General features: G+C 64.0%; 36 protein-coding genes. 21 read left to right on the forward strand and 15 right to left on the reverse strand.

The genetic code is table 11. The features are described 5' to 3' along the window. From EWV37_RS15520 to EWV37_RS14165, 7 genes are all read left to right on the forward strand, one after another. Nucleotides 1-1,146, forward strand: a 1,146-nt coding sequence (locus EWV37_RS15520; protein ID WP_274543011.1) for an acyltransferase family protein, incomplete at its 5' end; no start/stop codon positions are given. 112 nt (nucleotides 1,147-1,258) lie between these two features. Continuing rightward, entirely contained in the window at nucleotides 1,259-2,755 is a 1,497-nt protein-coding gene (gene guaB, locus EWV37_RS14140) for an IMP dehydrogenase (protein ID WP_129702361.1), read from the forward strand. A gap of 49 nt (nucleotides 2,756-2,804) precedes the next feature. Then, nucleotides 2,805-3,926, forward strand: a complete 1,122-nt coding sequence (locus EWV37_RS14145; RefSeq protein ID WP_129702337.1) for a GuaB3 family IMP dehydrogenase-related protein — start codon at nucleotides 2,805-2,807, stop codon at nucleotides 3,924-3,926. A 141-nt stretch (nucleotides 3,927-4,067) separates the two neighbouring features. Next, the gene (locus tag EWV37_RS14150) at nucleotides 4,068-5,006 is read left to right on the forward strand and encodes an SURF1 family protein (protein ID WP_238663313.1); all 939 of its coding nucleotides are present in this window, start codon (nucleotides 4,068-4,070) and stop codon (nucleotides 5,004-5,006) included. Beyond that, a complete protein-coding gene (locus EWV37_RS14155) occupies nucleotides 4,999-5,592 on the forward strand; it encodes a DUF3817 domain-containing protein (protein ID WP_095798829.1) in 594 nt (197 codons plus the stop codon). Before EWV37_RS14150 ends, EWV37_RS14155 begins: the two co-directional genes overlap by 8 nt. 41 nt (nucleotides 5,593-5,633) lie before the next feature. Then, complete coding sequence (gene guaA, locus EWV37_RS14160; RefSeq protein ID WP_095798830.1) at nucleotides 5,634-7,232, forward strand: glutamine-hydrolyzing GMP synthase; 1,599 nt, start codon at nucleotides 5,634-5,636, stop codon at nucleotides 7,230-7,232. Nucleotides 7,233-7,328: 96 nt separating this feature from the next. Continuing rightward, the gene (locus tag EWV37_RS14165) at nucleotides 7,329-11,183 is read left to right on the forward strand and encodes a DUF4011 domain-containing protein (RefSeq protein WP_238663315.1); all 3,855 of its coding nucleotides are present in this window, start codon (nucleotides 7,329-7,331) and stop codon (nucleotides 11,181-11,183) included. Between the two features lie 385 nt (nucleotides 11,184-11,568). Here EWV37_RS14165 and EWV37_RS14175 read toward each other — a convergent pair whose 3' ends face one another. The 3 genes from EWV37_RS14175 to EWV37_RS14185 all read right to left on the reverse strand — a co-directional run bounded on the left by EWV37_RS14175 (nucleotide 11,569) and on the right by EWV37_RS14185 (nucleotide 13,416). Continuing rightward, nucleotides 11,569-12,243 carry an RcpC/CpaB family pilus assembly protein gene (locus tag EWV37_RS14175; RefSeq protein ID WP_129702339.1) on the reverse strand — a complete coding sequence of 225 codons (675 nt, stop codon included), beginning with the start codon at nucleotides 12,241-12,243 and terminating at the stop codon, nucleotides 11,569-11,571. Between the two features lie 142 nt (nucleotides 12,244-12,385). Then, nucleotides 12,386-12,721, reverse strand: a complete 336-nt coding sequence (locus EWV37_RS14180) for an FmdB family zinc ribbon protein (RefSeq protein ID WP_129702340.1) — start codon at nucleotides 12,719-12,721, stop codon at nucleotides 12,386-12,388. Nucleotides 12,722-12,768: 47 nt separating this feature from the next. Next, nucleotides 12,769-13,416: a 5-formyltetrahydrofolate cyclo-ligase gene (locus EWV37_RS14185; protein ID WP_129702341.1), complete on the reverse strand. Its 648-nt coding sequence runs from the start codon at nucleotides 13,414-13,416 to the stop codon at nucleotides 12,769-12,771. Nucleotides 13,417-13,563: 147 nt separating this feature from the next. Between EWV37_RS14185 and galU the strand changes: the two genes are divergently transcribed. The 4 genes from galU to EWV37_RS14205 all read left to right on the forward strand — a co-directional run bounded on the left by galU (nucleotide 13,564) and on the right by EWV37_RS14205 (nucleotide 17,997). Then, entirely contained in the window at nucleotides 13,564-14,472 is a 909-nt protein-coding gene (gene galU, locus EWV37_RS14190) for a UTP--glucose-1-phosphate uridylyltransferase GalU (RefSeq protein ID WP_095798834.1), read from the forward strand. 13 nt (nucleotides 14,473-14,485) lie between these two features. After that, nucleotides 14,486-15,130: a GNAT family N-acetyltransferase gene (locus EWV37_RS14195; protein WP_095798835.1), complete on the forward strand. Its 645-nt coding sequence runs from the start codon at nucleotides 14,486-14,488 to the stop codon at nucleotides 15,128-15,130. 336 nt (nucleotides 15,131-15,466) lie between these two features. Then, entirely contained in the window at nucleotides 15,467-16,165 is a 699-nt protein-coding gene (locus EWV37_RS14200) for a hypothetical protein (RefSeq protein WP_095798836.1), read from the forward strand. Nucleotides 16,166-16,263: 98 nt separating this feature from the next. Beyond that, nucleotides 16,264-17,997, forward strand: a complete 1,734-nt coding sequence (locus EWV37_RS14205; protein WP_129702342.1) for a CYTH and CHAD domain-containing protein — start codon at nucleotides 16,264-16,266, stop codon at nucleotides 17,995-17,997. Nucleotides 17,998-18,137: 140 nt separating this feature from the next. On the opposite strand, the gene EWV37_RS14210 is transcribed toward EWV37_RS14205, so the two are convergent. From EWV37_RS14210 to EWV37_RS14220, 3 genes are read right to left on the reverse strand one after another with little or no spacing between them, the layout of a single operon-like run. Next, complete coding sequence (locus EWV37_RS14210; RefSeq protein WP_129702343.1) at nucleotides 18,138-18,530, reverse strand: VOC family protein; 393 nt, start codon at nucleotides 18,528-18,530, stop codon at nucleotides 18,138-18,140. 13 nt (nucleotides 18,531-18,543) lie between these two features. Next, nucleotides 18,544-20,235 carry an MDR family MFS transporter gene (locus EWV37_RS14215; protein ID WP_129702344.1) on the reverse strand — a complete coding sequence of 564 codons (1,692 nt, stop codon included), beginning with the start codon at nucleotides 20,233-20,235 and terminating at the stop codon, nucleotides 18,544-18,546. After that, complete coding sequence (locus tag EWV37_RS14220) at nucleotides 20,232-20,852, reverse strand: TetR/AcrR family transcriptional regulator (protein WP_129702345.1); 621 nt, start codon at nucleotides 20,850-20,852, stop codon at nucleotides 20,232-20,234. Before EWV37_RS14220 ends, EWV37_RS14215 begins: the two co-directional genes overlap by 4 nt. A gap of 312 nt (nucleotides 20,853-21,164) precedes the next feature. Here EWV37_RS14220 and EWV37_RS14225 point away from each other — a divergent pair, with 312 nt between their 5' ends. The 6 genes from EWV37_RS14225 to EWV37_RS14250 all read left to right on the forward strand — a co-directional run bounded on the left by EWV37_RS14225 (nucleotide 21,165) and on the right by EWV37_RS14250 (nucleotide 27,119). Further along, nucleotides 21,165-22,217: a flavin reductase family protein gene (locus EWV37_RS14225; RefSeq protein ID WP_129702346.1), complete on the forward strand. Its 1,053-nt coding sequence runs from the start codon at nucleotides 21,165-21,167 to the stop codon at nucleotides 22,215-22,217. A gap of 73 nt (nucleotides 22,218-22,290) precedes the next feature. Next, nucleotides 22,291-23,406: a fatty acid desaturase family protein gene (locus EWV37_RS14230; protein WP_129702347.1), complete on the forward strand. Its 1,116-nt coding sequence runs from the start codon at nucleotides 22,291-22,293 to the stop codon at nucleotides 23,404-23,406. Nucleotides 23,407-23,513: 107 nt separating this feature from the next. Then, a complete protein-coding gene (locus tag EWV37_RS14235) occupies nucleotides 23,514-24,566 on the forward strand; it encodes a glycosyltransferase family protein (protein WP_238663317.1) in 1,053 nt (350 codons plus the stop codon). Continuing rightward, nucleotides 24,563-25,807, forward strand: a complete 1,245-nt coding sequence (locus EWV37_RS14240; RefSeq protein ID WP_238663319.1) for a glycosyltransferase family 2 protein — start codon at nucleotides 24,563-24,565, stop codon at nucleotides 25,805-25,807. The genes EWV37_RS14235 and EWV37_RS14240 overlap by 4 nt, the downstream gene beginning before the upstream one ends. Further along, nucleotides 25,800-26,753, forward strand: a complete 954-nt coding sequence (locus EWV37_RS14245; protein ID WP_129702349.1) for a WcbI family polysaccharide biosynthesis putative acetyltransferase — start codon at nucleotides 25,800-25,802, stop codon at nucleotides 26,751-26,753. Before EWV37_RS14240 ends, EWV37_RS14245 begins: the two co-directional genes overlap by 8 nt. 18 nt (nucleotides 26,754-26,771) lie before the next feature. Then, nucleotides 26,772-27,119, forward strand: a complete 348-nt coding sequence (locus tag EWV37_RS14250) for a DUF3253 domain-containing protein (protein ID WP_129702350.1) — start codon at nucleotides 26,772-26,774, stop codon at nucleotides 27,117-27,119. Between the two features lie 152 nt (nucleotides 27,120-27,271). Here the strand turns inward: EWV37_RS14250 and EWV37_RS14255 are convergent, their stop codons facing one another. Continuing rightward, entirely contained in the window at nucleotides 27,272-28,681 is a 1,410-nt protein-coding gene (locus EWV37_RS14255) for a heparan-alpha-glucosaminide N-acetyltransferase domain-containing protein (protein ID WP_129702351.1), read from the reverse strand. Further along, a complete protein-coding gene (locus tag EWV37_RS14260) occupies nucleotides 28,678-32,628 on the reverse strand; it encodes a Pls/PosA family non-ribosomal peptide synthetase (RefSeq protein ID WP_238663321.1) in 3,951 nt (1,316 codons plus the stop codon). The genes EWV37_RS14255 and EWV37_RS14260 overlap by 4 nt, the downstream gene beginning before the upstream one ends. A 665-nt stretch (nucleotides 32,629-33,293) precedes the next feature. Between EWV37_RS14260 and EWV37_RS14265 the strand changes: the two genes are divergently transcribed. Next, nucleotides 33,294-34,613 carry an AI-2E family transporter gene (locus tag EWV37_RS14265; protein WP_165189457.1) on the forward strand — a complete coding sequence of 440 codons (1,320 nt, stop codon included), beginning with the start codon at nucleotides 33,294-33,296 and terminating at the stop codon, nucleotides 34,611-34,613. Here EWV37_RS14265 and EWV37_RS14270 read toward each other — a convergent pair. Further along, nucleotides 34,597-35,238 carry a pyroglutamyl-peptidase I gene (locus tag EWV37_RS14270; RefSeq protein ID WP_129702354.1) on the reverse strand — a complete coding sequence of 214 codons (642 nt, stop codon included), beginning with the start codon at nucleotides 35,236-35,238 and terminating at the stop codon, nucleotides 34,597-34,599. The two genes, EWV37_RS14265 and EWV37_RS14270, sit on opposite strands and share 17 nt — an antisense overlap. Nucleotides 35,239-35,452: 214 nt before the next feature. Between EWV37_RS14270 and EWV37_RS14275 the strand changes: the two genes are divergently transcribed. The 3 genes from EWV37_RS14275 to EWV37_RS14285 are packed head-to-tail and all read left to right on the forward strand — an operon-like array spanning nucleotide 35,453 to nucleotide 38,470. Beyond that, on the forward strand, nucleotides 35,453-37,168 hold the full coding sequence (locus EWV37_RS14275) for a carbon starvation CstA family protein (RefSeq protein WP_129702355.1): 1,716 nt from the start codon (nucleotides 35,453-35,455) through the stop codon (nucleotides 37,166-37,168). Further along, nucleotides 37,152-37,496, forward strand: a complete 345-nt coding sequence (locus EWV37_RS14280) for a cory-CC-star protein (protein ID WP_311198956.1) — start codon at nucleotides 37,152-37,154, stop codon at nucleotides 37,494-37,496. Before EWV37_RS14275 ends, EWV37_RS14280 begins: the two co-directional genes overlap by 17 nt. After that, nucleotides 37,487-38,470: an ArsA family ATPase gene (locus tag EWV37_RS14285; RefSeq protein ID WP_129702356.1), complete on the forward strand. Its 984-nt coding sequence runs from the start codon at nucleotides 37,487-37,489 to the stop codon at nucleotides 38,468-38,470. The genes EWV37_RS14280 and EWV37_RS14285 overlap by 10 nt, the downstream gene beginning before the upstream one ends. 36 nt (nucleotides 38,471-38,506) lie before the next feature. Here the strand turns inward: EWV37_RS14285 and EWV37_RS14290 are convergent, their stop codons facing one another. The 6 genes from EWV37_RS14290 to EWV37_RS14310 all read right to left on the reverse strand — a co-directional run bounded on the left by EWV37_RS14290 (nucleotide 38,507) and on the right by EWV37_RS14310 (nucleotide 41,735). After that, nucleotides 38,507-38,704 (reverse strand): hypothetical protein, encoded by a 198-nt coding sequence (locus EWV37_RS14290; protein WP_129702357.1) that lies wholly within the window; start codon nucleotides 38,702-38,704, stop codon nucleotides 38,507-38,509. 124 nt (nucleotides 38,705-38,828) lie between these two features. Beyond that, nucleotides 38,829-39,947 (reverse strand): PQQ-dependent sugar dehydrogenase, encoded by a 1,119-nt coding sequence (locus EWV37_RS14295; RefSeq protein WP_129702358.1) that lies wholly within the window; start codon nucleotides 39,945-39,947, stop codon nucleotides 38,829-38,831. A 92-nt stretch (nucleotides 39,948-40,039) separates the two neighbouring features. Beyond that, the gene (locus tag EWV37_RS14300) at nucleotides 40,040-40,618 is read right to left on the reverse strand and encodes a DUF899 domain-containing protein (RefSeq protein WP_202976228.1); all 579 of its coding nucleotides are present in this window, start codon (nucleotides 40,616-40,618) and stop codon (nucleotides 40,040-40,042) included. After that, nucleotides 40,615-40,713, reverse strand: a complete 99-nt coding sequence (locus EWV37_RS15740) for a DUF899 domain-containing protein (protein ID WP_238663323.1) — start codon at nucleotides 40,711-40,713, stop codon at nucleotides 40,615-40,617. The genes EWV37_RS14300 and EWV37_RS15740 overlap by 4 nt, the downstream gene beginning before the upstream one ends. Nucleotides 40,714-40,739: 26 nt before the next feature. Further along, nucleotides 40,740-41,090 carry a DUF2200 domain-containing protein gene (locus EWV37_RS14305; protein WP_129702359.1) on the reverse strand — a complete coding sequence of 117 codons (351 nt, stop codon included), beginning with the start codon at nucleotides 41,088-41,090 and terminating at the stop codon, nucleotides 40,740-40,742. 39 nt (nucleotides 41,091-41,129) lie between these two features. Beyond that, nucleotides 41,130-41,735, reverse strand: a complete 606-nt coding sequence (locus tag EWV37_RS14310) for a DJ-1/PfpI family protein (RefSeq protein WP_129702360.1) — start codon at nucleotides 41,733-41,735, stop codon at nucleotides 41,130-41,132. Nucleotides 41,736-42,002 lie beyond the last annotated feature (267 nt).

Below are 42,002 nucleotides of genomic sequence, written 5' to 3' on the forward strand. Positions count from 1 at the left end.
TGGCCAGTGGTCAAGCTCGGCGACGCCGCCTATGCCCTGTATCTCGTGCACTGGCCGTTGCTGATCACCTATCTGGTGATCCGAGACCGACCGATGGCGGGGTGGCGCTCAGGAATCGTGCTGGTCGTGCTCTCCGTGGTGCTGGCCATCATCATTACCCACAAGGTGGAGAACCCCATCAGGCGGTGGCAGTGGCCCGAACTCAGTCAGCGGCGATCGGGGGCGGTCATCGCCGTGTGTGTAGCGACGGTCGTGGTGCCAACGGTCCTCTGGATGCAGACCGAATCGGTTCGTGCGCAACGACTCGTGGACAATGCCTATCGGAACAACCCCGGGGCCGTGGCGTTGGAACCGGGATTCAACTTCCGGGGCGACCCTGGCGCCCCCGCGTTACCGCTTCCGGAAGACCTGCCGGCCAATGATGCGTGGATCGGTGAAAGTTGCCCGGGTGACATTGCGCTCGATCCGGCCTACGCAAACGCATGTCACGAGTTCGTGCCGAACGACTCCCCGGACAAGACCGTGCTGCTGGTAGGCAACAGCCACACGCAGCACTGGTTACCCGCGTTGGAGCCGATGGCCGAGACGAACAACTGGCGAGTGATCATTTACAGCCAATTGGGTTGTTTCTACACCGTGGCAGAAGAACAACCTGCCGAGTCGTGCAAGGGCTGGCTGAACGGTGCGGACCAAGCGGTGGACGTGATCGACCCCGATCTCATGTTCGTCCAGGGGACCTTTACGAGCGTCAATGGCGAACAGTCGAAGCCCGGGTTCGAACAGCGGATGCGTGAGTTGGACGCACTGGGTATTCCCGTGGTGGGGATCCGTGATGTTCCCCGCTTCCCGGGGCCTTTGGCCAACTGCGCCATCGACAAGGGCACGGATCACCCTGATTGCTACCGGGGCCACGCCATGCTGGGCACTCCGGATCCCCAGAGGGCACTGGCCGCGGAACTGCCCCACTTCGAGTCCATGGACATGACGGACTTGGTCTGTCCGGACCAGCAGTGTCGCCCCACGGTGGGAAACGTCTACGTCTACTTCGATGACGACCACCTCAGCGAGATGTATGCCCACACGCTCGCCCCGGAGTTCACGCGGCGGGCTGAGCAGGCGCTCTCCGCCGCAGGCGTCCAGTTGTGATGATCGGCGCACGGTCGCGGGTGGGGAGAGTGTCTGAGCATGACCGTAGAATGAAACGGAAACTACTTGGTGAAAGGGAGCTTTCGTGACCGATGCCGTGCCCACCGCACTCATGGACGACCCGTTCGGCTTGACCGGACTGACCTACGACGACGTTTTGTTGCTTCCCGGCAACACGGACGTGATTCCATCCGAGGCATCGACCAAGACCCGGCTTTCGCGCCGGATCGACGTTGAGGCCCCCGTTCTCTCCGCGGCCATGGACACCGTGACCGAATCCGCCATGGCCATCTCGATGGCCCGACTGGGCGGCATGGGTGTGATCCACCGCAACCTATCCATCCAGGATCAGGCCGATCACGTGGACCGCGTCAAGCGCAGCGAGTCCGGCATGATCACCAACCCGGTGACCGTGGGACCGGACGCCACCCTGGCCGAGCTGGACCACCTGTGCGGCTATTACAAGGTCTCCGGTCTGCCCGTGGTGGACGAGAACCAGAGGCTGCTGGGCATCATCACCAACCGTGACACCCGTTACCTGCCGGAGTCCGATTTCCAGACCCGTAAGGTGCGCGAGGTCATGACCCCCATGCCGCTGGTGACCGGCAACGTGGGGATGAGCAAGGACGAGGCCCACAAGCTGTTGGCCACGCACAAGATCGAGAAGCTGCCCCTCGTAGATGAGCAGGACCGGCTCACCGGCCTGATTACCGTCAAAGACTTCACCAAGGCGGAGCAGTATCCGCTGGCCACCAAGGACGACGAAGGTCGTTTGCGCGTGGGCGCCGCCGTCGGTTTCTTCGGTGACGGTTTCGAACGCGCCATGACCCTGATCGATGCCGGTGTGGACGCACTGTTCATCGACACCGCTAACGGCCACTCGCAGGGTGTGCTGGACATGATCTCGCGCCTCAAGCACGAGTCAGCCGCGTCCCACGTGGACATCATCGGCGGTCAGGCGGCAACCCGCGCGGGCGCGCAGGCCATCGTGGACGCCGGTGCGGATGCCGTGAAGGTGGGCGTGGGGCCGGGCTCCATCTGCACCACCCGCGTCATCGCCGGCGTGGGCGTTCCCCAGATCACCGCGATCAACGAGGCCGCCAAGGCCACCATCCCGGCCGGGATCCCGATGATCGCGGACGGCGGCCTCCAGTTCTCCGGTGACATCGGCAAGGCCCTGGTGGCCGGTGCCGATTCCGTGATGCTCGGTTCACTGCTCGCCGGTTGTGACGAGTCCCCGGGAGAACTCGTGTTCGTGGCCGGTAAGCAGTACAAGGCCTATCGTGGCATGGGTTCGTTGGGTGCCATGCAGTCCCGCGGTAAGAACACCTCCTACTCCAAGGACCGCTACTTCCAGGCGGACGTCTCCGACGATGAGAAGCTGATCCCCGAGGGCATCGAAGGTCAGGTGCCCTACCGCGGCCCCTTGGCTTCCGTGTTGCACCAGCTGGACGGCGGTCTGCGCCAGACCATGTTCTACGTGGGCGCTCACAACGTGGAAGAGCTCAAGATGAAGGGCCGGTTCGTGCGCATCACCCCCGCGGGGCTCAAGGAATCGCACCCGCACGACATCACCATGACCGTGGAATCGCCCAACTACAAGCGCTGATTCACCCCTCCCGCTACTCGCGCACGGTTGCGCGGGGAAAGGATTACCCGTGAGCTACGACATTGAGCTGGGCCGCTCCAAGCGGGTCCGCCGCACGTTCAACCTGGACGAGATCGCCCTGGTCCCGTCGCGGCGTACCCGCGATCCGCAGGACGTGAGCACGCACTGGCAGATCGACGCCTACAAGTTCGACATCCCCGTGGTGGGCGCGCCCATGGACTCGGTCATGTCTCCGGCAACAGCCATTGCCCTGGGTCAGGCCGGTGGCCTGGGCGTGCTGGACCTGGAGGGTCTGTGGACTCGGTACGAGGATCCGCAGCCGGTGTTGGACGAGATCGCGGACTTGTCCACGGACAACGTGCCCGAGGCCACGCGCCGGATGCAGGAGCTCTACAGCGCTCCCATCCAGCCCGAGCTGATCAAGGCCCGCCTCGCCGAGATCCGCGAGGCCGGCGTGATCGTGTCCGGTTCGTTGTCGCCGCAGCGCGTGGTCGAGCACTACAAGACCGTGCTCGAGGCGGGCGTGGACCTGTTCGTCATCCGCGGCACCACGGTGTCCGCCGAGCACGTCTCGCAGAACCAGGAGCCCCTGGACCTCAAGAAGTTCATCTACGACCTGGACGTCCCGGTCATCGTGGGTGGCGCGGCCGGTTACACACCGGCGCTGCACCTCATGCGCACCGGTGCCGCGGGCGTGCTGGTGGGCTTCGGCGGCGGCGCTTCGCTGCGCACCGAGTCGATCCTGGGCATCCACGCGGCGATGGCCACGGCCATTTCCGACGTAGCCGCGGCACGTCGCGACTACCTGGATGAGTCCGGTGGCCGGTACGTTCACGTGATCGCCGACGGCGGTCTGGGCACCTCGGGTGACATCGTCAAGGCGATCGCCATGGGCGCGGATGCCGTCATGCTCGGTACCGTGCTCGCGCGCGCCGAGGAGGCGCCCGGGCAGGGTTGGCTGTGGGGCGCGGAGTCCCACCACCAGCATTCACCGCGCGGGGAACGCACCAGCGTAGGCACCGTGGGTTCCTTGGAAGAGGTGTTGAACGGTCCCGCACGTCACGTGGACGGATCCTCGAACATCATCGGTGCGCTGCGTCGAGCCATGGCCACGACCGGGTACTCGGACCTCAAGGAGTTCCAGCGGGCCGAGGTCGTGATCCGCGGCTGACCACCGTCGGTCGAGTCAGAGTGGGCCGTCCTGCGTGTCGACCGATCCCCGCGGGGGATTTGGGAAACGCACAGGGCGGCCCACTACTCTTGTGTGGTGCTCAAGATCGCTCTCAGCCCCCGGTCGCTCGCCTTTCTGACGGTGAGCTTGATCATTGCGGCACTCTTCGTGATCTTGAGCATGTGGCAGCTGAGCAGTTCCGATCAGGCCGCCACCGTTGCCGATCCGGACAAGGATCGTGTGAAGCCCCTGTCTGAAGTGATTCAACCCGGCGAGGTGGCCACCGCAACCACTGCCGATCACACCGTGGAGATCACCGGTAGGTACGTTCCCGATTCAACCGTGGTGATCCCCGGCCGCCTCTACGACGGCGCGGAGGGCTACTGGGTGGTCTCGGAACTCGTGATTCGTGACTCCGAAGAGTCGTGGGATGCCGCCAACGGTCCCATGTCCATGGCCGTGGCGCGCGGCTGGGTGGAATCCGCGGATCAGGTGCCCGCGGCGCCGTCGGACGCCGTGACCGTTGCGGGCCGTTTCCTGCCGCCCGAGGCGCCCCTGGGCGACCGCGAGCTTCCCGAGAAGGAACTGGCCTCACTGTCTCCCGCGCAGCTGACCAACGTGTGGAACGCCCCGTTGTACTCCGGGTACGTGGCGGCCGCCGCCGAGGTACCCGCGGGCGAGGAGCTGCCCGTGACCGAGCAGGGTGCCCTGGCAGAAAACGCGAGCGTGATGAGCGCTGAGCTGCGTGATCTGGACATCGATCAGCAGCCCACCGATACGTCCCTGAACATGCTGAATCTGTTCTACGCCCTGGAATGGATCGTGTTCGCGGGCTTCGCGGTGTTCCTGTGGTGGCGCTTCGTCCGCGACGAGTACCTGCGCCGTCAGGATCCTCAGAAGTACTTCTACCTGGAGGGGGACTACTTCTGGGATGAGGACGCCCAGTCCTTCTATTACTGGGACGAGCGCGATCAGTGCTACTACTACTTTGACGACCAACCGGCGGCGACCTCCTCATCCAATGGAGCCTCGACGCGCGAGAACCGCACCCACCCCGAGCACGGAGCCACGCATGAGTGAACCCACCCCTGATCCCCAGCACAACCCCAAGCCGGTTCGTCGCACGGACGGCGTGCGCGTGAACACTCCCGCGGACGCCACTCCGGAGCGCGCCACCGTGCCCGAGAACGTCAAGGCGCGTGCGGCGGCACTGCAGCCGCGACGTCGATTCGGCGGCACCGAGGCTCAGATCCGTGGTGCCCTGACGTTCTACAAGATCTGCGCCTGGGTTTCCGGTACGTTCCTGCTTTTGCTCGTGGCCGAGATGATCACCCGCTACGGCCTGGGCTACGACCTGATCGCAGGCGGCACCGACAAGATCACCGGTGAGACCGTGGCGCTGGGCTGGCAGAACCTGGAACTGGAGAACCTGGCCGGGGGAGTGAACATCTCTACGTGGATCCTGATCATCCACGGCTGGTTCTACGTGGTGTACTTGGCGGCGTGTTTCCGCATCTGGTCGCTCATGCGTTGGCCGTTCCCGCAGCTGATTGTGATGGCTCTGGGCGGTGTAGTGCCGTTCCTGTCCTTCATCGTGGAGCGCAAGATCCACCGTTCCACCGAGGTGGAGCTGGCCTCGAACCCCAAGGCCGCCAAGCGATACTGAGCGTGGGATAAAGCGCGCGCTGGTGTTCTAGACTTGAGCCCGTGACTGAAACCCCTGACAACCTCACCGAACTCGAGGACCGCCCGGTTCTTGTGGTCGATTACGGCGCGCAGTACGCGCAGCTGATCGCCCGCAGGGTCCGCGAAGCGAACGTCTACTCGGAAATCGTTCCGCACACCTGGTCCACCGAAAAAATTCTGCAGCGCAATCCGGCGGCCATCATCCTGTCGGGTGGCCCGTCCTCCGTGTACGCACCCGGCGCACCGCAGCGTGACTCCGAGCTGTTCGAGGCCGGCGTGCCCGTGCTGGGCATTTGCTACGGCTTCCAGGTCATGGCCAGCGCACTGGGTGGCTCGGTGGAACGCACCGGAGCCCGCGAATACGGTGCCACCGTGGCCACCGCGTCCCAGGAGGTCACGGGAACCCTGTTGGAGGGCTCCCCGGACGTGCAGACCGTGTGGATGAGCCACGGTGATTCCGTGACCGCTGCGCCGGAAGGTTTCACCACCCTGGCTTCCAGTGACGGCGCCCCCGTGGCGGCCTTCGAGAATCCCGAACGCAAGCTCTACGGCGTGCAGTGGCACCCGGAGGTCAAGCACTCGGCCTACGGCCAGCAGGTGCTCGAGAACTTCCTGTTCAACGGTGCCCAGATCAGTCCGTCATGGTCCACCGGCAACATCATTGACGAGCAGGTCGCCCTGATCCGCGCCCAGGTGGGCGACGGCAAGGCCCTGTGCGGCCTGTCCGGCGGCGTGGACTCGGCTGTGGCCGCGGCTCTCGTGCAGCGCGCCATCGGCGACCGCCTGACCTGTGTGCTGGTCGATCACGGCCTGATGCGCCAGGACGAGGTGGAACAAGTCGAGAAGGATTACGTGGCCGCCACCGGTGTGAAGCTCCACGTGGCCCGCGAATCGGATCGCTTCCTCTCCGCACTGGCCGGCGTGAGCGATCCCGAGACCAAGCGCAAGACCATCGGCCGCGAGTTCATTCGCGCGTTCGAGGCCGCGGAGGAACAGGTGCTGCGCGCCGAGGCCGCTGACGGTAAGCCCGTCCAGTTCCTGGTCCAGGGCACCCTGTACCCGGACGTCGTGGAATCCGGCGGCGGTGAAGGTGCAGCCAACATCAAGAGCCACCACAACGTGGGCGGGCTGCCGGAAGACCTACAGTTCGAGTTGGTCGAGCCGCTGCGCCAGCTGTTCAAGGACGAGGTCCGCGCGGTGGGTCGCGAACTGGGTCTGCCGGAGAACATCGTGGGCCGCCAGCCCTTCCCCGGCCCCGGCCTGGGTATCCGCATCATCGGTGAGGTCACCGAGGAGCGACTGGACATCCTGCGCCGCGCGGATGCCATTGCCCGCGAGGAGCTGACCCGCGCCGGCCTGGACGACGACGTGTGGCAGATGCCCGTGGTCCTGCTCGCGGACGTCCGCTCGGTGGGCGTGCAGGGAGACGGCCGCACCTACGGTCACCCCATTGTGCTGCGCCCCGTCAGCAGCGAGGATGCCATGACCGCGGACTGGTCACGATTGCCCTCGGAGTTGCTGGCCAAGATTTCCAACCGCATCACCAACGAGGTCGAGGAAATCAACCGCGTGGTCCTGGACGTCACGTCCAAGCCGCCCGGAACCATCGAGTGGGAGTAATCCCACACTCGTTGTGATCGAACATCAGTGCCGGTGCGTCGGCCGCGTCACCCGGGAGCGGGTGACGCGGTCGGCGCACTCGTGAGTAGGAGACTCATGTCTGCAGACGCGCCCCAAGAACGCCCCGAGAACACCACCGAGACCGGGACCGATTCCAGGGTGTCCTTGCGTGCCTGGACCCAGCAAATGGATGCCTATACCGGTCCGGACACACTGCTGGAATTCAACCGCGTGGATAACGTGTGCATCGACCTGGCGGAAGCCAATTCCTCGGGACAGGCGCAGTTGTTGATGGGCCGTCCCACCAGACTGTCCACGATGATTCATCATCAGGACCCCGCCTACGAACGTGCTGCCCGCTCCGCACGTGCGCTGCGTACCAAGATCCATGAACTCTCGGTCATGCACGGACTGGACGCCGCGTATTTAGCGGCCGGAACGGCGTCGTGGTTGACCAACCCGGCCGTGGACGGGCAGCGGCGATTCATCGCACCGGTGCTGCTGGCACCGGTGACCGTGAAGCTACGACCGGACGGTAAGGATTTCGAACTGCAGATTGTGGCTCCGGCGCGGTTGAACCCGGCCCTGGTGCGCCGGTTGCGCGAGGATTACGACGTGGAGCTGGCCACGGGGGAGATGTCTCGCCTGGCGTACGGCACCCGCCGTCTGGATCCCGCGCCCGTGCTCGAGACCCTGCGGCAGCTGGCCGTGGACGTCCCGGGCATGCACGTGGATCACCAGCTGCTCGTGTCGACCTTCGCGGACCTGCACGAACGTCCCGCGGACGAGAACGTCGAGGCGCGCACCGCGTTCGTGCGTGACTTGGCGCGGCTGAAGAACCACGAAGTGGGCAAACTCCCGGTCGTCTCTCCCGTCGAGAACCGCGCCGAGCCTCTCGACCACCGCGATCCCGCGCAGGAACTGTCCCTGACCGATCTGGACCGCAGCCAGCAGGAGGTCGTGGACCTGGCCGAACAAGGCGAGAGCTTTGTGGTCAGCACACCGGTGGGCACTCCTGCCATCGACACCGTGGTGGCCACCGTGGGCTCACTCGTGTACCGCAACAAGAGTGTCCTGGTGCTGGGCGAGTCCCGCACCACGCTCTCCGCCTTCACCCGCGCCTGGAGCCGTTTGGGTCTGGAGTCGCTCGTGCTGCCGCTGGGCTCGCACCTCAACGACGATGACATCGCCGAGCGACTCGTGAACGCCATCGCCCGCAACGAGCGCACTGAAGAACCGGATCTCGAGCAGCTCCACAACACACTGCGAGTTACGCGGGGTCAGCTGCGTGTTCACGAAGAATCGCTGCATGCCGTGCGCCCGCGCTGGCAGGCCTCGCCCTATCAGGCGATGCAGGCCCTAGCGGAGCTGACGGCCCGCGAACCCGGCCCGCAGACGGCCGTGCGGTTCCGCCGATCGGTGCTCGACGCCGTGTCCCACCGTGCCGAGGTCGAGAAGCAACTGGAACGCGCCGCCCGATTGGGGGCCTTCGACGCCGAGACCCTCGCCGGGCCGTGGAACGGTGCTCGCTTGGTCAATGACGACGAGGCCCGCGAAGCCCACCAACTGGCCAAGTCCCTGCTGCTCGAACTGACCACCCTGAAGACCGGGATCCGCAGTGTCCTGGCAGTGTCCGGGCTGCGCCCCGGAAGCACCATCCAGGAGTGGGCGCAACAGCTGTCGCTGGTCATCGAGGTCGGCGACTCCCTCAAGCACTTCACCCCGGACATCTACGACCGACCGGTCACCGACCTGATTGCCGCGACCGCGTCATCGGGCTGGCGCCGGGATCACGGAATCGAGATGACCGGGCTGCAACGCTCACGATTGCGCAAGGCCGCCAAGGAGTACATGCGCCCGGGTGCTCACATCTCGGACCTGCACGCGGCGTTGGTCAAGGTGCAGTCCGAGCGGGACCGCTGGCGCACATGGGCCACGTCCCTCGAGCAACCGGCCGTGTCCGATCGCGCTCGCGAGGTCCGGGACATCCAGCGTCGATTCAGTGAGGACCTCGAGGGACTCGCGATTGCCCTGGAAGGTTCACCCACCGCCGCCACACTGGAATCAGCGGACGTCGAGCAGCTGGAAACCACTCTCGACGATCTGATCAACGACGAGGCCCACCTGGCCACGCTGCCCGAACGCACCATGCTCTTGGACGACCTGCGTTCGCGCGGGTTGGGGGAGTTCCTGCAGGACATGCAGGACCGTCGCGTGCCCGCCCACGAGGTCCGGGGTGAGCTGGAACTGGCCTGGTGGCAATCCGTGCTCGAGGCCATGATCAGCGGCGACGACTTCGTGGCTATGCCCCACGGCAACGAACTGCGACGCACCGAATCCATTTTCCGGCGCGCCGATTCCGCACACGTGGCCTCGGCTCCCGGCCGTTTGATGCACGAACTCGCCATGCGCTGGAGGCACAGCATCCGACGCAGTCCCGTGGCCGCTCGGAACTTGCGGGACATGCTGCGCTCGGGGCGGGTGCGCCCGGACCAGTTGAGTGCGGAGGAAGGGCTCATCAAGCAGTTGGTGCCGGTGTGGACCGCGAGCCCGCTCGTGCTCTCGGCAACGCTGGTCGAGGACCAGCACATCGACACCGTGGTCATCCTGGACGCCGAATCCACGCCTCTCGCCGCGACCCTGCCGGCTCTGGTGCGTGCGGACCAGGTCATCGCCTTCGGCGATGCCCACGCCGGTAATCCCCACCCCTTCACGGTGGCACCGCAACAGAATTCCGGGGACGTCCCACAGCCGGTGGCCGAGCTCGAATCGGCCTTCGACGCGCTCAGCCGCGTGGTCGACCAGCGCGGTCTCACCTCGGTGCGTCGGGCCATGGACCCGCGCCTGTTCAACTACCTCAACTCCGCGTTCTACGACGGCGCTCTCGCTCGCCTCCCGCACGCATCCGAGCTGGTCAGCCCCACCTCGGGGATGTCCGCGGAGTACGTCGAGGACGGCGTGGGTGTCCTGACCGCCGGTACGGAAGGTGTGCAGGCGCCGTCGGCGGAGGTGCAGCGCACGGTGGATCTCGTGTTCGCCCACGCGATGCGTCACCCCGAGCGCTCGCTCGCCGTCGTGACCGCAAGTGCGATGCACGCGACCCGCGTCGCGCAGGCCGTGCAGCGCAGGCTGCGCGAAAACGGTGAGGCCGCAGATTTCTTCGCGCCGGGCCGTGAGTCCTTCCGCGTGGTTGAACTTCACCGCGCCGCCGGGATCGAACGCGACACCGTGATCTTCTCCCTGGGCTTCGGGCGCACCACGTCCGGCAGGTCGACACCCAACCTGGGCGCGCTGTCCGAGAAGGACGGGCGGCAGGCCTTCGTGCGCGGCATGACCCGCGCACGTCGCCACACGCACATCGTCACCTCCATCCACCCCAAGGACACCGAGGAACGTCGCCTGCAGTACGGCGCGCGGGACATGTACCGCATGCTCGAGTTGCTCTTCGGCGAATCTACGACATCCGAGAAGGCCCAGGCGCCGGCTTCGATCGCCGACGACGCCGCGGACGCCCTGGTCGCGGACCTCGCCGACCGCTTGGGTCGCGCGGGCGCCACGGTGCACACGGACTATGCGGACATCATTGACGTGGTGGCGTACGCGGATACCGAGTCCCTGTCTGCGGGTGCCGTGGTGCAGCCGACCGAGAACGGCGAAGCCCCGCGGATTCCCGTAGCCATCGAGTCCGACGGTTCCGATCGCAGCCGCGCCCTCAGTGTGCGTGAGCGCTCCCGCCTGATTCCGCAGCAACTCGAACGGGCGGGCTGGAACTACGTGAGCCTGTGGTCCGTTGAGGTCTTCACGGATCCGCAGACGGTGGCATCGCTGGTGCAGCGGTATCTGGGGCTGAACGCCAAGGCAAAGTCCTCGGCGACCGAGCCCCGTGAGCAGGAAGCTGCTGAGTGGCCGGAGCGATCCGAGGACTCGTCGGCTGACGCGGAGAACGGCTGAGCGGGCCCATGAACGAGGAAAACTCGGCCCCGAAGGCCGGATCCGACGAGCCCGTGGATTTCGTTCATGGTTCTGACTCCGGTCACGAAACCGGGTCACGTCAGGTGGCGGATTCGGATAGCAGCACTGCTTCCGGAAATGCTACCGAGCTTTCCAAACGCCGGCGCCGGGGGCATCGGCGGGTCACCGGTGGTCGTGCGCCGGATCCTAACTTGGCCGTGAACGATCCCGCCCTCTCCGCGCGGCCGAGTGACCCAGATCGTGCCGCGTCCGGGGCCTCGGATGCTATGTCCGACTGGGAACACGAGCTGTGGTTAAAGGAACAGCGTCCCCCGCACTGGGGCTGAAAAACTCTGCCCCCACACGGCACGTCCGAGTTATCCACCTAATCCGCCACCAGGATCAACGATGTTCGTCCGGAGCCGTCCAAGGAGGCCAGACCAGTCGCGGTATCACGCGGCGCGGCCAGTACGACCAGACCCAGGTCGGAATCGGTTCCCGAAGCCGACAACAGCGACGCATCTTGACCAGCATCCTCGGATGCGCTCCACAGCACGGTCACCGATTCCGCCATGGTTTTCCGTTGGTCGTGCCCGGCGCTGTCCGGTTGGTGGACCACATCCACACTGTCACCGGGACGGATGTGTCGCAGGACTGCGGGATCGCTGACACGAATACTGGCCGCAGTGGTGCCGTCTGGCTGGCCTTTGAGGAGTCCCGGACCAAGCACTGAGGATTCCGTCAGGAATTGCCCGGGGACCAGGGCAACCGTGGCAGGCTGTCCCGTTACGAGTGCGGGGTCCGTGAGTGCGTCCTGGGGAACCCAATCGATGGGAACGTCCTGGACGTTCATGTCCGAGCGGGTCAACGCCTGCCCGGCTGGGATCGGATTCACGACGGTGAGTACGGGGGAGGACTGCGCGCTCGGGGGAGCGAAGCGCAGGATCAGTAGGGTGAGCGCCACGGCACACAGGGCAGCGGCGACCAACCGGTGGCGGCGGTTCGCCGCCGTTCGGAAACGCAGACTCAGTGGATATCGGGGGCGGGCTCGTGGGCTCATGCCCGAACGTTATGAGCATTCACGGGTCCGCGGCGGAGTCACCAGCCCGGTTGGGGATGCGCGCGCGACTTCACAGGCCGCGGTCGCACTGTGGAGTGCCTATGCCGCGGTCATCTCACGACGCACCGCAGGGGACTGCCGTTCAGGACGAGGAAGCCCCAGATGTACCAGCGCTCGAGGCGGCCTTGTTGGAAGAGGACTTCTCGGAGGAGCCGGACGAAGACGACGTCGAATTCGACGACGATGAAGATGAGCTGGACGCCGAGGAATCCGAGCCGTTGGAACCGGAGGACTTGGCATCCGAACGAGAATCGTTGCGGTAGAAACCGGAGCCCTTGAACACCACGCCCACGGTGTTGAACTTCTTACGCAGCTGGCCACCGCACTCGGGGCATTCGGTCAGGGCATCGTCCGTGAAGGACTGACGGATGTCGAAGGCATGGCCGCAGTCTTTGCAGCCGTAGGCGTAAACGGGCACGGATTTCCTCGCAAGTAGTTGGCACTGGTGTGGACCGAGTGCCAATCTTACTCCGCCCCGGACGGCTGCGAAGTGTGATTCTTACTGCTCCCCAAGCCGACCACACCGCGTTCGGTCAGTGCCTTGGTCATCACGGCGTCGTGTGGTTCTCGCGGGATACTCCCGGCGACCAGGATCTCGTCGTGGAACACACACGCAAGCATCTCGGGCAGGGGATGCGCGGCCGCGAGTTTTTCCAGGAAGCGGTCGTAGTAGCCGCCCCCGAAACCCAGCCGAACGCCGTCGGCGCCCACGGCAACGGCCGGGATGACCATCAGAGCGATGGTTCGGAAGACCTCGATGTCGTGCCGGGGACCGATCGGTTCGCGCAGACCCGGCAACGAGCCGGGCGCAAGCGCGATTCCCGGCCGCCATTGGCACCACCGCATCGCACGGTCGGTCTCCACCACGGGCACCCAGACCCGGTGACCGGCTTGGTCCGCTGCCTCGAGAGCAGCCAGCAGCGGAGGCTCCGTGTCCAGGGGCAGGAACGCGGCCAGATCCCCGGTCGAGGTCCTGGCCAACTCCCGCATTAGGTGCTCGGTCAACGCGTGCGCTGCTGCCTGGCGCACCTGGGGTGAACGACGACGCCGCTCGGTCAGGATGCGCCGCCTCAGGTCGGCTTTCGTGGTCCCGTTCGAGGAAATGGAGGTCATCACAGTTCCGTCCTTGGTGGATTCGAGCGGCGGTCGTCGAGGAGAAACGTGCGAAAGCGGGGTGTCCCCTCATGAAGGGACGATGACAAACTCTGCATATTTTGCCTCAATCAGCCACACGGAAGGATCGTCCATTAACCTGAGTTTATGAGCCCTAATCAAACCAAGCGCGCGCACAAGGCGGTCATCCCCGCGGCAGGTCTGGGAACTCGTTTCCTGCCGGCCACCAAGGCCATGCCCAAGGAAATGTTGCCGGTCGTTGACCGGCCCGCCATTCAATATGTCGTTCAGGAAGCCGTGGACGCGGGCCTGGACGATGTCCTGATGATCACGGGGCGTTCCAAGCGCGCCCTGGAGGATCACTTCGACCGTGTGCCCGCGCTCGAGGCATCCCTCAAGGAATCCGGCAAGGACAAGCTGCTCACTGAAGTTGAGCACGCCTCCGACCTGGGTGAGATTCACTACCTGCGTCAGCAGGATCCCAAGGGCCTGGGCCACGCAGTGTTGCGTGCCAAGACCCACGTGGGCAATGACCCCTTCGCCGTGCTGCTCGGTGACGACCTCATCGACGAGAGCGAAGACCTGCTCGAACGCATGATCGAGGTTCAGCAAGCCACCGGTGGTTCGGTCGTGGCTCTCATGGAGGTTCCGCAGGAGCAGATCAGCGCCTACGGCTGCGCGGACATCACCGCGGTCGATGGCCAAGAGTACGTCCAGGTCAACGGATTGGTGGAGAAGCCCGCTCCGGAAGATGCGCCGTCCAACCTGGCCATCATCGGCCGGTACGTGCTGCACCCCGAGATCTTCGAGATCCTCGAGAACACCCCTCCGGGCCGCGGTGGCGAAATCCAGCTGACGGACGCCATGCAGACCATTTCCGACAAGGGTGATCAGGCGCACGGTATGTACGGCGTGGTCTTCAAGGGCCGCCGCTTCGACACCGGTGACAAACTGTCCTACCTCAAGGCCAACATCGTGCTCGCGTGCGAACGTGGCGACCTGGGTCCGGACCTGCGCGAGTGGGTCAAGGATTTCGCAAAGGACCTGCAGGACTGATAGTCAGTGTTCCGTGAACACTGAAGTCGTGTGGCCGGTAAGTGTGCAATGGGCGCAGCTGACGCTGCGCCCATTGTCCATGCGTGACCGTGCTGAATGGGACAGCGTCCGGTACCGGAATCGTGAGTGGTTGGAGCCGTGGGAGGCCAGCAACCCGCTGCCCGGGGGAGAGCCGCCCACGTACCGCCAGTTCGTGAAACTGATGCGCGACCAAGCCAAACAGGGCACCTCGTTACCGTGGCTGATCACGGAAGTGAATCCGGAGACCGGCCGAGACGAATTGGTGGGCCAGCTGAGTGTTTCCAGCATCACGGGTGGCTCGTTCAGATCGGCCACTCTGGGGTACTGGGTGGATGCCGCTCAAGCGGGCCGAGGGATTGCGCCCATGGCGGTCGCAATGGCCACCGATTACTGTTTCCAGCATTTGAATCTGCACCGGATGGAAATCAACATTCGCCCGGAGAACGTCAAATCTTTGCGAGTGGTGCAGAAACTTGGATTCCGTGACGAAGGTTTACGGAAAGACTTTCTGCACATTTCCGGGCACTGGCGGGATCACCGGAGCTTTGCCCTCACGTCACCGGAGGTTCCCCGCGGGTTGGTGCATCGCTTCACGGGATCCGATGAACTCGTGACCGTGCACCGGGCACGTTTCTGATGACCCCGGCAAGGGTATTCTGAGGAAAGCACCGTGTAGCACGCAACGAATTACACCGTTGTAAGCAACACGGTCCTGTGTGGCGCAGATTTCGTCCCCCGCTCCTTTAGGGTAGGGGTCGTGGGATTGACGTGGGTAAGCAGCTCGGCCGTTTTGGCCATCGTGTGCGTGTTGTGCGCGGTATGGCTGGCACCCCGAATTCTGCGACGTGAAGACACCCCCGTGCTGGCACAGGTGGATGCGCGCGACCTCCGGTTCGATGCACCCCGCAATGGCCCACAGCACACTACAGTGAGTCTTGCGCCCAAGACATCAACCTACGAACGGGAGAGCACCATGGAGACGCCGGCAACGGAACCGTCCACCGCGGCATCTGCGCGCCGCCCCATGGCCGGCCTGCACATTCGGTGGGACCGCACCCTGATCTTCTTGGCCGGTGCCATGCTGTTGTTCACCGCTCTGATCACGGGTGTCATGGCTCCTTTCACCGCGGTCACCTGGGCTGTGCCGACCGTCCTGACTCTGCTGGGCATCGGTTGTGTTGCCGGATTGCGTTACCTGGCCGTCGAGGAACAAAACGTTCGTCGTGCCCGCGGTTCCGTGAGCGCTCCGGTGGAGCAGCCGGAGCAGAAGCTCTTCGACAACGAGGACGAGAACCGCCAGGAAGAACAGGTCCGCGAACGCCGTGCCATGGCCGCGCTGGATCTGCCCGTGCAGGTGGAACAGCCTGAGCAGCAGGTTGCCGCGAAGACTCATGAACCCGCCTACACCGTGGATGAACTGCGCGCGGAAGCCCTCAAGGTCGCTCGCTCCACTGCCCCCAAGTTCGAGGGCAAGGCCACCTGGAAGCCGGTTCCGGTTCCCAAGCCGCTGTACACCCAGGCTCCGGTCGTTCCCCCGCGTGAACCCGAGCCCCTGCAGGTTCCGCAGCGCCCCGCAGCCAAGTCCACCACGCTGAAGGACGCCGCCGAGGCGGGTGCACGGGAATCCGCGGCCCTCAATCTGGACGACGTCCTCAAGCGCCGCCGGGCATAGCGCGTAGAACCACAACGATTTAGAGAAATATTTTGATTCCGCGCCGCGGCCGTACCCAGCAGGGATGGTCGCGGCGCGTTTCTTATCTAGGGAGTGTCATGGCTGAGCACCAATGGGAGATTGAGCGCAAGTACGATGTCTCGCCCAAACAGGCGGCCAAGATCAAGCTGCACAAGGTCAAAGGATTCACGGTGGGCGAGCCCGCAATCTACGACTTGACGGCCGCGTACTTCGACACCGACGATTACGCGCTGAGCGGTGCCAACGTGGCCGTGCGGCGTCGTGCGGGCGGCGGCGACGACGGTTGGCACGTGAAGTACAAGGCAGGCAAGGTGCGTGGGGAGCTGCATTACGAGCCGCTCAAGACCTCGACGCGCATGCCCGCAGCGTTGCGTAAAACGCTGGTCGGGATCACCCTGGACCAGCCGCTCACGCCCGTAGCGACCATCAATACCAAGCGCGCCGAGTACCCGATCACCGCCGAAGACGGTCAGCAGCACGCCGTGCTGTGCGTGGATTTCGTCTGCGCGCGTGATGAGCGAGCCGGGGTCGATCGTGAGTGGAGCGAGTGCGAAATCGAGCTGAGCTCCAATGAACTGTCCAAGAAGCAGTCCAAGGCGGTCTTCTCGGCAGTCGAGGACATTTTGTTCGAGGCGGGGGCAGTGGCTTCCACGTCGCCGGCCAAGATTGCTCGCGCGCTGGGCCAGGACGAAGGGCCGGCCAAGGAACTGGCCGCGGACGGCAAGGACAAGGATTCTTCCAAGGACTCTGCGAAAAAGGACAAGAAATCCAAGAAGTCCACGAAGGAAGCTGAGAAGAAGCAAGCATCCGAACCCGTCCAGGACGCACCGACCAGCGGCCAGGACGTTCTGGCGGCCATGTGTGAAACTCTCACACGCCAGCTGCAGCACTGGGATTTCGCGGTGCGGATCGACGCGGATGATTCCGTGCATCAGATGCGGGTGCGCAGCCGTGCCTTGCGTAGCGTGCTGCACGCCTCGCGCGATTTCATCCCCGAGCAGATCGGGGCTGATCTCGAGGAACGCCTCAAGACTCTGGCGCGGGCACTCAGCGATGCTCGTGACGAGGAAGTCGCGGCCGAGCAACTGCACGCTCGGTTGGACGACGAGTTCCAGGGCCAGATCACGACCGCGGCCCGGCAGGACTTGTTTGCCGCCTCGGAGGCAGCGTCTGCCGACGCCGCTCGGGCCGTTCGCCGCATGCTGGACAGTCCCGAGCACATCCAGTTGTTGACTGACCTGCGGGCACTGTTCCAGGACTCCACGTTCGGTGAGCAGGCCGCGGGGCTGTCCGCAAAGAAATTCGCCAAGGCCGTCATGACGACCGCTTTGACGGACGTGATCCAGAAGGCCACGGCCAAGCCGACCGTGGATTCTGAGACCGGTGAAACCGAAGTCAGCGAGCTCGGTGCCGAGCTGAGCGAACGGCTGGCGCAGGCTGACGAGGATCCCGTGGCGCTGGCCGTTTACTTCGATCACCTGCACGACGCCCGCAAGGCCATCAAGTCCGTCCGGTACGTCAGCGATGCCCTGGACCGCGCGAATGTCGAGCCGGGCAAGAAACGCTCCAAAGCGGCGTCGTACGCCAAGGAATACCAGGACGAACTCGGTTCCCTCACGGACTGCGCCGTCATGGAACACTGGCTGGCCCGTGTGGCCCGCAGCTTCCAGCGCACCGGCAAGGACCGCTACGCAGTGGGTCTGCTGCACGGCATCGAGATGGCGTCCCTGCGAGCCCGCCTGGATGATGCCCCGGAGCTGATCGGGGACCTGGTGGAGGACATCCAGCGGGAACTTCCGAGCGAGGACTAACCGCCCGGCTGTCTGAAGCCGTCTGACCGACGGTAGAACCCCGCCAGAGTGGATCTCCGTAAAACGATCGACGGTACGACCTGGAACTTTCGTTTTCTGGGTCGTACCGTCGATCGTTTTACCGCTGCGCGGGTCGCGCGCTAGTTCTCGCTGATGAGCTGAATCAGGTTTCCGCAGGTGTCATCCAGGACCACGATGCTCACCGGACCAGCGTTCGTGGGTTCCATGGTGAACTCCACACCCTTCTCGCGCAGCTCGTCGAACGCCTCCTGCACGTCGTCCACCTGGAACTGCGTGTAGGGAACCCCCGCGGACTTCAGCGTGGATTTGAACTCGGGAGCACCGAAATTGGCGTCCGGCTCGAGGGGGAGCTCCACGCCGTCGGGATCGCCGGGGGAGGTGAGGGTGAGCCAACGGGCCTCACCGGCGGGAACGTCGTGCTTGAGCTCGAAGCCGAGCTTGTCGGTGTAGAACGCCAGAGCCTTGGCCTGATCGTCCACCAGGACACTGGTGATGTTGATGCGAATGCGCACGGGATGCTCCTGCTCAGGGACGGGTCGAGACGGACCGTTGGTCCGATTCCGGCTTAACGGTAGCGGAGGAGGGATCGGAAACAGCCGGATCCGCACCGTGCAGCTTGGCGTCGGAGGCGGCGTCGGCGGCCGGTTCATCGTCTTTCGGGGCGTAAACCTCGCGGTCGATCTGCGTTGCCAGAGGCTTCTCCTCCACAAAGAAGAGCAGCACCAGGGCAATGATCGTCAACGGCACCATGAACAGGAAGATGGGCAAGAGCGCGTCGTTGTAGGAATCGATTACCGGGATGCGCAGGGCATCCGGCAAACCCTGGACTGCGCCGGGCGTCAGGGAGTTGGCGCTGACCGGGGCGTTCGCGGCGGCCGGTGGCATCCGCTCCGCCAGGAGGTCGTGCAAACGGGTCACGAACACCGAACCGACCACGGCTGAACCGACCGTGGCACCCACCTGACGAAAGAAGTTGCTCGACGCCGTGGCCGTGCCGACCACGCGGTTGGGGAAGGAATTCTGGACGATGAGCACCAGGATCTGCATGCTCAGGCCGATTCCCGCGCCGAAGATGGCGATGAACAGGCACAGCTTCCAGATGGGATCGGCCGCGGTCATGGTGGACGTGAGCCACAGTCCCAGTCCGGTGATGACCATGCCGACGAGTGGGAAGAACTTGTACCGACCCGTCTTGGAGACGATCTGACCCGAAATTACGGAGGTGACCAGGAGGCTGCCCATCATGGGCGTCATCAGCAGTCCGGCCGTGGTCGCATCCACGCCCTTGGCCATCTGGATGTAGGTCGGCATGTATCCGAGGGCACCGAACATCACGATGCCGACCATTAGGCCGGCCACAGTGGTCAGGGTGAAGTTCCGGTCTGCGAACAGCGACAGCGGGATCACCGGATCCTTGACCTTGGACTCGGTCACGACAAAGGCACCGGCGGCGAGAACGGTGAACAGTGCCAGGCCCAGGATTTGTGGGGAGAGCCAGTCGTACTGCTGGCCGCCCCACGTGCAAACCAGGATGAGCGTGGTGGTGGCCGACGCCAGAAGCACCATGCCCAGGTAATCAAGGTTCAAGGATTTGGCGCGTTCGGGCCGGGGAATTCGCAGGAACACGGCCACGGCGGTGAAAGCCAGAATTCCCAAGGGGATGTTGATGATGAACGCCCAGCGCCAACCGGGCCCTTCGGTCAACCAGCCTCCGAGCAGCGGGCCGGCCACGGAGGCCACCGCGAAGACGGCACCCATGACGCCCATGTACTTGCCGCGCTCGCGGGCGGGCACCACATCCGCAATGGCGGCCTGGGAGAGGATCATCAGGCCACCGCCGCCCAGCCCCTGCACCACGCGTGCCGCGATGAGCAGGCTCATGGATTGGGCCGCCGCACCGATCACGGATCCTGCAATGAACAGCACCACGGCGGCGAGCAGGATGGGCTTGCGTCCCAAGAGGTCCGAGATCCGCCCGTACACGGGCATCATGACGGTTGAAGCGAGGATGTATGCGGTGATGACCCAACTCATGTGATCCACTCCGCCGAGTTCTCCCACCATGGTGGGCAGCGCGGTGGACAGAATGGTCTGGGACAGCGCCGCGAGCAACATGACCATCATCAGTGCGCCGAACAGCAGGACCAGGCGTGGCGGGGGTGCTGACTCTTCCGTGCTCGAGCTCCGGCCCGAGGCCGGCGCCGTGGTGTGACTCATGAAATCTCCTTGAATGCGGATCGGAAGACGGACAGGGCCTGCTCCACGGCACGGTCGACGACGTTCGGGTCAGAATTGCTGGTCAGGTCTTCGTTGTTTCGGTAGACGTATTTGAGGACCGAGCCGGCCATCAGAACGTAGGCCTGCGACCTCTCGGATGCTCGCGTACTGGTCGATGCGGTGGAATGCCCGGCAACGGTCGAGGCCACCAAGGACTCCGCTGCCGTGATGTGGAGCCCGATCTTTCGCGAGAGGTCCGGGTTGGCCGCGAGCAACTCCTTACGTTCTGTGCCGGTAGCGCTGAATCCGGCGGAGTGCCGGAGGACGGCCATGAACAGACGCACGGTTCGGGAGAACTCATCACCGGTGGTGGGGTCCTCGTAGTTCTCCAGGGCTGCCTGCGGAATGTGAACCGGCTTCAGCCCCAGGACGGCATCTTCCTTGCACGCGAAGTAGTTGAAGAAGGTTCGACGGGAGACGCCCGCACGTTCGGCAATGGCCTCCACAGTGGTAGCACCGTACCCGTTTCGGCGGGACAGCTCCCATGCGGCCTCGTGGATTTCGCGTGAAGTCTGGGCTCGATGACGCTCACGTAATGACACATTCACTTCTGACACCGGTACATATTATGCACTGGTGCAAACTTGCACAAGTGCAAGAACTGCTGGCGTGGGCCCCACACCCAAGGTTGTGTTCAGGTAACAATCAGGAGGTTCGGTGTGGGCACGCATACCTGGTTGTTACGGTAATAATGTTCTGGCCACGCATGATCCCGAGTGGCTGGACATCCGTAGAGACCGAGGACCCGCGCGGATCGTCAACAGGTTCCGGCATCGGAGGTCGGTGTGAGTACCGGTCCCGTTCGCAGAAAGTGCAACCTGATATCCAGATTTCTATGATTGGCGATAGTCAAGAAGTGGGGGCCTAGCGTGAAGAACAAGAGCGCTCGAAAACTCCTGAAATTCGCCGTCTCACAGTTCACGTACCCGCGTGACCCGAAAGACTTCCTTCAGGTGTTCAACAACCTGACCAGTGCCCGGTACACCCGGGGAATCGTGTCCCATGTGACCCGTGAAACACCGGACACCTCCACCATCTTCTTCAAGGCCGGGGACGGGTGGATTCCCCACGTGGCCGGTCAGTGGGCACGCATTGGAGTCTCACTCAACGGCAAGCGGGTGTGGCGCCCCTTTTCCATCAGCGCCGCAGAGGGCCACGATCCCTCCATCACGGTGAAAGCCAACGGTGAGGTGTCCACGTTCTTGGTGCACGACGCCGAACCCGGAACCCTTCTGTACCTGGAGGAGCCCTCCGGTCAGTTCGTGTTGGAGGAAACTCCCGCGAGCATCCTGTTCATCGTGGCGGGTTCCGGCATCACCCCGGTGATGTCCATGCTCCGCACGCTCATGCCGCGGCGCCCCGACCACGATGTGGTGCTGCTGTACTCCTCCAAATCCCGTGAGGACTGCATCTTCCACGACGAGATCCTTGAACTGGCGGACCAGTTCCCGGGATTGAAACCCATTTTCCGGTTCAGCCGCGAAGACGGTCGCATCGACTTCTCCGACACAGGGGACATCCCGCGATTGTGCCCCGACTACCAGGATCGCGAGATCTACTCGTCCGGCCCCGATTCCTTCGTGACCCAGGTGCAGGACATGGCCATCCTCTTCGGTGGCGAATCCCGGGTGGAGCGCTTTGACCTCACCCGGCGCACCAGCGCGAGTGGCAACGGTGAAGTGTATTTCGCCAAGTCCGGGGAAACGCTCGAGGTCACCGGGGCGGATTCCATCCTGGAAGCGGCCGAGAATTTGGGCCGGCAATTACCGCACGGCTGCCGCATCGGTATTTGCCGCAGTTGCCTGGTCCCCATGACGGACGGCCAAGTGTCCGACATCCGAACCGGCGAGGTGACACACGATCCGGGGCTGGTACAAACGTGCATCACCCGACCAGCACCCTGGGTGGAATTGGACGTCTAGCGGCCCTGCCGCATTTCCGCCCACCCCATAGATTCAGCCGACAGGCATTCACACCCCTCTGAAGGAGCAACGCATGACAGCAACATTGGAAGAGCAGACACCCACCTTTGAATTAGAGCGCTCGCGTCCAACGCCCAACCCCTTGAATCTCACTGAGGAACAACTCATTGAGCTCGAGGTCAAGTTCGACGCCATTCTCGATGACATCACGGCCAAGCGCGGTGACTCCGACGCGCGGTACATCAATCGCGTCATCAAGCTCCAGCGCAGCTTGGAAATGGTGGGACGCGCTTCCATGTTGTTCTCCAAGCACAAGCCTTTCTGGTTCTTGGGGGTGGGCTGCCTGGCGGGCGGCAAGATCCTGGAGAACATGGAGATCGGTCATAACGTTCTGCACGGTCAGTGGGACTGGATGAACGACATGGAAATCCACTCCACCACCTGGGAATGGGACTTCGTAGCGCCGGCATCGGGCTGGCAGCGAACCCACAATGAAACCCACCACACCTGGACCAACGTGGTCGGTAAGGACCGCGATGTGGGGTACAACGTTCTGCGCATGGATCCTTCGCAGCCGTGGCGCCCGGCCAATCTGCTCAACCCGGTGATCAACGCTGGCCTGGCACCCATGTTCGAGTGGGGCATCGCGATTTACGATGTCGAGTTCGACCAGTACTTGGAGGGCACCAAGCCCAAGGAGGCCATGCTCAAGGACCTCAAGCGGGTTCTGAAGAAGTTCGGTCGGCAGAGCGCCAAGGATTTCGTCCTGTCGCCGCTGTTGGCCTCGCTGACCGGCTCGGCCAAGTCCTCGATCAAGGGTTACGTGGCCGCCAACGTGATCCGTAACCTGTGGGCCCACGCCGTGATCTTCTGCGGTCACTTCCCGGACGGTGCCGAGACCTTCACGGAAGAGGACATCGAGAACGAGTCCCGCGGTCACTGGTATTTGCGCCAGGCCATGGGTTCGGCGAACATCGACGGTTCCAAGTTCATGCACTTCATGACCGGCAACCTGTCGTTCCAGATCGAGCACCACTTGTTCCCTGATCTGCCGTCCAACCGCATGGCCGAGATCGCTCCGCGGGTCAAGGCGATCTGCGAGGAGTACGGCATTCCCTACACCTCCGGTCCGTTGCCGAAGCAGGTTTTCGAGGCGTGGCGTAAGGTCTTCCGGCTCGCTCTCCCGTGAGTCGCGGGCCAGGATCGACGGGGTTGGGTGCTGGGCGGTCCGGTAGAGTTTCACGGGTGAAAATAACCACCCTGGCTCTCGTCGGACCGTCACAACACGGGGTCAGAATGCACGCGAGTGCCCTGGCCCATCACACTCCACACGCCGAGCGCATCGAGGGTGAGATCACCGAGATCCTGCCGCGCCTGCTGGCCGACGAAGGGCCGGTGCACTTTCATTTCACGGACCGCATCTTCGGCCACACCGCGCACGACGCCGCCGGGACCGTCGAACGGATCGCGGCTCACCGTCCCGTATCGGTCACCCTTCACGACATCCCGCAACCCTCCGACGGCCACGCCTTCATGGCCCGTTGTGCCGGTTATGCTCGCGTGGTCGAAGCAGCGTGCACGGTGATCGTGAGTAGCGAGTACGAACGTGACCTTCTGATCAGGCATTCGGGTCTGCCCACGGATACCCCCGTGCACGTAGACCCGTTGCCCATCGACCGTGCCCCCGTCCTCGAGGCAGTCAGCGGTCCCCTCGGGTTCGTGAACACCCCCACCGTGGGACTTCTCGGGTTCATCTACCCGGGCAAGGGACATGCGCGGGTGTTGTCCGCCTTGGCATCCAGTGATCACTCCGCCGACGTCGCCGCGCTGGGTCGGCCGTCGGACGGTCACCAGGACCTCGTGGCCGAGTTCGAGGAACGTGCGCGCGTGCAGGGTCGACGCTTCCATGTCACCGGCTTTCTCGCCGAGGAGCAGCTCACCGCGGCGGCACGCTCGGTCACGGTCCCGGTGGTCGCGCCGGAGCACGTCTCCGCATCGGGATCGGTGGGGCGCTGGATCGCCAGCGGCCGCCGGCCGATCGTCACCCGGCACCCGTTCTTCGAAGAGCTCCGTGATCGGGCGCCCTGGGCGTTGACCCTCACCGATGACCTCCCGTCGGCCTTGAACACCGCACTCGGGAATCCCGCTTCCACGTGGATCGACGCACGGGACTGGAACGATTCCGACGTCCCCTCTACCGCTGACGCCGCCCGTACCCAGTGGTCCCGACTGTCAGCTGCTGACCCGAACCTCCAGCCCCATGGGCCGTCCAACGCGCGATCAACGACCTCCGCGGAAGTTCGACCGGCGAAGCCTGGGGCGCCCTCGGAATCGCCGGTGACACCGTGATCCCGGGTGCCCGCACCATCGACGCCTCGCGCCAGGAGAACGCCCCGCGCGTCAGCGTGATCGTGCCCTACTACGAGAACCAGCTCGGACTGGACCGGCTGCTTCGTGCGCTGGATCGGCAAGATCTTCCGCCGCACGAGTTCGAGGTGATCGTCAGCGACGACGGGTCGGCCGAGGCACCCGCGGCCCGAGCGACGTCGTACTCGATCACCGTCACCCGGCAGGAAAACCTGGGATTCCGTGCGGCCGCGGCGCGCAACAAGGGCGCGGCGCTCGCGCGGGCACCCCGGCTCGTATTCCTCGACGGGGACATGATGCCCGAACCCGGATTCCTCACCGCAATGCTCGCGGGTCTCGAACGCCACGATGACGGTCACGGCGTCCTGGCCGTGGGTGCCCGCCAGCACGTGGACGTCTCCGCATGCACGCCGGCCCAGATCGACCAGTGGCTGGCTCTCGGACATGCCGACGGCGCTCGTCGACTCACGGACCCGGCCTGGCTTTCGGACGGCTACGCCCGCACGAACGACCTGGCAGAGGCCGGAGTCGAGGATTTCCGACTCATCATCAGCGCGCTCATGGGCGTGGACCGTGAGCTCTTCGAACGAGTGGGCGGATTCGACGAAACACTGACCGGCTACGGGGGAGAGGACTGGGACCTCGCCTACCGGTGCTGGCAAGCGGGCGCGCGCTTCGCTCACGTTGCGGGGGCAGTCGCGTGGCACGATGGCCCTGACTTGGGTGGTCGGCCCGACACTCGGGACGTCAAGGACGCCGAGACCATGGCACTGGCCCGTCGCATTCCACTGCCGAGCACCCGCGGGCGGGGTCTGGTCTTCGGGCAACCGGCCATGGTGGTTCGGGTGCGCGGTCACGAGAATGACGGTGAGGCGTTCCTGACGGCGATGCAGTTGCTTCGGGACACAGACGCCGGCGTCTGGTTCGTGGACCGCGACTCGGTACCGGCTGTCCTTGCACAGGATCCCAGGATCAGGGTGGGCGAGCCGAGATCGGAGATCGTTGATCGATCCCGCTACGTGGTGGATGTACTGGCCCCGCTCACCCTGGACGAACCGCTGGGAGTGTTGTGCGAGCACGGTGAACAAAGCGCCCCCGGGCTACTGGAGCTGCGGGAGACACGTAGGGTGAACCGTGGGGAGTCGGACGCATCAGACGCGTGCCACGCGGCTCGGCCGGCAGACACGCACCAACGTATTGAAGGACGGGTGGCACATGGCTGAGGCATTGGGATTCGATCCGCACGACCCCGGTCGCCGAGCGCACTACGGTGAGTTCTACGGGCTCACCGAACTACCGGATGCCCCGATCTTCATGGTGCACGGCAATTGCCAGGCCGAGTCCCTGCGCGTGCTCCTGCACGGGGCGGGGGAGGGTCGCTGGCACGGTGTGCGGGTTCCACCGGTTCACGAGTTGCTGGCCGAAGACCTGCCGCATCTCACTCGATTACTGAACCGTTGCAGCTTTGTGGCGACCCAGCCCGTCGCCTCCGGGTATCGCGGATTGCCCCTGGGATCGGATGAAATTCTCGCTCTGACCCCTGCGGATGCTAGCGCCGTGAAGTACCCCGTGATGCGGTGGACTGCGCTCATGCCCACGCTGGCGATCGTGCGGGCAGCCGGCGTCACGGACCCGCCCATCGCGCCGTACCACGACCTCCGAGTGCTGGTCGCAGCCGCTCAAGGACAGAAATCCGTGCGCCTGGAGCCTGTGTCCCCGGAGGCTGTTCGCTCTTCCCGGGACGAATCACTGCGCCAGTTGCGAACCCGGCAGGAGGCACACGGGACGGTGGACGCGGCGTCGTTGTTCGAAGCCGCTGGCCCCAACGCCGCGCACGTGATCAACCACCCGAGCAATCAGGTGCTGATGGGTGTGGCCCGGGCGATTCTCGACGACCTGGGCCGAGCGGGCGAGGTCAAGGACCCGGGGCGCGTATTGCTCGGCGGCATCCGCGCACCGATTTACGAGTCCACACTGGATGCGCTGGGGTATCGCCCCGAGGAGCTCGAGGGCGGTCCGCGCGAGCACTGGATCATCGGCGGCGAAAAGGTTTCAGAGGCCGACGTCGCCGCGGAGCACCTCGGCTGGTACGCGCGCTTCCCGCAGGTGGTTGCCGCTGGCATGAAACGCCACGAGCGGCTCATCCGCACCATGCAGCTGGTCGACTAGCGCGGAGGACATCCCCACATGATGAGCGAGAGCGGTACTGAACCGGGCGCAGCAATACCCAGGAGTCCCGAAACTGCCGAGACCACCGAGACGCCGGATCTCCGAGACCGGGCCGCCGCATCCATCCGTGATCTGCTGCGTCAACGCAACGGCAAAACGATCTGCCCTTCCGAGACCGCACGTGCGATTGGCGGGGACGACTGGCGGGACCTCATGCCGTTGGTGCGCGACGTTGCCGCGGGGCTCGTGGACCAGGGGCAGGTGATCGGGCAGCAAAAGGGCGAAACGGTAGACATCGCTGCTGCTCGCGGCCCCATTCGCTTGGCGCCGGGTCCCACGCTGAACGGGACCACGTCGAACGACTGACCACAATGTGAAACAAACGCCACGCATAGCCTGCGTTCTCGTGGGAATGTTGTAGCCGTCTGAGCAATGACTGAAGTCCCGAGCGATCGATTCGCTCGAGGCTTCAGTCATTGTCGCCGGTTCATGGTCTACCGGCGGAAGTGGCTATCGCATCAGCGCCGGGGACCGACCTGACCGTTGGGCACCAACTTGCGGCCCGCAGCGCGGGACGCCTTGGTGACCAACCGTTCCAGGGGGCCCGAACCCATCGCGTGCTGCCACGCCGTGGCCACCAGTGCGGCCACCGCGATCTGGACGATCAACCAGAACATCGGGGTTTCGCTGATGGGCACGAACGCCAGGAACACCAGGTGCGCACTGTAGATGGTCAGGGTCATGGATCCCATGGCACCCAGGGGGGCCAAGAAACGACCGATCCACCGGCAGATCAACAGGAAGATTCCCAAGGCCACCATGGCCAATCCCGCGCTCACCGCGATGGCGAAGGGCGTATTGGTGTGCGGACCGGAGATCAGCAACCAGCTCATGGTAGTGGTCGGAAGCTCGGGGTCTGGACCGTAATTCTGAATGGTCATGACCTCCTTGTTGGTCAGCCACGGGGTGGCCGCGACCAATGCTTCGCGTACATCGAAGCGAAGCAGCATCAACATGGACAGGCCCTTCGCCACGGCCGCGATCACCGCTCCGAAGATCACCATCAGAATCTGGGTCCGATCACGGGACAGGGGCAACCGCCCCAGCGCCATGCCCAGGCAGATGAATGCCATCCACGGCAATGCGGGATAAGTTCCGGTGAGGAATAGCTCGGCCAGGACCGTACCGGGCTCCGACACCAAGTCCACGAGGTTGGCGTTGTCGTGCACGTGTCCGGGCAGAACCGTCAGGGAGAACTGCATGAGCATCGGGGCGAAGATCATGAAGAGCGCGGCGCTCGTTAGTAGCCAGCGCACGGACATGATGGTGAAGGGAATGGCCAGCAGGAACATCAGGCCGTAGTAGATCAGGATGTTGTACGCCGGAAAGTCCAAGGTGTTGAGGAGTAACCCGAGGGCGAACAACATCAGTGCGCGCACAGCGATGCCCACGCGAGCGCGACGCGCGTCGATGCCCTTACGTGGGTTCCTACCACCCGTGAGGAATGCCAGGCTGACACCCGCCAAGACGGCGAATAAGGCGGCGGAATGGCCGCCGAACAGCACCCACGTCAACGAGGGCTGATCGGTGGTGCCCACGGAGGCGGGCAAGGTGTGGACCGCGATCATGCCGAGAAGCGCAAAGCCTCGAGCGACGTCGACCCCCATGATGCGTCGCTTGGTGCGTCGCCCGTCCGTGCTGGCCACGTTGCGTGTCGCCGCGGCTTGCCGAGGCGAGGGTGCGGTGGCGCGCGGCGGGGCGGTGATCACCGGAGCATTTTCGCTCCAGTGCTGGGCCTCGGTCGTGGACGTGCGGCCGTTGTCGGAGTCACCGGTCCACACCTCCCGCTGCGGGCGCTGTCCGGGGCGGGGCCGCTCGCCGGGAGCCAGGTACCCTTCGGGTATTTCCTCCACTGCTTGTTCGTTCATCGGGTGGCCTCCTCGGGCGTTGCCGCCGAGACGGCCTGTGGTGTCGTGATGGGTGCGGTGGACAGGATGGGAAGATCATGTCCCGCAACCGGCGGTCCGGGAACAACCTGGGCACTGATGGCCTGGTCCCCGGGTTCGAGATGTCGGATGGGGTTTCCGCCCCAGTTGCCGTTGGCGGGTACGGTTTCCTGGCGCATGACCAGCGAACCGGGGCCGACGGTTGAACGTTCTTCGATCGTGGCACCGGGCAGCACGAAGCTGTTGGGACCCAACGTGGAGCCGCGGCGCATCGTGACCGGTTCCAAGCGCATGATGCGGTCGTGGAACAAGTGGGTCTGCAACACGGTGCCGCGGTTGACGGACACACCCTCTTCCAGGGTGACCAGGTCGAACTCGGGCAGCCACCAGGTTTCGCACCAGACACCCCGTTGCACTCGTGCACCCATGAGGCGGGCCCAAGCGTTGAACAACGGGGATCCCACACTGAGTCGGATCAATGACGGCACGGCCAGGGACTCGGCAAAGACATCCGCCAACTCGTTGCGCCACACGAACGAGCTGAACAGCGGGCGCTCGCCGGTGCGGAAGCGACCCATGAGGGCCCACTTGACGATCACGGGGACCAAGCACGCCAACGTGCTGGCGGCCAACAGGACCGCGCCGGACCACAGTGCGGTGTAGAGCAGACCCTGCATGCCCATGCCGTGGGCCATGTAGATGCTGGTCAGCGCGTACACGATCATCAGGTCGATCCACGCGGACACCATGGCCGGGACCATGCGGAACGCCTCCACGAATCCACGTGCCGCCTGAAGACGGCGGGGCGGACGGAAGGTTGCCGACTCGTCGGCTTCCGTGTGGGCGCGGGCAATGGGTTGAGCACGGCGGCCAAGCCACGACGAACCCACGGGGGCCTTGTGGGGAGCGGAACTCAACACAGCCACCAAGGCGTCTGCGGGAAGGTCACGGTCCGGTCCCACGATCGCTGAGTTACCCACGAACGTGCGTTCCCCGATCACGGAAGTACCCAGGTGCACCCAGCCGAATCCTGCCCGGTGCGAGGCAACGAGCGAGTGGTCGGCCAGGAAGGAACCGTCCTTGAGGGACGTGAGGTGCGGAATGGTCTCTGCTGTGGAGATTTCGACCGAGCGCCCCACGCGTGCGCCCAGCAAGCGCAGGAACAAGGGGGTGATGCAGGACGCGTAAATCGGGTAGGTCGAGATCAGCGTGCGCTGCATGAGGGTTTCGGTGAGCCAGGTGGCCCAGCCCACGGGACCGTTCTGTGGGAAGTAACCGGGGGTGATCATGCCCGCGACCAGGCGCACGCAACCCACCACGAGCAACAGCCACACTGCAGCGGTGATAATGACGAAGACCGGCACCCACAGCGCGAGGACCGGGAAAACCAGTTCATAGAACTCGATTCCGATCACCTGCGGCAGGATCAGGAGTGTGCCCGGGATGATTGCCAAGAACGGCAACAGGCCAATGATGGCCGCGCCCCCGGAGTAGGCCAGGTGAGACTTGACCCTGCCCCAGGTGGGAAGGCCAGATACGGCCTCCGGAGCGATGTCGGGCCAGGTCTGCGAGGCGGCACCGCGATGGTACATGGGGGAGCCGCCCCACAGCTCGTCGTTCGGAACCGTGCCGGTCACGTGCGAGCCCGGCAGTACCTCTGCCCCTTCGCCCACACGGGACCCGGGGTCCACGAGCGTGCGGGTACCCACTCGTGAATTCGCGCCGATCTCAATGGCGCCGACATGCAAGGTGTCGCCGTCGAGCCAATAGCCGGCCAGATCCGCCTCGAATTCCACGGTGGCGTTGTCTCCGATGGAGACAAGACCGGTGACGGGCGGCATATGGTGAAGGTGTGCACCGCGGCCCACCTTGTTGCCGAAGAGACGGTGGAGAGTCCGGGCCATGGGCGTGCCCAGAAGAACCTCGTACTTGTTGAACACCACGAGACGCTCGGCGGCCCAGACCCGCAAATGAGTCCACTTGCCACGCGGATAATGACCGGGTTTGAGCCCTGCAGTCAGCAGTCTCACGGCGACGGAGCCCAGCAGCACGCGACCTGGCAAGGAGAACATCACGAGCCAGCCAATGATCAGCGGCAGCAACGGAGGAGTGGGTACCCAACCGGCGCCGACAACCACCGCGAGGATCCACACGACGATGAGTGAACCCACCACGTAGCGCAAACCATTGACGATGTTCAGACCCACGAGGAAACCGCCTTGGACCAAGCCGGTCCAAGAGGGCAATGGCGCGGGTTCACGCTTGGAATCCTGGGACGCCTCGAGCGTCTCCAAGTAGTTGGCCATACCCCGCAGGGTGGGGTCCGCGTAAATGCGGGCGATTTCGGTGTCAGGGTGGGATTGGCGCAGTGCCGAAACGAGTCGGGCCACGCCCACCGAGCTACCGCCCATGGCGAAGAAGTCACTGTCCTCGGTGAAAGGCAGGGGACCGAGCTGGTCGGCCCACAGCTCCGCGAGCCATTCGAGGTCGCGGTCCAGTGAGGGCGTCTGATCGAGGTCGTCGGTGGGCATTGGCCAGGGCAGTGCCTTGCGGTCCACCTTGCCCGAAGTCTTGAGCGGGAGTTCGTCCATGGTGCACAGTGCGGGCACCATTTGGCCCGGGAGTCGCTCCGAGAGCCAGGCGCGCACGGCGACCAGATCAACCGAGCCTTCGAACTCAGGGACCAGGTAACCGGCGATGATGTTGTCGCCGCCAGGGGTGGGATGCACAGCGCAGGCACCCACGCGAACGCCGGGGACCGAGCTCATGTAATCGTCGATCTCGCCGAGTTCCATTCGGCGTCCGGAGACCTTGACCTGGTCATCCACGCGGCCCGCGAAGACGAGACCTTCTTTGTCCGCCTTGACCATGTCGCCGGTGCGGTAGGCGCGTTCCCAGCCCAGAGAAGGCAGCGAGGCGTACTTTTCGGCATCCTTGGCGGGGTCCAGGTAGCGGCCCAGGCCGACGCCGCCGATGATCAGTTCGCCGGTCTCGCCCCAGGCCACGGGCTGGCCTTCGGTATCAACCACGGCCAACTGCCAGCCGGGCACGGGCAGCCCGATGCGAATTGGTGCGTCACCGGTCAGGATGGCACCCGAACCGATCACGGTGGCCTCGGTCGGGCCGTAGGTGTTCCAGACTTCACGTCCCGGGCGGACCAAGCGCTGAGTGAGTTCCAGCGGACATGCTTCACCGCCGAAGATCAACAGACGTACGGTGTCCAGGGCCTCACTCGGCCACAGCGATGCCAGGGTGGGCACCGTGGAGACCGCAGTGATGCGGTGGTTGATGATCCAGCGGCCAAGATCGGGACCGGACCGAACGACGTCGCGCGGGGCCGGTACCAGCGTGGCGCCGTAACGCCAGGCGAGCCACATTTCTTCGCAGGATGCGTCGAAGGCCACGGACAGGCCCGCCATGACACGGTCGCCCGGTCCCATGGGTCGCTTCTGCAGGTACATTTTCGCTTCAGCGTCCACAAGGGCCGCGGCGGAGCGGTGGGTGATCGCTACGCCCTTGGGCTTGCCGGTGGAACCGGAGGTGAAGATGATCCAGGCGTCGTCCTGGGTGCGAGGCTGCTCGGTATCACCCGTGGTTTCGATGCTCTCCATGCGGGTGAGTTCCAGGTTGCGACCGAAGATCGCGGCCACGCCGGCTTCTTCCCAGACGGTGTTGGCGCGCTCGTCCGGGTCGTCCCAATCGACCGGGACGTAAGCGGCCCCCGCGAACAGCGTGGCAAGGATGGCGACATAGAGGTCTGCGCCACCGGAAGGGACACGAATACCCACGCGGTCGCCGCGTCCCACGCCGATATCCCACAGGCGCTGGACGTGCGTTTCGATGCGGGCTTCCAGCTCGCCGTAGGGCACGCGCTCGTGCTCGTCTTCGAGAGCAATGGCATCCGGGTACTGGGCAACGGTGTCCAGCACGATGTCAACGAGTGTGCGTGGTTCCGGCGGTGTCTCGACAGGGTAAACAGCCCGGTCAGACGCTATTTCTACTATTTTTTCAGGTGTTTGTGACGAATCTTTTTTTAGAAGACGGTCCATCGAAAAGCTCCCCCATTTGCGAACCATGTAACGCAGGGGGCGCAAAACTGCGCACTGGAAAAGGCGGCAGTCTGGTGTCATGAAATTGCCCGATCAGGTCCCCCGACCGTACGGGCAGCGCGTCATGCTGTCGCGCGAATTAGTGGATCTCCAGCGTCCCCCTGCTGGTTCATTTGTGTCTTAAACGTAACGGCCCTAATCGATGATTTGCAATCGGAATACCTAACGATTTGATTAAGGCCGGAGTGACAGTTGGGGAGTATTTCTGTCTCCGCTAGTCAGGCGGGAAATGACTAACGAGTAGACATGCCGATGAGCGAGTATGAGCCTGCTCACTACGTAACGGACCCGGCCCGGACGGTTACGCGGTGGTCACGAAGTGCCCCGAATGTCTGGCCATCAGGGACCGCGTTGTCCCCAACGTTGTGTGAAGTTCATCTGGGCGATGCACTCGATTCCTAGACTGCAGCAGATTGTCTACGCGTGGATGAGTGAGGGATTGCTGCATGGGCTCAAGGAGTCATCGACCATCCGAGGATGCCGCCATGTCCTTGAAGGAAGGGCGAGCGCTAGGTGAGGACGGGGAATCGGGCGAGCTTGCTGGCGGCGTCGAAAATCCTGGCTCAGGAGACGGCGTCGAAGCGCATGACTTGTCGACGAGTGAAGTACTTCGTGCCGACGAGGAAGACCCCTCGGAACTGCAACCACCCGATGAAACACCAGCGCCCGTCAACGCACCCGTCAATTCAGTGCACGTGCCACGGTTCCTGGCCATCACGGTGGGGATTGCCGGGCTGCTGATCTTGTTGGCCGGGCTGCAGGGTGCGCAGGACATCGTTGCACCGATCTTCCTGGGGCTGAATCTCCTGATAGTGGTGTACCCGCTGCAGCGATGGCTCTCGGCGAGGATGCCGCGCATCGCGGCGGCCGCGATAGCCCTCATGGTGGTGCTCGGGGTGCTCACCTTATTCACCGCGATGGGTGCGTGGTCCGTGGCCGAGCTGGTCAACGAGCTGCCGCATTATCAGGACGAATTTGCCCGATTGATCGATGAGTCCATCGGTGCTTTGGCCTCCCTGGGCATTTCTACGGAGATGGTGGAATCCAGCCTTCAGGGTGTGACCGCCGGGAACATCATGAGCCTGATAACCCCGATCCTCAGTAACGTCTCCGCCATCATGGGGCTGCTGGCCACGCTGGTCATGGGCGTGTTCTTCTTGAGCATGGATTCCGCGACCACGGGGCGCCGGCTCACCCGGTTGGCCGAGGATCGACCGCACGTTGCCGGTGCCATGGTCGACTTCGCTCAAGGGGTTCGTCGTTACTGGGTGGTGACAACTGTGTTCGGCCTGATCGTGGCGCTCCTGGACGTGCTGGCGCTTCAGATCATTGGTGTGCAGCTCATCTGGGTCTGGGGGATCCTGGCCTTCATCACCAATTACATTCCGAACATCGGCCTGGTTCTGGGGATGATTCCGCCGGCCATCCTGGCCCTGCTCGACGACGGCTGGGTCGCGATGCTCGCCGTGGTCACCGCCTACAGCGTGCTGAATTTCACCGTGCAGTCGGTGATTCAACCCAAGTTCACTGGTGAGTCAGTGGGTGTCACGCCCACCATGTCCTTCTTGTCGCTGATGTTCTGGTACATGATTCTCGGCTGGCTCGGCGCCCTTGTGGCCCTGCCGGCCACGCTGTTTCTCAAGGCACTGCTCGTGGATGCGGATCCGAACGCACGGTGGATCAACGCGTTGATCTCATCCCGGAAGAAGGACTACCTGCCGCAGAAACCCGATCCTTCGGGGTCGACCCCCACGGACGATGCCGAGCCTGCCGCCGGCGGCGAGCATGTCAGACAGCGGGCCTGAGGAGTTCTGCCACCGCTTTGACACTGGCGGCCACCGCGTCCGTCAGCTGATCGATCGTCAAAATCGTTGACGACGACGACGCCGCGTCCGGGTCCGTTTCACGGCCCACCGTGGCGGATCCTTGCGATCGGACGGCCGGAACGTGGATGAACGTTCCGGGCAGGTTGGTTTCGTGCAGCAATGCCCGATATACCGCATTGCACAGGAAAGCCCCGGCATCGTCAGAAACCTCGGCGGGTACGCTCACGGATCTGATCGCTGCCACCAGTGATGCGGGGTCGATGCGGGACTCGAGGAATTCGGGGCCCTCGTCCAGGGGCGCGGCAGGCCGCGGGGCACCGTCGTTATCGGGAATGCGACCGTGACCAATGTTCCTGGCGCGACGCTCGGGTGTTACTAGGGCGCGGCCGCCGGCCTCACCAACTGCGAGAACGGCGTCGGGGTGGTGCGTTTCGATAGCCCGCAGAAAGGCGGGGGCCGAACCGGACCAGGTGACCGGGAGGATGCTGGTGACGACCTCGAGCCCCGGGTCCCACTCGAAGCCACGCAGCCTCTCTACCACCGCGCCGCTGGCGTTCTCGGTGTCTTGGCCGAAGGGCTCGAACCCGGTCACGAGGATTTTCATGGGTCCACGGTAACGGCAGGCGCGTGGGCCTCTAGTGATGACGACACACCAGCGAGCCTGCACCAATGTGTTAGGCACCTCACAGGTGTTTAGACTATGGGGGATTGCGTAAGCCGCTCGATCCTGCGGCCCGGCACATCTTCCCCATCAAACACACGACAGCCGGGACAGCGCCGTTCGTGCGAATCAGGTCCCTGCAGAAGGGCTTGCTGAGATGAACTCCATAGTTCTGACACTGATCGGCTTAGCCATCATCCTTGCCGGGTACCTTTTGTACTCCAAGTTCATTGGCGGGAAGCTTTACCGCCTCAACGACGCCAATGTCACTCCCGCCCATGAGTTCCAGGACGGAGTGGACTTTGTCCCAACCAATAAGTACGTGTTGTGGGGTCACCACTTCACCTCCGTGGCCGGTGCGGCACCCATTGTCGGTCCGGCCGTGGCCGTGATCTGGGGCTGGGCTCCGGCCTTCCTCTGGGTCACGCTCGGCACCGTGTTTTTCGCGGGTATGCATGACCTGGGTGCCCTTTGGGCCTCCATCCGGAACAAGGGGCAGTCGATCGGCACGCTGTCCGGTCGCTACATCGGTAACCGTGGTCGCAACCTGTTCCTGGTCGTGATCTTCCTGCTCCTGCTGATGGTCAACGCGGCCTTCGCCACGGTGATCTCCAATCTGCTGGTAAGCCAGCCGACCTCCGTGATCCCGGTGTGGGGCGCCATTGTGGTGGCGCTGCTCATCGGTCAGGCGATCTACAAGTTCAAGTGGAACCTGGTGGTCGTTTCGATCGTGGGAGTCGTAGCGCTGTACGCACTGATCCTGGTGGGCGATCGTTTCCCCATCTCGCTGCCGGACACCATCATGGGCATGTCCGCCGGGGCGTTCTGGGTCCTGATTCTCTTCGTGTACGCGGGCATTGCGTCCCTGCTGCCGGTGTGGATGCTGCTGCAGCCGCGTGACTACATCAACGGTCTGCAGCTGTTCATCGGTCTGGGACTGCTCTACGGAGCGATCTTGCTGTCCAACCCCACCATCGTGGCGCCGGCCTACAACAACAACCTTCCGCCGGACACCCCGAGCATCGTTCCCCTGCTGTTCGTGACCATTGCCTGTGGTGCGATCTCCGGCTTCCACGGCATGGTCGCCTCGGGCACTTCCTCCAAGCAGTTGGACAAGGAAACCGACGCTCGATTCGTCGGCTACTTCGGTGCTGTGGGCGAAGGCTTGCTGGCACTCGGTACGATCATCGCCGTGACCGCCGGCTTCGAATCGCTCGCGAGCTGGGAGGAGACCTACTCCGCGTTCAACCAGGGCGGCGTCGTCGCCTTCGTGCAAGCCGGTGGTTCGATTCTAAACAGCGGAATCGGCCTGCCCGAGTCCCTCTCGGCAACCGTGCTCGCAACCATGGCCGTGCTGTTCGCCGCAACCACCATGGACACCGGCGTGCGTCTGCAGCGATACGTGGTCGAGGAAATCGGCGGCCTCATGAAGTTCAAGGTCAACACCGTGGTCGCCACGATCATCGTGCTGGTGTGCGGCATGGGCCTGGCGTTCGGCGCTGACATCACCGGTTCCGGTGCGGGCGGCATGGTGATCTGGCCGCTGTTCGGTACCACCAACCAGCTGATGGCCGCGCTCACCCTGGCCATCATCACCGTGATGCTTGTGCGCCTGCGCCGCACGATCCTCCCGGTGGTGATCCCGCTGGTCTTCGTGCTGGTCATGACTGTCTACGCGCTCATCGTGCAGCTGGGCCAGTTCTACGCGGCCGGCAACTGGCTGCTCGTGGTGCTGGACATCATCATCCTGGTGGCCTCCATCTGGGTGATCTTCGAATCCGCGATGGCAATCGGCAAGGCCCGCAAGGAAGGACCGGACCTCACGGACGATCCCCAGTTGGCCGAGGAGCACAGCGGTGCCCAGCGCCGATAACTCGCACGACGCCGCCCGCCCCGGTTCCGTTCCTCCCTCGCGTGGGGAGGAACGGCCGGGGCGGTCCCGGTTGGCTGAGTTGGGGCGCCGGTTTTCGGCCGGGCTGCAGGATTTTTATGCAGCCCCCTACCGGCGCTCCTTCCAACGCGCCAAGCGCGATCAGGACGACTTGTTCATGATGCTCGTGTTGTCCGAAGCGCTCGGACTCCCCAATCCCGCGAGCTACTACACCCTGGAGCTGCTCCCCGTGGTTTACGAAAACTTCCATGAATGGCACACACGTATGGGCATGGAACGCTCACCGTTGAACGAGATCTCATGCTGTTGAACCTTGCGCAATCCCGCCGTGCCTTGTTCTTCGGTGGCAAAGGTGGCGTGGGTAAGACCTCCGTAGCCTCGACGACGGCGCTCGCGGCCGCCCGCGCCGGCCGTCGCGTTCTGATCGTGTCCACCGACCCGGCGCACAACCTGGGGCACCTGTGGCAGCGGTCCATTGGTTCGGACATCGTGGAGCTGCGGGAGAACCTCTACGGCACGGAGATCGACCCGGAGGCCACCGTGGAGGAACACCTGGCTGCCGTGGGGGAGACCCTCTACTCGGTGATGCCGGAGAACCTGCGCGGGGAGGTGTCTCGGCATTTGGAACTGTCCCGGCAGGCCCCGGGAACACATGAGGCCGCGATCCTGGAACGGATCGCGGACCTTCTGGTCCTTGGACTGCGCGATTTCGACCTGGTGGTGTTCGATACGGCGCCGTCAGGGCACACTGCGCGGTTGATGGCACTGCCGGAGATCATGAACTCCTGGGTCGAGGGGTTGCTGCGGAACCGGCAGAAGTCCGAGAAGTTCGCCGCGGCAGTGCGTGGACTCGAGCACGACGCCAACCGGGATCACCTGGTGGAGAGCAATAAACAGGACCCCCTGATCGAACGAGACTTGAAGATCCGCCGGATTCTGATGCGCCGTCAAGAGCGGTTCACCGTGCTGAGGGACACTCTGCGTGATCCTTCTCTAGTTTCGTTCGTGATCGTGCTCAATGCTGAGCGCATGCCGGTGCTGGAATCAGCGCAGCTCTACGATCAGTTGAAAACCGCCGGAGTGAACGTGGGTGGGCTGGTGGTCAACAGGCGCTCGCCGGCGGATGCGGGGGAGTTCCTCGCGGGGCGCCGGGAGCTGGAGGCCTCGGCTCTGGAGTTGATGACATCCGAGCTGAAAGCACTACCCAGCACGGAGTTGCCGTTGTTGCCCGGAGAGCTCATGGGTGAACAGGCAATCGGGAAGTTTGCGGACCTGTTGGCCTGATGGCATTGAGCCGCTGGACCGCACGCGGTTGGTGGTTCAGACCCAGGAACCGGTGTCCGCCACACGCAGGTGATCGACCGCGGCCAATTGCGGCTGGTCCTGGGCAGCGCGTTGCGCGGTGAACCTGGATGCCGTGAAGAACTCGCGGAGCCGCGCACGCAGGGTGCCGAGCGGCTTCGTACCGCTGAGCGGCGGCACCTGGTGGGTTGCGGGGCGAATGGCGGATGAGGTCATGACGGGCCTTCCATGGCGTTCTTTCTTGAATCCAGCTTGGCCGTTGCGGGGGCGTGATCCAAGGTTTCCGCAACCGTTCGTCACATAAGGGTCCGCGGACCCGAGGTGCGTGTGCCGGGCGAAGTCAGCTTCCGGGCGATTCCTCTCCCGAGGACTGCTCGGTAGGTGGGGTGAAGCTCAGGATCCGGTCATCCTCCGGTGCGGGATTGCCACGCCCGTCCGTGTTATTGGTCATCACCCACAGGGAACTGTCCGGGGCAACGGTGACATCTCGGAGCCGCCCGTACTCGTCGATTAGATGCGACACGGAGTGGGATGTGTTCTCCCGCGGAATCTCGTGGAGCCGTGCGCCGCGCAGATTGGCCATGAAGAGAGAGTTGCCCAGGATGGCTATCCCGCTGGGGCTTGCCTCTGACGGTTCCCACTGTTGGACGGGGTTGATGTACTCATCGTTGTCGCCCATGCCTTCGACCTCCGGCCAGCCGTAGTTGCCGCCGGATTCGATCACGTTGAGCTCGTCCCACGTGTTCTGACCGAACTCGCTGGCGTACATCGTGCCGCCCTGCGCCCAAGCCAGCCCCTGCGGGTTGCGGTGCCCGTAGCTGTAGACCGGGGAATCGGGGAACGGATTGTCCTCCGGTACCTCACCCTCCGGGGTCAGTCGCAGGATCTTTCCGGACAGTGATTCTCGGTCCTGAGCGTCCTCGCGATTGCCGGCATCTCCTGCCGTTGCGTAAAGCATGTTGTCCGGGCCGAAGGCGAGGCGCCCGCCGTTGTGGGTGCTACCCGCGGGGATGCCGTCCAGGATTGTTTCGGCATCCCCGAGCGTGATGCCGCCCGGTTCTCCGGAGATGCTGAATCGCTCGATGCGGTTCTCGTTCTCGGCCGTGAAGTACGCATAGAGGTGGTTCTCATGGACGGCCAGGCCCAGCAGGCCGCCCTCGCCGCGCGGTGCGGCGTCCTCGACCACCGTGACCTCGCGAGCTTGGCCGGCGTCGTCGAGCTCGAGGATTCGGGCCGAATCGCGCTCACTGACCAGGGGAGTGCCGTTGTAGAAGGCGATAGACCAGGGCGCGTCCAGATTCTCGGCCACGGTCTCCGGTTCACCCAGCGACGACGCCGCAGCGGGCGTTTCGCTGGTGGCGGGCTGGGGCGGCTGGTCGCTGTTATCGCCGCAGGAGGTCAGAAGGAGTAAACCGTTCAAGAGAATGGCGGTGGATGTGGTGCGCGATGTGGGAACCATGCTGCGGTCCTTCCGGGGCCCAGGCGTGTTCCGAGTGTAGTGCTGGCAGGCGGCGTTGAGAGGTAGATTGGGCAGCTCGAACGCTTCCGGGATCAGTAACTGTCGCTGAGCCGCATCCACGAATAGGTCGGGTCCTGCGGGGTGCCGGCTGGCGAGTTTTCCCAGTCTTCCTGGCGTCCATAAGGGGTGAGGTCCAGTAGGTCGAACACCTGCATGAAGGACTCCTCGCCGCGCGCCTGGGTGGACCAGGTGTGGAAGATGCGGTCACCCTTCCGGAGAAACACGCTGATCGCTTGTCGTTCCTCGTTGTCGACGGTGGCTCCGAAATCGAGATTGAACTGATCTCCAACGGTCGAGTGCCACGGCAGGTCCCATCCCATGCGGTCACGGAAGGTCAACAGTCGATCCAGGGGAGCGCGAGACGTGAGGACGAACGACGTCCGTCGCGCGTGCAGGTGGGACAAGGGACCGATGTGCTCGGCCATCATCGAGCAACCATCACACCCTTCCTTCCAGTCCGGACCGAACATGAAGTGCTGCACGATGAGCTGAGGGCGTCCGTCGAACAGATCGAGCAGGGTGACAGTGCCTTCCGGTCCTTCGAAGGCGTAGTCGGACCTGACCTCGACCATCGGCATTCGCCGACGAGCCGCGCTGATCGAGTCCTTCATACGGGTGAGAGCTTTTCTTGCTGGAGCAAGACGGCACGGGCATCGTTCCAGGTATCGCGGTCGACGATCGGAGGCCAGTTCTGGTCGGTAGTCATTGGTCGGACCCTTCATTCAGGTTGAGCTAACTGCGCAGGATCTTCTCCATTGCTTTGCCCTTGGCGAGCTCATCGATGAGCTTGTCCAAGTAACGGATTTCCTGCATGAGGGGTTCTTCAACATCTTCAACTCGTACACCGCAGACTACGCCTTTGATGAGAGCGCGGTTCGTGTTCATGGCCGGGGCTTCGGCGAAGAAGGTCTGGAAATCGACGTCGTTGTCGAGCTGGGTCTGGAGCTTCTCGGGGGAGTAGCCGGTGAGCCAGCAGATGATCTGGTCGACGCCTGCCTTAGTGCGGTTCTTGCGCTCCGCCTTGGTGACGTAGTGCGGGTACACGCTGGCGAAGCTGGTGGTGTAGATGCGGTGCTGGGCCATGAGGTCCTCTGCGATTGAAGCGGCTGGATCGCTCCGAGTTTAAATGGACATCAGCACCGGGAATGCTGACGGATCACCGCGGTGGAATAGAGCTTCGTAGGCTTCGAGCACTTCATCGGACATAAGTCCGAGCATGTCGAGAGTCGCGCGAGCGAACTGAACTGGAGATTGCGGGCCGGCCGTTACGAGTCCATCTGCTGCGACGGCTCGTTGATCAAGATAGTGCTCGCCGCCCTTGTAGCCGGTGGCTTCGAGGGCTTCCTTCGCGGCTGCAGTGTGAGGACGGTTGTCGAGCAGGCCGGCGCGTGCCAGTGCCTCGGTGGCTCCGCAGATTGCGGCAACGGGCACACCAGCGTTAAGGAACTGTTTTGCAACGGCGACGAAAGGTTCTTCTTGGCCCGGCTGCCATCCGACGCCGCCGGGCATGATCAATAGGTCACTTTCGGTTGGGTCGAGCTCCGCGATCGTGATGTCGGGCAGCCATCTCAGTCCACCCATGGTCGAGACAGGCTGATCAGACGCCGCAACGCTGACCACTTTCCATGGTTCTCCGATGAAGCGGCCCGTGTTGAGCTCGGCCAGTAGATGACCGGCTTCCCAGTCGGCTACCTGGTCGATGAGCAGTACGTGCGCAGTACGTGTCATGTAAAAACCGTGACTCCATGGTGGCCCATTGTCAATAGTGATTTGCCCTGACTCTCAAATCTTCGCATCCCAACACCACAAAGGGACCCTGGAACCTTCAAGTTCCAAGAACTTACCATCACCCATCTAAAGTCTCATCTGTCGACGATGACTCGACTCAGGGCAAAGGCGGACTCGGATTGGGTTAACCGGCCCTTCACAGATGAGCATGGGTAGCCGGGTGCGTGGGGGCGTTTCGGAGCGCGTGTTGTGGGGTCTGGGTAGAGG

The sequence above is a fragment of the Kocuria carniphila genome (assembly GCF_004136555.1).
Classification (GTDB): Bacteria; Actinomycetota; Actinomycetes; order Actinomycetales; family Micrococcaceae; genus Kocuria; species Kocuria carniphila.

Coding starts and splice junctions, on each gene's coding strand:
- guaB (WP_129702361.1), top strand. CDS start 1,259: ATGGACGACCCGTTCGGCTTGACCGGACTGACCTACGACGACGTTTTG.
- EWV37_RS14155 (WP_095798829.1), top strand. CDS start 4,999: ATGAGTGAACCCACCCCTGATCCCCAGCACAACCCCAAGCCGGTTCGT.
- EWV37_RS14165 (WP_238663315.1), top strand. CDS start 7,329: ATGTCTGCAGACGCGCCCCAAGAACGCCCCGAGAACACCACCGAGACC.
- EWV37_RS14175 (WP_129702339.1), bottom strand. CDS start 12,243: ATGAGCCCACGAGCCCGCCCCCGATATCCACTGAGTCTGCGTTTCCGA.
- EWV37_RS14185 (WP_129702341.1), bottom strand. CDS start 13,416: ATGACCTCCATTTCCTCGAACGGGACCACGAAAGCCGACCTGAGGCGG.
- galU (WP_095798834.1), top strand. CDS start 13,564: ATGAGCCCTAATCAAACCAAGCGCGCGCACAAGGCGGTCATCCCCGCG.
- EWV37_RS14200 (WP_095798836.1), top strand. CDS start 15,467: ATGGAGACGCCGGCAACGGAACCGTCCACCGCGGCATCTGCGCGCCGC.
- EWV37_RS14205 (WP_129702342.1), top strand. CDS start 16,264: ATGGCTGAGCACCAATGGGAGATTGAGCGCAAGTACGATGTCTCGCCC.
- EWV37_RS14215 (WP_129702344.1), bottom strand. CDS start 20,235: ATGAGTCACACCACGGCGCCGGCCTCGGGCCGGAGCTCGAGCACGGAA.
- EWV37_RS14230 (WP_129702347.1), top strand. CDS start 22,291: ATGACAGCAACATTGGAAGAGCAGACACCCACCTTTGAATTAGAGCGC.
- EWV37_RS14235 (WP_238663317.1), top strand. CDS start 23,514: ATGCACGCGAGTGCCCTGGCCCATCACACTCCACACGCCGAGCGCATC.
- EWV37_RS14245 (WP_129702349.1), top strand. CDS start 25,800: ATGGCTGAGGCATTGGGATTCGATCCGCACGACCCCGGTCGCCGAGCG.
- EWV37_RS14250 (WP_129702350.1), top strand. CDS start 26,772: ATGATGAGCGAGAGCGGTACTGAACCGGGCGCAGCAATACCCAGGAGT.
- EWV37_RS14255 (WP_129702351.1), bottom strand. CDS start 28,681: ATGAACGAACAAGCAGTGGAGGAAATACCCGAAGGGTACCTGGCTCCC.
- EWV37_RS14265 (WP_165189457.1), top strand. CDS start 33,294: ATGTCCTTGAAGGAAGGGCGAGCGCTAGGTGAGGACGGGGAATCGGGC.
- EWV37_RS14270 (WP_129702354.1), bottom strand. CDS start 35,238: ATGAAAATCCTCGTGACCGGGTTCGAGCCCTTCGGCCAAGACACCGAG.
- EWV37_RS14275 (WP_129702355.1), top strand. CDS start 35,453: ATGAACTCCATAGTTCTGACACTGATCGGCTTAGCCATCATCCTTGCC.
- EWV37_RS14285 (WP_129702356.1), top strand. CDS start 37,487: ATGCTGTTGAACCTTGCGCAATCCCGCCGTGCCTTGTTCTTCGGTGGC.
- EWV37_RS14290 (WP_129702357.1), bottom strand. CDS start 38,704: ATGACCTCATCCGCCATTCGCCCCGCAACCCACCAGGTGCCGCCGCTC.
- EWV37_RS14295 (WP_129702358.1), bottom strand. CDS start 39,947: ATGGTTCCCACATCGCGCACCACATCCACCGCCATTCTCTTGAACGGT.
- EWV37_RS14300 (WP_202976228.1), bottom strand. CDS start 40,618: ATGAAGGACTCGATCAGCGCGGCTCGTCGGCGAATGCCGATGGTCGAG.
- EWV37_RS15740 (WP_238663323.1), bottom strand. CDS start 40,713: ATGACTACCGACCAGAACTGGCCTCCGATCGTCGACCGCGATACCTGG.
- EWV37_RS14305 (WP_129702359.1), bottom strand. CDS start 41,090: ATGGCCCAGCACCGCATCTACACCACCAGCTTCGCCAGCGTGTACCCG.
- EWV37_RS14310 (WP_129702360.1), bottom strand. CDS start 41,735: ATGACACGTACTGCGCACGTACTGCTCATCGACCAGGTAGCCGACTGG.